The organism is Streptococcus sp. AS20 (assembly GCF_000524255.1).
Classification (GTDB): Bacteria; Bacillota; Bacilli; order Lactobacillales; family Streptococcaceae; genus Streptococcus; species Streptococcus constellatus.
Map to the genome: position 1 here is coordinate 115,343 of NZ_JANS01000012.1, position 57,671 is coordinate 173,013.

Consider the following 57,671-nt stretch of genomic DNA (forward strand, 5'->3'; position numbering starts at 1 on the left):
ATATTTTAGGTCCTCATGACCAGACCATTAAGACGTCGAACTTTCCCGTTTTAGCAAGCATAGTAGGTGCGGCTTATGACGGTGGGACACCCTTCCAAGCAGAAGTTTATTTCATCAATCTTGCGCAAATTATCCAAGTGAAATTTGCAGTGCCGTTTTTTGATGTCTATGATCCAAGGTTTTTAGATTTTGGAGTACCTGTTGCGGTTCGTGGTACGATTAATTTTAAAATTACTGATTATAAAGAATTTATCAAGTTACACAGGCTGAATACTTTTAATCTTGATGATTTTCAAAAGCAAATTCGGGATTCCGTGGCCCGATATGCTAAACATATTGTAACGAATGCTCCTATAGAGAATAACATTCCTGTCATTACTCTTGAAAGCAAAATTTCACAAATTAATGAAGTTCTTGAACATGATGTCATGGAAAGATTAAAGGAGAATTTTGGTGTCACTGTTTCAGGTCTTGATATAGCTACAATAGAGATTGATAAATCAAGTCAAGGCTATCGTCAGCTTATTTCAGTCACTAAAGATGTTACAACAGCTAAAATAGAGGCTGAAACAACAGACTATGTTGAACGGATACGTATCCAACGTGAAGAAGGACAATATGCTCAGCATAAGCAAACACAATCTGCAAACTTAGGTGCATTTCAAGTCGAAAAGCAGTCAGAAGTTGGTATTGCTGGCGCTGATGCATTGGGACAAATGGGCGCTAATGATTCGGGAACAGTTTCTCTGGGAGGCGATGCAGGCTTCAACCCCGCTGCTATGATAGCAGGAATGGCAGTAGGAGGTGCTGTAGGCCAAAATATTGCTGGAGCTATGAATAATATGATGTCGGGCAACTCCCAACAACAGTCAGTTGTTTCACCTCCTCCGATTCCAACAACTGCTTATCATATTGCTGTCAATGGACAAGCATCTGGGCCTTATGATAGAAATAGCCTAACACAAATGTCTCTATCAGGGCAGTTCCTCTCTTCAACCTTAGTCTGGAAACCAGGAATGCCAGAATGGATGAGAGCAGATACAGTTGATGATCTGAAAGAGCTGTTTATGCCTCCAATTCCGCCAGGAGAATAAAAAGAAAGTTTGTTAATTGTTATAGCTAAGTTTGAGAGGAGACGGGCTTCGTCTTCTCTTTTGCTATGTTCGATGCAATAAAGATACGAATTTTGAAAATTTTATGGGACTTTTTTCAAACACCCCAAAAGCTCTGTAATTTCCAAAGTGGATTTACGCACTACAGATATTATAGAGCTTTGTTTCTTTACTATTGATTCTGTTTCTTCAATCCATTGTTGATTTGTTCAATTTTCTTTTTAGTTAGATAAGACATAACTGCCCACAGGATGAGATACACAACAGTAAATTCTAAAATCAGCTGTAAGATAAAAATGGGTTTGCTAGGGAACCAGCCAGCTAGAAGAGCTAGAGGAATGAATCCTAGAATCATAAGTCCATAATGGCAGATAGTTGCTTTGAGGATGCTCCAATCTTTTTTGAAAAGCTCTTTTCCTAGGCTAAAGAGCAAGCCAATAAAGCTCCAGATCACTGCGCAATAGAGCACAACTAAAGCTTCATGAATATGGTGCTGTTCCATCCAAAGACCAACTGCTGAATAAGGATTAAGTGGATGATAGACAGGAGCAAAAAAGTAAGAATAGATGGTGGATAGGAGTAGCCCGATTACAGTACCTCCTAGAGCATCTCTGAATAATGTTTTTTTCATAGCTGTAATTTCTCCTTTATGACTTTGAGATAACGGCGAGATGAATAAGTTATCTGACCGTTTTTCATTGCAATCTGAATCAGACCACTACCAGTCAATTTCAGATGATCGATATGTTCGATGTTAATGATTTCAGATTGGGAAATCTGTAGAAAATCAGTGGGAAGCAATTCCAAAACTTGATAAAGTGGAAGTCCTAAGAGATAAGTGTCTGTCGCTGTTTCAACCCAAACTTGGCGGTTTTCAGTGTAAATTCTCTGAATTTCAGCAGTATCTAATAGGTAAATCTCCTCCTCTTTTTTGGCTCGAATGGTTTTAGTGCCACCGAGATGTTGAGTGAAAACCAGCAACTGTTGAATAGCATCCGATAAAGCTGGTGCTTCAATGACAACCTTTTCTTCTGAAAATTTTTCATCAATATGCAATTGAACTTTCATAAACATCCCTTCTTTCTAGATTGTATCTTGCCTGCTGCTGACTTTCGTTGCAAGGAGGATTCGTTTTTCCTAAGTCTATTAAACATTATTTTAGAGGGGAAAACAAGAGCTTTTGCCTAAGTGGTTGCTTTGCCTGTCTATTTGGTTGTTTTGCGAAGGAGTAATTACAATTCTTTTCGTACTAGAGTTCTGATTGAAAAACGGCTTTATGTTATAATAGTAGCTAGAATAATTACGGAGAAAACTATGTCAAAAATTATAGAATTACCAGAAAATCTTGCTAATCAGATTGCGGCTGGTGAGGTCATCGAGCGACCTAGCAGCGTGGTCAAGGAGTTGATAGAGAATTCCATTGATGCTGGTGCCACTCAAATTATAGTTGAGATTGAAGAAGCAGGGCTCAAGAGTATTCAAGTCATCGATAATGGTGAAGGAATTGAGCATGAGGAGGTTTCCTTGGCTTTGCGGCGGCACGCAACGAGTAAAATTAAGAAGCAAGCCGACCTTTTTCGGATTCGGACTTTGGGCTTTCGTGGTGAAGCGCTTCCGTCTATTGCTTCTGTTTCACGCTTGACAATTGAAACTGCGACAAATGGTGGAACACATGGGACGCGTTTAATTGCTCAGGGGGGAGAAATTGAAACTGTGGAACCAAGTAGTTGCCCTAAGGGTACCAAAATCAAAGTGGAAGACCTTTTTTTCAACACGCCTGCTCGCTTGAAATATATGAAAAGTCAACAAGCAGAACTATCTCACATTGTAGATATGATTAACCGTTTGAGCTTAGCTCATCCAGAGGTCGCTTTTATCTTGCTCAATGATGGTAAAGAGTTGACTCGGACAGCAGGAACAGGAAATTTGCGTCAAGCAATTGCTGGTATCTATGGATTAACAACAGCAAAAAAAATGATTGAAATTTCAGCTTCTAATCTGGATTTTGAAGTATCAGGCTATATTAGTCTACCAGAGTTGACGCGTGCCAATCGTAACTACATCACCATTCTCATCAATGGTCGTTACATCAAGAATTTCCTGCTCAATCGAGCTATTCTTGATGGTTACGGTAGTAAGCTCATGGTTGGGCGATTCCCGATTGCTGTGATTGCTATCCAGATTGATCCTTACCTTGCAGATGTTAATGTTCATCCGACCAAGCAAGAAGTGCGGATTTCCAAGGAGCGAGAACTGATGGTCTTGATTTCGCAAGCTATTGCTGCGAGTTTAAAAGAACAGGATTTGATTCCGGATGCTTTGGAGAATTTAGCAAAATCAACCATTAACAGAGCAAATAAGTCGGAGCAGACGAGTCTTCCGCTCAAAGAAAACCGACTCTATTATGACAAAGAGAGAAATGACTTTTTTGTTAGACCTCAAGTATCAGAAAGCAATCTTCCTTTTGAGGAAAATGCTACATTTGATCAGCAGCATACTGATACAGATATGCTTGCTTCCAGAGCAGTTTCTGTCAAATTTGCAGCAAGGCAAACTCCTTCTTACGATCAACTAGATCATCCAGAACTGGATCAATCAAGCTTAGAAAGAGCTTTAGATAAGTTAGATGGAGAAGAAACTTCAACTTTTCCAGAACTGGAATATTTTGGGCAAATGCATGGTACGTACCTCTTTGCACAAGGAAATGGTGGTCTCTATATTATCGACCAGCATGCAGCGCAGGAGCGAGTCAAATATGAGTATTATCGGGAAAAAATCGGTGATGTGGATGACAGTCAGCAGCAACTTTTGGTTCCCTATATCTTTGAATTTCCAGCGGACGATATGCTGCGGCTCAAGCAGCGGATGAATCTGCTGGAAGAAGTCGGAGTTTTCTTGGACGAATACGGCAGCAATCAGTTTATTCTGAGGGAATACCCTATCTGGATGAAGGAAGAGGAAATCGAGTCGGGTATCTATGAGATGTGTGATATGCTGCTCCTTACCAAGGAAGTTTCTATCAAGAAATACCGAGCTGAACTAGCGATTATGATGAGTTGCAAACGCTCTATTAAGGCCAATCATAGCTTAGATAATGATTCGGCACGTGATTTGATCTTCCAGTTATCGCAATGTGACAATCCCTACAATTGCCCTCACGGTCGTCCAGTTTTGGTAAACTTTACCAAATCTGATATGGAAAAAATGTTCCGTCGCATTCAGGAAAACCACACCAGCTTGCGAGAATTGGGCAAGTATTGAAACTATTTATAGAAACTCTAAAACAGCTTCAGCTAACAATGACTGAAGCTGTTTTTAAAATCATCTGCAAGACTTTCAGCTAGTAGATCTACTGAATGGCTTTTGTCCTTATGAAAAGTCCTATAGCTAAAAAGACAAGAGAAGAGACTTTCTGCCGAGCTTGACAAAAGGATTGACAGACTGTCTCTCTTGATAGATATTATGAATACCTCAATACTAGGCTATACAAATTTATAGTTAAGAGAAGAGCAAGATAGATATCCATGGATAAATAGCTAACTACCCAAGAATTTTGTAAAGTGATTTTCAAAAGGATAGAATGATTTCTTTTATTTTCTAACTCCAAAATATGATATACTAAAAGGGTTGAAAAGGAGACATGATGTACGAATATTTCAAAGGAATTTTAAGTAAAATTACAGCCAAGTATATTGTGGTGGAAGTAGGACAAATTGGCTATATCCTTCATGTGGCTAACCCTTATGCCTATTCAGGTCAGCTCAATCAAGAAATTCAGGTTTTTGTTCATCAAGTGATTAGAGAAGATGCGCAGCTCCTCTACGGTTTTCGCACAGAAGACGAAAAACAGCTTTTTCTCAATTTGATTTCGGTTTCTGGTATTGGCCCCGTTTCTGCTCTTGCGATAATCGCAGCTGATGATAATGCTGGATTAGTGCAAGCCATTGAGCAGAAAAACATCACCTATCTGACCAAGTTTCCCAAGATAGGCAAAAAGACAGCCCAGCAGATGGTGTTGGACTTGGAAGACAAGGTCGTGGCGGCTGGCCAAGTGGCTGCGCCTCAGACCCAAGCAGTGACATCGGACAACCAAGAGTTGGAAGAAGCCATGGAAGCCATGCTGGCTCTGGGCTACAGGGCTGCTGAACTCAAGAAAATCAAGAAATTCTTTGAAGGCACAACAGATACGGCTGAAAATTATATCAAGTCAGCTCTCAAGATGTTGGTGAAATAGGAGGTAGAAGCATGACCAAACGCTGTGGTTGGGTAAAAATGAACAACCCCTTGTATGTAGCCTACCACGATGAAGAGTGGGGTCGACCCCTTCATGATGATTGGAAGTTATTTGAACTGCTTTGCATGGAGACCTATCAGGCGGGACTTTCGTGGGAGACCATTTTGAATAAACGTCAGGCTTTTCGGGAGGCCTTTCATTTCTATGACGCGCAGAAAATTGCTCAGATGACAGATTCAGACTTGGATGGTCTTTTGGACAATCCGGATATTATCCGTAATAAGATGAAGCTCTATGCAACCAGAGCCAATGCCCAAGCTTTTTTGGCTGTTCAAAAGCAGTTTGGCTCTTTTAATGACTTTGTCTGGTCCTTTGTAGATTTCAAGACGATTGACAATCAAATTACGAACTACAAGGAAGCACCGACTAAAACAAAGTTGTCAGAAAGCATGTCCAAGGCGCTGAAAAAGCAAGGCTTCAAGTTTGTCGGTCCAGTTTGTGTCTATTCTTTCATGCAGGCAGCAGGATTGGTCAATGATCATGAAACAAGTTGTGAATGGAATCCTAAAAAATAAGGCATAAAAGCATTTACCAATATTGCTAAATTTGTACTATATCCTCACTAAACATACAATAAAATGGAATCAAAGGATGACAGTCGAATAACGTAAAAGACAGTTTAGAGAAAAAACTGTCTCTTTAATATGCCGAACGCTACAAAACCATGATTAAGGTTCCAATGGTAATCAAGATGGTGCCAATTAAGGATTTCATAGTAAAATCTTCGTGGAGAAAGATAAAAGCAAGGATGAGTGTGAGAACAACACTAAGCTTATCAATAGGAACGACCTTGGAGGCTTCTCCTTCTTGCAATGCTCGGTAGTAACAAAGCCAAGAAGCGCCTGTTGCTAGGCCTGATAAAATCAGAAAAATCCAGTTTTTCTTACTGATGTTAGCTAAACCAATTTGTCCTTTAGTTAAAAAAACCATACCCCAAGCCATCAAAACGACGACTACTGTTCGAATAGCCGTCGCTAGATTAGAATTAACCCCGGCAATCCCAATTTTAGCTAAGATAGATGTCAGTGCTGCAAACAAAGCAGAAAAAAATGCAAAAATTGCCCACATAATGGAAGCCCCTTAAAGTTTTATTCTTTTATTTTATCACATTTGATTCTATCTAACACAAGTAAACCAAGGAAACTCAGGCAGCAAGAACTGTCTGGTTTTTCTTTGTATAAATTAAAATATGGAAAGAATTTGAACCTAGTTGATAAAAAACCACAAGCTAAGACCTGTGGAAATGGTTGATTTCGTGTTTCATATCTTGTAATAAATCCAGTTCATCTGTGATTTCTAATAAGACCAATCCTTTTTTGATTAATTTATTATTATTTTGACAAATTCCTAATCGAATATTACATAAAGCTAAAGCATCATACCTCTTTAACTTTTGTGCAGTCTCTAAAGCTAGTGTGACAATTTTTTCACATTGGTGAAATTCATTATGGTGCAAATAAATTCCTGCTAAATTTGAGAGAAGAGTTAAGCGATCGTTTTGAAAATTTTTATAGTCTTTATATTTCTCTAAATTTTCCAAAATTTTATCAGTAATCAAATGTAGGGTATCCATCGAAAAATGATGTAAAATAGATACTAGAATCCTAAAATCATTTTTATACCAAGTATCTTCTTTTTCTAAATAATTCCAAAACTGCTTGGTGATAGAGATTGTTTCATCTGTTAATGTTTTAACTCCGTTTTTTCTAATAGAAATGAAAAGTTTTAACAAATCATGAATATGCTTAATTGGTAAATCGTATTCCTTACGAAGATATCTTTCACAGAGTTCTTGTAGCTCTTCTAAATCTTGTGTGCCACTAATAGAGCTTATATTTAAAGCTTTGTTAAATATGATACTTCTGGGGCTAGGGTTATAGACGTGACAGATATACTCAAACTCTTCAAAACTCATATTGATTTGACGTAGTAAAAATTCCATATTTTCGTATTTGGGAGTAGCCTTCCCGCTTTCAAATTTAGCCAGAGTTGTTCGGGATAGAACCTCTCCGCATACATCTGCTTGCGATAAACCTTTTGATTTGCGAATTTCTTTATAAACAGCTCCGAAATCATACCTCATAACAAACCTATAAACCTCTCAGAATAATATAGTGTGAAAAAAAGTTAGCGTTTTCAAAAAAGTGATTTCAAATATTATAACATAGAAGTGAAAATTTATAAAGAAACGGAGGGAGAATATGAGAACAGCTTGTTTACAATTGATGATACTTTTGTTACTGTATCCAAGTATCTGGCCATTTTAATAAGTAAGGTGTGAATTATGTTTACATTTCATTCAAATTAGGAAATAACACGTTATGATATTTTCATCAAATGGAAGTCTATACTAGTTAAGACAATATTTGATATATCATATATATAAAGGAGGAACCCATATCAAATAGTTCAAATAAATTTACGAAATTAGCACTTATTGGTGCTCTTGCCCTTACTCTTAGTCCTTTGGCTGGAGGTGGGGTCTCGGCAGATACCCAGCATCCTCATCCTACTTATAAGGATACTTGGAATTATGGTGTAACATCAAATGGATGGGCCTACTCGCATTATTATTTAGAAGCACCAATCCGTCTTGGAAGCGGCTCATCTGTGACCGATATATGGGGAAATGTAAAAGACTATGCCAAATCAAATTATGGCTGGGCAAATTCAGGAGCTACAAAACATTGGTCATGGATTCAAGCAAAGTCATTTTATTCTTGGTATGAATTCTAATAGTCATACGATTTAATAAACTTATCGTGGAGGGAAATGCCTGCATAGTAGAATTTCAGTTTTTCCCTCCTTGTTTTTGTTGTAAAGGAGTCTTGTATGAAGTGGCGGCTAACCGTTCTTTCTTTATTTGTCTTACTAATATCATTTTTATCTTTAGGTGCTGTTAAAGAATTTGGGAATGACATTCCTTATCCGGCTCAGGCAGCTTTTTCATTGACGGGCTCTAGTGAGGTTGATAAAAACCAAATTTTTGATAAAATACAGGAAATTGCAGATAAAAAGCAATTAACTATTTATCGTCCTTTTTTAGATAAAAGTGGTCAGCAAGCTACATTTGTTTTTGGAAAGATACAGCGCAAAAATCAATCCTATATCACGGATCGAGGAGTCTTGGCAGCAAGTACCGCGACTGGTATGTATTATTCTAGTAAGGCGCTACCGACAGAATTAAAAACAGAATTGCAGCGATTTGGCTTGACTTACACAGGAGCAGACCTTCCGTGGTACTTAGTGCCAATCAACTTTCTATTTATGAATTTACGCTCTCTGGCAGTTTGGACTTTATTTTTTGTTTTTGCTGTGCTTCTTTTTGCAGTCAAAATGCTTTATGTTAAAAAAGCTATGATTCAGCGCAGTCTGGGGCTTTTTGATAGAGAATTTCGGCGTTCACTTTGGTTGGATTCTACTATTTTGATTAGCACAGGAATCCTTGTGTGGCTACTTTTTGTTTTATGGCAAGGTAGTATGGTAAATGTTTATGTTAAGACGTTTAGCTTATTATTATTTCTCAATCTCTTTATTTTGATGGTTATTAGCTTACTTGTCAATCTACTTTTTGCTTTAAATGTTCGCCTTATGGGAGCTGTAACTGTCTTGAAGAATAAAAAATCAAATCCATTAGTACTTTATATCTGGCTTTTTGGAATTTTGCTATCTTGCTTTATCTTTGGCGTGACTGCATCGGAAAGTGTTAAAACCATTTCCAAATCTGCCCAAGAAATAGCTGTTTTGGGAAATTGGAAAATAGCTCAAGATTATGCTGCGATCACTTGGTTTGAAAATACCGCTACTCATACTGATGAAAATTATCAAATTGATTCAACATTTATAAAAGAAAATGCTGCGAAGCATAGACAATTGATTCAATCTTTTGGGACAGATGGCTGGCTTTATTCAGAGCAATCTAGCCTTAGCCCAGATCGAACTAAGCACGCTCCGGAAGAATTTAAGCAGGAGCTGGTAAGAAATGGTGTCGATAGTAAAATTGCAGAAACATTGTTCTATGTCAATACAGGATTGATGAATAAAAATAAAAAATTGTATCCTCAAAATAAGTATGGGCAAGCACCGAAAGAAAGCTTAGGTGTTATCTATATTCCAAAAAGTCAGATGGCTCACATAGACAATATTCGTAAGATAATTAACTATGAGCACTTCCGATATTCAGCTTTAAAAGCTGAGGATTTTCAAATCGTAGAAATTCCTGATGGACAGAAGACTTTTCTTTTTAACCATAAAGACGGTCCAGATGAATTATTGGCTAAACAAGAAGTAGTGAACAAGATTTTAGTGCAAATCAATTTTCACAATCTACCAGCAGATGCAGCTTTTGATAACTATTATACAGTTCTTGCAACAAAAGGAGCTTTTAAACAGAAATGGATAAAAGAAAAGATTAGCCAAGCTGGTTTGACTCATTTTTCTAGTATGACAAATATTTCAGAGCAACTATTATTAGCTCGTGAAAACATTGTTAGCCAACTGACAGGGACGATTACTGCTCTACTGATGTTAGTCTTGGCGCAGTTCTTTATTATTTATGAATATATTACCACTCGCATGAAACAAAAAGCGAAAAAGATTTCTTTACAAAGTTTGTTAGGAGCAAGTAGCTATCTAGAAATTTTTCAGTCTTTACTGCCATTGATAGCAGGCATTTTATTCGTCAGTGCATTGACAATTTTAGTGATGAAAGGTAGTTTCTTAGTAGTTGGTTTAGTAGGAGTTCTTTATGCGTTTGAGATAACTGCTATGTCTTACTTTGCTTTAATGAACGTCAGAAAAAATCGTGTTCAGATTATAAAAGGAGATTTTGAAATACTATGATTGAGATAGAAAATTTAGCGAAAAAATATGGACGAAAAACCGTCTACAGCCATGTCAATCTACATTTTGAAAGGAATCAATCCTATGCTTTAGTTGGGCTTTCGGGTTCTGGAAAGACAACATTGTTAAATGCAATTGCTCGTTTAGAAAAACCAGATCAAGGCAGAATTTTGCTCAATAAGCAAGATATTTGGAAAATGAAGGAAAAAGATTATTTTAAACATTATCTGGGCTATGTCTTTCAAAATTATGCTTTGGTGGAAGAAGAAACAGTTTTCGACAACTTGAAACTATTGGCGGGTAAATCAGAAATTCTGATAGCTTTAAAACAGGTTGGACTAAATGAGTCTGTCATGAAGTCCAAAATTTATGAGCTTTCCGGTGGTCAAGCCCAACGGGTTTCAATTGCGCGATTATTATTAAAAAAAGCGAAGGTCATTTTAGCAGATGAGCCGACAGGCGCTCTTGACCAGCAAACAGGAAAATCAATTATTGATTTGTTGCTTAGTTTGGTTGCATCAGACACTGTGGTTATTTTTGCGACGCATGATCCAAATGTTTTTGAACGAGTTGATCAGGTCGTTGATATCACACAGATTAGTGGCTCATTAGAACAGTCATATTAGATTGATTGACAAACAAAAAGAGGCATAGCCTCTTTTTGTTTGTCAAGATACTATAGATGATATGCTGAGCAACTTGAAAATTGTTTTATTAACAAATTTTAATCTTTTTTATGATAAAATAAGACCAAATTGCGAATAGTAAGATAGGAGGTTCTATGAAAGCAGAAATTATTGCTGTAGGTACTGAAATTCTGACCGGGCAAATTATCAATACGAATGCTCAATTTTTATCGGAAAAGTTAGCGAGTCTAGGGATTGATGTCTATTTTCAGACTGCTGTCGGTGACAATGAAAATCGTCTTTTATCTATTTTGGAAATTGCAAAGAAACGGAGCGATCTTGTCATTCTTTGTGGTGGCTTGGGTCCAACAGAAGACGACTTGACCAAGCAGGTGTTGGCAAAATTTTTAAATCGCAGGTTGGTCTTTGACCAAGTAGCTATGGAAAAATTAGATCGTTTCTTCGCGAGTCGACTGGACTATGTTCGAACACCAAATAATGAGCGGCAAGCTCAGATAGTGGAAGATTCGACTTCTCTACAAAACGAAACCGGACTTGCGGTGGGGGGCGTGATTGAAGTAAGTGGTGTAACTTATGTTGTTCTGCCTGGTCCACCTAGTGAATTAAAACCTATGGTGAACAATGAGCTGATTCCGATTTTAGCAACGGATCAAAAATTGTATTCAAGAGTTTTGCGCTTCTTTGGCATTGGTGAAAGTCAATTAGTAACTCTTTTAGGAGATTTAATTGATGCTCAGATCGATCCGACCATTGCTCCTTATGCTAAGACGGGAGAGGTGACATTGCGATTGTCCACAAAGGCTAGCAGTCAAAAAGAAGCAGATACTAAGTTTGCTTATTTGGAAAAGAAAATTTTAGCTGTACAGACTTTTGAGAAACAACGTTTAGTGGACCTTTTCTATGCTTATGGAGATGATAATTCTCTAGCGCAGACAACTTTTGAATTGTTGAGGAGAGCAGGCAAGACTGTTACAGCAGCCGAAAGTTTGACTGCTGGCCTTTTTCAAGCAACTTTGGCAAACTTTTCTGGAGCCTCCAATGTCTTTAGTGGTGGCTTTGTTACTTACAGTATGGAGGAAAAGAGCCGCATGCTGGACATTCCTTTGGCAGACTTGAAAAAATATGGAGTTGTTTCTGCTTTTACAGCAAAGAAAATGGCTGAGCAGGCTAGAAAATTGACTGCCAGTGACTATGCAGTGAGTTTGACGGGTGTGGCAGGTCCAGACAGCTTAGAAGGATATCCGGCAGGGACAGTTTATATTGGCTTAGCAACCACAGAGAATGTACAATCTTTTAAGGTTAATATTGCCGGTCGTAGTCGGACTGATGTACGAAAAATAGCCGTTCTGCATGCTTTCAATCAGTTACGAAAAACTTTATTAAAAAAAGAAAATATGCTATAATAATTAGATAGTCGAGAAAATTAATTTATCACTATACAGGAGAAATAAATGGCGAAAAAACAAAAAAAATTAGAAGAAATTTCAAAGAAATTTGGTGAGGAACGTCAAAAAGCGTTAGATAATGCACTTAAAAATATCGAAAAAGATTTTGGTAAAGGGGCAATTATGCGTTTGGGTGAGCGCGCTGAACAAAAAGTTCAAGTTATGAGCTCAGGTAGCTTGGCGTTAGATATTGCACTTGGTGCAGGAGGGTATCCAAAAGGTCGAATTATTGAAATCTATGGACCAGAATCATCTGGTAAGACGACAGTGGCCCTCCATGCTGTTGCTCAGGCTCAGAAAGAAGGCGGAATTGCGGCCTTTATTGATGCTGAGCACGCTCTAGATCCGGCGTATGCGCAAGCTCTTGGGGTTAATATTGATGAATTACTCCTTTCTCAACCCGATTCTGGTGAGCAAGGACTAGAAATTGCTGGGAAATTGATTGATTCTGGTGCAGTAGATTTGGTGGTCATCGACTCTGTGGCAGCTCTTGTACCGCGTGCTGAAATTGATGGTGATATCGGAGATAGCCATGTTGGTTTGCAAGCGCGTATGATGAGTCAAGCTATGCGTAAACTATCTGCTTCTATTAATAAAACGAAGACAATTGCGATTTTCATCAACCAACTACGTGAAAAAGTTGGTATTATGTTTGGAAATCCAGAAACAACACCGGGCGGTCGAGCTCTTAAATTTTATGCTTCTGTCCGTCTGGATGTCCGTGGCAATACTCAAATCAAGGGAACTGGTGATGAAAAGGACACTAATGTCGGTAAGGAAACCAAAATTAAGGTTGTGAAAAACAAGGTGGCTCCGCCATTTAAAGAAGCCTTTGTGGAAATCATGTATGGTGAAGGAATTTCCAAAACAGGTGAGCTCATCAAGATTGCAACAGACCTAGATATTATCAAAAAAGCGGGCGCGTGGTATTCTTACAATGATGAAAAGATTGGGCAAGGGTCTGAAAATGCTAAGAAATACTTAGCAGATCATCCAGAAATTTTTGATGAAATTGATCACAAGGTTCGAGTTCACTATGGTTTGATTGAGAATGATACTGAAGATGAAAAAAATGCAGAAGCAATTAAATCAGCAAACAAAGTAGAGGAAGTGACTCTAGACTTGGACGATGCGATTGAGATTGAGGAATAATTTTTTAAAAATAGGTCGTAAGACGGAGGGATTTTATGGTATAATATAGTATGATAATAGTACCGTGTGGCGAAAGGAGTACTTACATGATTACAATTTATACTGTCTCAAGTTGCACTAGTTGTAAAAAAGCAAAAACATGGCTCAATGCTCACCAGTTAACTTATAAAGAACAAAATCTTGGTAAAGAAGGGATTACAAAAGAAGAGTTGTTAGATATTCTAACAAAAACTGAAAATGGGGTTGCAAGTATTGTGTCTTCAAAAAATCGTTATGCAAAAGGTTTAGGCGTAGATATCGAAGAATTGAGTGTGAGTGAAGTGATTGATTTGATTATGGAAACGCCACGTATTTTGAAAAGTCCTATTCTAGTAGATGATAAACGTCTTCAAGTAGGATACAAAGAAGATGATATTCGTGCATTCCTACCTCGCTCGGTTCGTAATGTTGAAAATACAGAAGCGCGTTTACGCGCGGCCTTGTAAAGAGTGGGATTTCCACTCTTTTTTATTTCAATGTTTATTGATATTAAAAATATGATAAAATAAAGAATGAGGAGGAGTTAATCTATGAAAAGAAGCCTAATTTTATTAACCATTATTCTTACAGTCTTAGTAGGCTGTGGTCAAAAGAAAGAAACAAAATCAAAAGCAAGCAAACAATCTATTGATAGTACGTTGCCAGTTATTGCAAATGCTGAAAAAGAAACGGTTGTGACGAAAAAATTATCGTTTCCAAAAACAGCTGAGGGAGTTCAGCAAACGCAAACAATTACTTACAAAGGGAACCAATTTTTAGGTTTAACGATTGAACAAATTTTGCCGATGAAAGAAGAATTAAAAAAAGTGGTTGCTGAGGTTGGAGTTGCTGAGGCGCAAAAATTATTGGAAAAATCTTTGGCTGAAGATGAAAAATTTACACAAGCAAAAAATTTGCAAGGCTTTTCAACCTCTTTGGAAATTATAAATGAGCAAGAATTGAAGCGAACTCATACGTTTGATTTTCAAGTTTTGGATGTTAATAAAGCCGCAAATACTGAGTATTTAAAGAATATGAAATTAAAAGAATTTTTAAAAATGAAACCAAAAGAATATGTTGAAGATCAGATTGCCAGTGGTGCAACGGAAGTCAATCAATAACTTGTTAAACATGAATTGATTTTTTAGACGGCTCTTTTTGACAACGCTTACAAAAGATGGTATACTATTCTTATAAAGCTCTAAAATACAAGGAGGATATTTTTATGAGAAAATCGGTTGTTTTGTTAGGAGCAAGTTTGTTGCTGCTCACAGCTTGTGGTCAAAAATCCGGTCAGAATCAGTCAGGGGATAGTAAGACTGGTTCGAGTGTTGTGAAAAAGGATTCTGTTGTGACCAAGTCTTTTCAACAAAAACAGACTGTCCAAGGGATTGAACAAACACTTACGCAAACTATTTCTTATGAAGGAAAAACCTTTAAGAAGTTTGTGATAAATCTTGAACAAATACTTCCTGAAAATATGAAGAGTGCATTAGCGGGTCAAGATTTAGAAAGCACTAAGCCGCACTTGATTTCTGCTTTTGAAAAGGCTGCAGGATTGGATAAATTTAAGTCTTTGGGCGGTGTTGATGTTAAAACAGACATTACAAAAGACTATATTATTAAAGTTGCAATCAATATTGATATGAGCAAAATCAACCTTGATGAAGCATCAAAACTGGATACATATGGCTCTATGTTTTCAACTATCAAAAATTTAACACCCAAACAATATATTGAATCTGTCAAAGCAGCTGGTGCTAAAGAAGTTGCAAATCCATGATTTTATAGGTGTATATGAAACAAAAAAAGCTGAAATTTATTCAGCTTTTTTCAACCCCTTTCATTTGTGAAAAGTCTTGAAATGTGCTATAATATGGGTATTCTAGTGAAAGAAGGTGTAATTGTGGGATTTACAGATGAGACAGTACGTTTTAATCTTGATGATTCAAACAAAAAAGAGATTAGTGAAACATTGAAAGATGTCTATGTGTCGCTGAATGAAAAGGGCTATAACCCAATCAACCAAATCGTAGGATACGTGCTTAGTGGTGATCCTGCGTATGTACCTCGCTATAATAATGCACGAAATCAAATTCGTAAATACGAACGTGATGAGATTGTAGAAGAATTAGTTCGTTATTATTTGAAAGGACAAGGCATTGATCTCTAATGAGAATTATGGGGTTAGATGTTGGTTCAAAAACAGTTGGTGTTGCAATTAGTGACCCACTTGGTTTTACAGCTCAAGGGCTTGAAATTATTCCCATCAATGAAGAACAAGAAGAATTTGGTTTTGAGCGTTTGACTGAACTTGTCCAAGAATATAAGGTGGACAAGTTTGTTGTAGGTCTTCCTAAGAATATGAACAATACAAGCGGACCACGTGTAGAAGCAAGTCAGGCTTATGGGACTAAGATTGAGCAGCTATTTCATTTGCCAGTTGAATACCAAGATGAGCGCCTAACAACAGTAGCTGCGGAGAGAATGTTGATTGAGCAAGCGGATGTGAGCAGAAAGAAGCGAAAAAAAGTGATTGATAAGCTCGCAGCGCAGCTTATATTACAAAATTATTTAGATCGAAATTTTTAATAAATAAAGGAGAAAACATGGCACACGATCATAACCATGACCATGAACACGAAGAACGTGAACTAATTACTTTAGTGGATGAGCAAGGAAACGAAACTTTGTTTGAAATTCTCTTGACCATTGATGGAAAAGAAGAATTTGGGAAAAACTACGTTCTATTGATTCCAGCTAGCGCAGAAGAAGATGAAAATGGCGAGGTAGAAATTCAAGCCTACTCGTTTACTGAAAATGAAGACGGAACAGAGGGTGACCTCCAACCAATTCCAGAAGATTCAGATGCTGAATGGGATATGATTGAAGAAGTTTTCAATAGCTTTATGGAAGAATAAAAATTGCGTACACTAGCTTTTCGTATTACAAACAATGAAGAGATTGAAAGGCTGTGTGAATAGTTATTTTTATGGTATACGAATGAGTGGTTGGTTAATTCCCATGTGGAGCAAGAGTTCCAGCCATTCAAGTGAATTGTGGGGTGTGACATGAACCAAAGTCTGGTTCTGTTTCACTCCCTTTTTGCTGGGAGAAGAATATGAATGAAATTGAAACGTGGCTAGAGAGTCGCATTGGTTTAAATTTTCGCTCTGGTTTAGAGCGAATGAGGCAGGCTATAAGTCTTTTGGATCATCCGGAAGAAAATTATCCCATTATTCATGTGACAGGAACGAACGGAAAAGGCTCAAGCATTGCTTTTATGAGTCAATTATTTGCAGAGCATAAAAAGAAGGTGGGAACCTTTACGTCACCTCATATGGTGAGCATTTATGATCGGATTTGTGTCAATCATAAACCAATCTCTGACAAGGATTTTGTTAGAATTGGGCGCCGTATTCAAGCAATGGAAAGGCAACTTTTGCAGACACAAGATCCATTATCTTATTTTGAAATTTTAACACTCATAGCTTTATTGTATTTCGAAGAAGAGCAGGTAGATGTGGCTTTAATTGAGGTGGGAATTGGTGGACTTTTAGATGCAACAAATGTAGTGATAGGAGATGTTGCGGTTGTAACGTCTGTAGGATTGGATCATCAAGAAACATTAGGAGACTCCATAGTAGCAATTGCGGAGCAGAAAGCAGGGATTTTCAAGAAAAAGGAACGAGCTGTTATCGGGCCGCTGGCTGAAGAAGCCAGAAGGGTCTGCGAATTGCGCGCAGATGAGTTGGGAGTTGTTTTGTATGAATATGGTAGGGATTTTTCATTTTCAAAAGGACAATTTTCTAATCAAGATAAAATGATAGTTGGTTTACAGCTGGGTCTCAAAGGTACTTATCAGGAAGAAAATGCAGCTGTTGCTTTGCAAAGTTTTCTTTTATTCATGAAACAGCAAAATTGGCAACCACAAGTAAAATGGATACGCAAGGCTTTGCAAGAGACCCATTGGGCAGGGAGACTGGAATATTTTGAGAGAGGAATTTATTTGGACGGGGCTCACAATTTACCCGCTTTGTCACGTTTGGTGGAGTTTATTCGCCAGCAAGAACAAAAAGAAATTTTTCTTTTATTCGGTGCTTTGAAACGTAAAAATTATCAGGGAATGCTGTCTTATCTAAAACAAGAATTGCCAGATGTGCGGTTGACGATAACGACATTTGAGGATGACGGTGCAATAGATAAGTGGAATCTGACAACTGAAACCTATGTTTCCTCTTATCGGGAGTTTATTGAACAATTCATTAAAAAATCTACTGATAGTCAGCTTCTTTTTGTGACAGGTTCTCTTTATTTCATTGCAGAAGTTCGTGCTTTTCTTTTGGAGAAAGAATTGACTGCTTGAAACGAGAAATAGTAGAATAGAAATGTAATCAAAAAAGGAGGGAATCAAATGGTACAATTAAAGAAACTTGGCTATGCCACATTTTTTCTAATAGGGCTTATCATTTTGACATCGTGTGCCAAGTCTAATCAAACTTCATCATCATCTCAATCTATCTCAAGCAGTCAATCAACTACAGTCTCAAGTAAGAGCAGCACTTCGTCAACTATTGCAGAAAATTCGGTAGAAAAATTAGACGGTACTTATAAAGGTATGGACGAAGAAGATGAGATCACTTTGGTTATCAAGGGAAACAGTGGCACGTGGACAGAAGAAGAGCCAAATGGTAAGAAAGAAGTAAAACAAGTGAGCATTGATCCAACAAATCAGCGAATGACGATTGGTGACGACATTGAGCGTTATATGATTAATGGCAATCAGTTGACAATTGAGGATATTGAGCAAGAAAACGGCGAAAATGATACGGTCGTTTTAACGAAGCAATAACTTATTTGATATTGGAGCAATGACTCTTAATAGAAAAACTAAATAGTAGCTTGCAAATGTAGGAGGTTGAAGATATTTCATCAGTTTTTATAACCACTGCTTTAAATTGTGTTTGTTTTACCCACCGCTCCAAATGGTTTATAAATTGTTCGCTTCGTGGATTTTATCTGCGCTCGCTAGTGATTCTCTATACTGGAGTTATGTGAGAATGAAAAAAGTTTAGTATTTCAGAAAAAATTTAGAAATAAGAAGATGAGGGAAGAGAATTTGACTAACTTTTTGAAGTGTAATAGGTGATAAAAACGAACAGCGAGAGAGAATTTTTTCAACTTACGGTAAATCGAAATACAGTACCAGTAGGAAAGGTGGATTTTGAAGGGGGAAGACAAGTTAAAAAGACAGATCTTACAAAATCAGGTAGCTATAAAACAGATAAGATTATCAGTTATCACATTTCTATTAATCAGTCTGGTAAAGAGATTTCTGATGCCAAAGTAACAGACATTCTGAGTACTCCTAAAATTTCTTATATTAAGAACAGTTTCAAAATTGAAAAAGGTAAGTGGGTGATTGTAAATAATCGTTGGGTATTGAAGAATAAAATAAATGTCACGGAACAATTTACAATCAATTTCATATCTGACTCACAATTTTCGGTTGATTTAGGTCATATCAAAGCAGGAGAAGGTTATCGTATTAACTATAAAGCTAAAGCAAACTATAATTTACAGAATGGAGAAATTGTTGAAAATATTGTTTCACTTTGGTCAAGTAAAATAAAAATCATAAATTCCATAGTGAAGACTACTTACAGAGAAGCAGGCGGAAATGCAGAAGGTTATGTTTACTCAATCACGCTGCATAAAAAGGATGAAGTTTCTGGCATGCCTTTAACGGGAGCTATCTTTAGGGTTATACGAGATCGCAACGGTACTACAGTTGGGGAATTTATCACAGATAGTGCAGGGGAAGTAACAAGTCTGAATCTATTAAAAGATACTTATAAAATTAAAGAAATAAAAGCTCCGGCTGGATATTAGCCATTTAAACGAAAGTTTAAGATTACTCCGGATAAGTTTAATAATGAGAAGACTTATGATTTGGAAGTTCTCAATAAACGAGGATTGGTTGAGGTCAATTGAGAGTTAAGAAATTATTAATTGGACGTGATTTAAAGGCAGGTGAATTTGAGTTTGAACTCAAAGGTACAGAGGATAATGTCCACCAAGTCAAGAAAAATGCTGTTAATGGTGAGGTGATTTTCGATACTATTGAGTACGCGAAAGTGGGAACATATCATTATATGATTACTGAAAAAGATACGAAACTTCAAGGTATAATCTATGATAAAAAAGTGATCAAAGTAACAGTGACTGTTACAGACAATAGTTCGCGTATACTAGAAACTAAAGGTCGATATGATCAGGATGTTAAAGCTTTTGAAAATAGCTATACCCTACCAGCAACACCGCCGAAGAAAGGTTTGCCTAAAACAGGAACAGCTGTTCATTACTTAGCAATCTTTATGGATATGATATTGTTAGTGGGTGCAGTTTACTTCATCAAGAAAAAAATATAAGTCTAGAGGTGGAAACCTAATGAGAAATGGAGAGTCTAATTAGGTTCCCTTTTTTATTGAAAGTTTTAAAAATGATTTGAAAATCAAGCAAGACTTGACTTTGGCTTGATTTATTAGGTAATCCCCGTTATACTAGTACTAAATACTGATAGGGAGAGAATATGAGTTTTAGGAAATTTCAGCTATTGATGTCAAAATATGGTTTTAGCATCATTACTATGGTGTTAGAACTGGTGCTTGTTTTTTGGTTTTTCTTTTGGCTCGGTCGATGGACGCCTACTTTATGGATTGCTTTTGTGATTTTGTTCAGTGTGGCAACGATTTTGGCGATTGTCAATCGTTCAATGACCCCAGAAAGTAAAGTAACCTGGCTTTTAGTGGCTTTTATTCCAGTCTTTGGACCGTTGCTTTATCTGATGTTTGGCGAGCGTCGTTTGTCTAGAAGTGAATTGAAACAGTTGAAGAATATGGATCAAATGAAATTTCGTGAGGATAATAGTTATGAGTTGCGTTTAGAGTTGAAAAATACAGATAAGTCAGCTTATGGGATTATCAAATCACTTCTTAGCATGGATCATAATGCGGATGTATATGACGGTACGGAATCACAATTTTTCCCTTTAGGCGAAGAAATGTTTCAAAAAATGCTGGAAGATTTGCGTAAGGCAGAAAAATTTATCTTTTTGGAATATTATATTGTGGAAGAAGGTCTCATGTGGAATAGTATTTTGGATATTCTGCGTGAGAAAGTAACTCAAGGTGTTGAAGTGAAGATGCTCTATGATGATATTGGCTGTATGGCGACTCTTCCTGGCGACTACACCAGTCGATTACAAGCTATGGGGATTGATGCCCATAAATTTAACAAAGTGATTCCGCGAATGACAGTAGCTTATAATAATCGAGATCATCGTAAAATTCTTGTTATTGATGGGCAGATTGGCTATACTGGAGGGGTCAATTTAGCAGATGAATACATTAATCACATTGAGCGATTTGGTCACTGGAAAGACGGTGGGATTCGTTTAAATGGTCGTGCAGTAAAGGCCTTGACACGTCTTTTTCTTATGAACTGGTATATCAACCGTGGAACCATTAGCGATTTTGATCAATATCATTTGGACAACAAAGCAATAGATGCATCAGGACTTTATATTCCGTATGGAAGCGGACCTAAGCCTATGTACAAAGCTCAAGTGGGTAAAAATGTCTACCAAAATATTATCAGTCAAGCGACAGATTATGTGTATATTGCTACACCGTACTTAATTATTGATTATGACTTGACAGAAGACATTAAAAATGCAGCTATGCGTGGGGTAGATGTGCGGATTGTGACCCCTTCCATTCCAGATAAAAAGCTGATTCAACTCATTACGCGAGGCGCTTATCCAGACTTGATAGCAGCTGGGGTGCAGATTTACGAATATACCCCAGGTTTTATTCACAGTAAGCATGTGGTGGCAGATGATGATTTTGGTGTGGTTGGAACAATCAACTTTGATTATCGAAGTCTGGTTCACCACTATGAAAATGCTATTTTGATGTATAAAACGCCTTCTATGTTTGACTTAAAACAAGATTTTGAAAACCTTTTTGAGAATTCTCAAGAAATTCATGAGGATACTATTAAAAATACCTGGTATCAACGTTTAATCAAAGAGATTGTCGAATTGTTTGCGCCGATGCTATAAAAATTTCTCTTGTATGAGAGGAATTTTTTCTTTTTTACGAATAATTTAGTAAAAAGAAGGCGAAATAATGATACATCTAACACAAGAAGAACAAGAATTTTTACAAAAGTATACAAACAGAAGTCATCACCGTTTTCGAGATTTGGAATATTATGCCTTGCTTTTGCAAAAGATGAAGATTGTGTCAGAATCAAGCTGACAGATAGAGGAGATTTTGGTATACTAAATAAGACTGATATCAAGGAGAATCTTTATGCACGACACAATGCTTGAACAAGAGCCAATAGTAGAGAGTATTCACGAAGAAAGTGAACAGAAAAATTTTTTTGTAGAACCTACACCGACGCCGTTTGTCGTTTTATTTTTGTGGAGCTTATTATTGAGTGTTTTAAGTGTTGCCAATCCGTTTTTGACCAACTTTGCTACTAATCTGCAATCTCAAAATTTATATGCTGGATGGGCAATGGCGCAGGGGCAGGTTATTTATGGAAATATTTATGGAACGAGTGGTTTGCTTTATTATCTAACTAATTGGGTGGGTAGTCTTTTCATGGGCAATATTTTATTTGCAGTAGTGCAGTGCTTTGCCCTATTTGTTGCAGGAATTTTTCTTTTTAAAATTGTTTACCAATTAACAACTGTAAGGAATACCTCTGTAAAGATTCTTTCTTTATTTTATGGATTAACCTTAGCTTTGGGCTGGGGCGGTTTATATTCTAGTATTTTTGCTTTTCCTTTTGTATTTGGTGCACTGTACTTTCTGATGCGCTATGTTGCAGGAGAAGCTAGTGACAGAGGTTTTATTGGTTTTGGTGCGCTCGGTACATTGATGTTTATGACAGATCCGATGACAAGTCTCGTGTTTTATTTAGTGGCTTTCCTTGTTTTGTCAGCTTATAATATTAGTGTAAAGAAAAAAGTACATGGCCTTTATCAATTTTTAGCAGCACTTGTAGGCTTTTCGTTTCTATTTTATCCTTTAGGCTATTATACGGTTTTAAATGGTAGCTTTGGTCTTGCGATTAGTCAGATTCTTTATCCGTTGGAAAGCTTACGCTTTGCAGGGCAGCACTTGTTGTATAATGGTTTACTTTATGGTGGGTTAATCATTGGAATTGGTTTAGTGTTTTCTTGGGTGAGAAGTTTTTCATTGCCAGCAAATTCTTTGGAACGTTTCCTGCAGCTATTTAGTTTTTTCGCGTCCTTAATTTTAGTTTTATTTGTTTTCTTTTTGCCAGATCAAGGCGCTTATCAGCTGTTGCCTGTTTTGCCATTCTTCCTGATTTTGCTCAGTATGTGGTTAGGAAAAAGTAAACTTAAAAGAGGTGGACGTCATAGCCGTGTACAAAAATCTACATCTATTTTAGGAATGTATGTTGCAAAAAATGCTTTCTTGCCGCTTTTAGCAGTTACTTACTTAATTGGTTCTCCGCTTGTTAATCACTATATTTTATCTTCAGGTGAAGCAAGTGAACGTGTTTCTGCGGCAAATTATATCAAAGATAAAGCGAAGAAGACTGATAAAATCTATGCTTGGGATAAAACAGCAGCGCTTTATCAGGCGAGTAGACACTTATCTGCAGTACCAATTTTAACACCTAGCTTGTACCAAGGAACCGATGAAAATAAAATGGCGCTAGCTAGGAGTCTGAAAGAAAATGCACCAACCTATATTTTAGTGAATAATCAAGTGCCTGTTCTTCAAGATGTGCAAAAACAAATTCAGAAAAATTATGAGAAAACTGACCTGGAACTTCATCATTTCAAGCTTTATAAATTAAAATGATTTAATCAATATCTTGTGTTTAAAATAAAATTTTAAGTTTTTTACCACAAGATATTGATTTTTTTTATGAGAGTGATATAATATGATTTATATGAATGGAGGAGCTCATGATAGCATTAAAAGAAGAAACAGTACAAGGTTTTGCTGATATTTATGTTGAAAAACGTGACGGTCGTCGTGTGGCTTTTGACGCAGATAAGATTTATAAAGCGCTTGTCAAAGCTAGTCAAGAAGTAACGACGATGACGCCGTTGTTAGAAGCAAAACTTGAAGGGATTACCAATAAAATTGTAGCAGAGGTGATTGAACGCTTCCCTGCTGGTGTTAAAATTTATGAAATTCAAAATATCGTTGAGCATGAATTGTTGCAAGCCAATGAATATGCTATTGCGGAAAGTTATATTACTTACCGTACCCAACGCGATTTTGCGCGTTCAAAAGCAACAGATATCAACTTCACAATCGGCAAATTGCTGAATAAAGATCAAGCGGTTGTCAATGAAAATGCCAACAAGGACAGCGATGTTTTCAATACTCAACGTGATTTGACAGCGGGGATTGTTGGAAAATCAATTGGTTTGCAAATGCTGCCGCCGCATGTAGCAAATGCCCATCAAAAAGGGGATATTCATTATCATGATTTGGACTATAGCCCATATACGCCGATGACAAACTGCTGCTTGATTGATTTCAAAGGTATGCTGGGAAATGGTTTCAAGATTGGAAATGCAGAGGTGGAAAGTCCAAAGTCGATTCAAACTGCGACTGCGCAAATTTCTCAAATCATTGCCAATGTCGCCTCCAGTCAGTATGGTGGTTGTTCAGCTGATCGAATTGATGAAGTTTTAGCGCCTTATGCTGAAAAGAATTACGAAAAGCATTTGAAGGATGCGCGTGAATGGGTCGTTCCTGAAAAACAGGAAGAGTTTGCTTGGGAAAAGACGAAAAAAGACATTTACGATGCCATGCAGTCTTTGGAATATGAAATCAATACCTTGTTTACGTCAAATGGACAAACCCCATTTACATCGCTTGGTTTTGGTCTTGGCACCAATCGTTTTGAGCGTGAAATTCAAAAAGCGATTCTTCAAATTCGCATTAAAGGTCTGGGGTCTGAACATCGGACAGCTATTTTTCCTAAATTGATTTTCACGTTGAAGCGCGGATTGAACTTAGAACCGGATAGCCCAAACTATGATATTAAACAACTGGCTTTGGAATGCGCTACGAAACGGATGTACCCAGATGTCTTGTCTTACGACAAAATTGTGGAATTAACAGGTTCTTTTAAAGTTCCAATGGGCTGCCGTTCTTTCTTACAAGGCTGGAAAGATGAAAACGGTCAAGAAGTCAATTCTGGTCGGATGAATCTTGGCGTTGTGACGGTCAACCTTCCACGAATTGCTCTTGAATCTGAAGGCAACATGGAGAAATTCTGGGAAATTTTTAATGAGCGGATGAATATTGCTGAAGATGCGCTCGTCTACCGTGTCGAACGCACCAAAGAAGCGACTCCAGCTAATGCTCCTATTCTTTATCAATATGGTGCTTTTGGAAAACGTCTAGGTAAATATGATAAGGTGGATCAACTCTTTAAGCATCGTAGAGCCACGGTTTCTCTTGGCTATATTGGTCTATATGAAGTGGCTACAGTCTTTTATGGTGGTGAATGGGAGCACAATCCAGAAGCTAAGAAATTCACAGTCGATATCGTTCGTGAAATGAAGCGCCGTGTAGAAGAATGGTCTGACCAATATGACTACCACTTCTCTGTTTATTCTACACCGTCTGAAAGTCTGACAGACCGCTTTTGTCGTCTGGATACAGAAAAATTTGGTCTTGTAAAAGATATTACAGATAAGGAATACTATACGAATAGTTTCCACTATGATGTCCGTAAAAATCCGACACCGTTTGAAAAATTAGATTTTGAAAAAGATTATCCAGCAGCTGGGGCTTCAGGAGGCTTTATTCACTACTGTGAATATCCTGTTCTACAACAAAATCCGAAAGCACTCGAATCAGTCTGGGACTATGCTTACGATCGTGTGGGCTATCTTGGAACCAATACTCCGATTGACCATTGTTACAAGTGTGATTTTGAAGGGGACTTCACGCCAACCGAACGTGGATTTACTTGTCCAAACTGTGGCAATAGCGATCCTAAGACAGTTGATGTTGTGAAGCGAACTTGTGGTTATCTTGGAAATCCTCAAGCTCGTCCGATGGTAAATGGACGTCACAAGGAGATTTCGGCCCGTGTTAAACACATGAATGGTTCAACAATCAAGTTCGAAGGACATCATGTAGAAAAGTAGGAACTTTCATGGGAAAATATCAATTAGACGATAAAGGGAAAGCACAAGTCACACGCTATCATGAAAAACACTCGAAAGGTGGAATCAACAAGAAAGCTCGTGTTACAAGTTTGCGAGAACAATTTTTGCAAAAAGCAAAGAAAAAATAAGGGAAAGAGTGAGGTCTGCATGAAGCTAGTCTCACTCTCTTTCTATCAAGGTGTGAAATATGAAATTAAGACGACCAAGATTGGAAGATAAGGACGCAGTCATGGCTCTCATAATGGAATTTGAAAGTTTAAATGCCGCACACGATGGTGGTTTTTGGAACGAGGAGGATTTTGATTATGAAGATTGGATTGCTGGGAACCGAGATGCAGAAATGGGTCTCAATATTCCTGATACCTGGGTGCCAGCTATACAACTTGTCGGATTTGATGAAGGACAAGCAGTTGGTTTTTTAAATTTGCGCCTGCGCCTAAATGAATACTTACTCGAACACGGCGGTCATATAGGCTATAGTGTTCGTCCATCTATGCAAGGGAGAGGCTATGCCACTTCGATGCTGAAAGAAGGACTTCTTGTTGCTGCTTCAAAGAATATTCACCAAGTGCTGGTGACTTGTGCGGTAGATAATCCAGCTAGTCGAGCAGTGATTTTGGCCAATGGCGGAATATTGGAAGATGTACGAGCCGGGAAAGAGCGCTATTGGATAGATTTGGAGTAGAAAAATGACATGGAATACACCGAAGCCAGGTGAGTGGAAAAGTGAAGAGTTAAGCAAGGGGCGTATTATTGACTATAAAGCCTTTAATTTTGTGGATGGTGAAGGGGTGCGTAATTCCCTCTATGTCAGCGGCTGCATGTTTCATTGTGAGGGCTGCTACAATGTAGCGACCTGGTCGTTCAATGCCGGGATTCCTTATACGCAAGAGCTGGAAGAGCAAATCATGAAAGATTTGGCTGAGCCCTATGTTCAAGGACTGACCTTGCTAGGAGGAGAGCCTTTTCTGAATACTGGGATTCTCTTGCCCTTAGTCAAGCGTATTCGACGAGAGTTGCCTGACAAAGATATTTGGTCTTGGACGGGCTATACATGGGAAGAAATGATGCTGGAAACACCAGATAAACTTGAACTTCTTAGTCTCATTGATATTCTGGTAGATGGTCGTTTTGATAAGGCAAAACGAAATCTCATGTTACAATTTCGAGGTTCCTCTAATCAGCGTATTATTGATGTACAAAAGTCTCTCAAAGCTGGAAAAGTGATTATTTGGGATAGATTGAATGATGGCACAGAAAGTTTTGAGCAGGTTAATCGAGATAAAACAGAATAAATTTGAACCAAGGTAGGAATTGATTGTTCCTACTTTTTTGTTATTTAAAATGTAATGGCGAAAGATTGCATTGAAAACGCATTTATAATTTAAAGTTTTTGTAATTCTTAAAGAATGTTTAACTTTCAGTTATTTTATGCTATAATGGAGTAATAAAATGGATAATTCTACGTAGGGGTTTAAAATGGTCCAAAAAAGATTGCGCTCTTCTAAGAAGAGAGGTTATCGAATCTTAAATATTGCTTTGCTAATCGTTTTTGCATTGCTAACAGCATTATTGGTTTTTTCAATGTTTCGGTATAACATTCTAGCATTTCGGTACTTGAATGTTTTACTATCAATCTTGCTAGTAGCCGTAGCACTAGTGACTGGCTTTTTAATTTTTAAAAATAAAGCGCGTGTCACAACGACTATTATTCTCATTTTGGCTATTTTAGTTAGTTCAGGTGCGATGTATGCCATTAAAGAAGTGCTGGATTTGTCTAATGGTCTAAATGCAACATCCAACTATTCTGAATATGAAATGAGTGTGGTGGTACCGGCAAATAGCGACATTAAAGATATTAGCCAAGTAAAAAATGTTCTTGCTCCGACAGCAAATGATGAAAAAAATATCAAGGCATTAACAAACAACTTAGCAAAAACTAAAAAAGTCAATCTAACGGTTGATCAATCTTCTTCTTATCTGGCAGCTTATAATTCTTTGAGGAATGGTGAAGCGAAGGCTATGGTGCTAAATAGTGTTTTTGAAAGTGTTATCGAAAACGAACATCCAGATTATGCTTCAAAAATTAAGAAAATCTATACTTATAAGATTAGTAAGAAAATAGAAAATGCGCAATCACCAGCTACCAACAACGATGTCTTTAACATTTATGTTAGTGGTATTGACACTTATGGTCCCGTTTCGTCTGTATCTCGTTCGGATGTGAATATCATCATGACAGTGAATCGCAAAACAAAAAAAGTGTTATTAACAACAACACCGCGTGATGCTTACGTACCGATTGCTGATGGTGGCAACAATCAAAATGATAAATTGACGCATGCTGGCATTTATGGTGTGGAAGCGTCCATTCATACATTGGAAAATCTCTATGGCATTAAAACCAACTATTACATCCGACTCAATTTCACTTCTTTCCTCAAATTAGTGGACTTGTTAGGTGGTATTGACGTTTATAATGACCAAGAATTTACAAGTTTGCACGGGAATTATCATTTTGGTGTAGGAGATGTTCATCTAAATTCTGAGCAGGCTCTAGGCTTTGTGCGAGAACGGTATTCATTGAGTGGCGGAGATAACGACCGTGGTAAAAATCAAGAAAAAGTAATTGCGGCAATTATTAAAAAGTTGACTTCAACACATGCTTTGAAGAATTACAATGAGATTATTTCAGGTTTACAAAATTCAGTTCAAACCAATATGAGTCTTGAAACGATGATGAATCTCATTAATACACAACTAGAATCTGGCGGTAGTTATACTGTGACTTCTCAAGCTGTTACAGGTGAGGGACGGACAGACCTTCCGTCTTATGCTATGCCAGATGCGAATCTTTACATGATGGAATTAAATCAAGATAGCTTGAATGCAGCCAAAGTGGCAATTCAGAAAGTGATGGAAGGTAAATAAGATTGATTGATATTCATTCGCATATTGTGTTTGATGTAGATGACGGTCCCAAGACACGTCAGGATACGCGAGAGCTTTTGACGGAAAGTTATCGCCAAGGAGTTCGAACGATTATTTCAACTTCTCATCGTAGAAAGGGAATGTTTGAAACTCCTGAAGAAAAAATCGCGGCAAATTTTCATGAGGTTCAGCAAATCGCTAAAGAAGTGGCGGACGACCTCACCATTCTTTATGGTGCCGAAATTTACTATACTAGCGATATTTTAGAAAAATTGGATAAAAAAATTATTCCAACTTTGGGTGGAACGAGTTATGCTCTGATTGAGTTTAGTATGACAACTCCGTACAGAGAAATCCACAGTGCTTTAAATAATGTTCTGCGTTTAGGGATTACACCAGTTGTAGCCCATATTGAGCGTTATCATTGCTTGGAAAACGATGTGAAAAAAGTGCAAGACTTGATCAACATGGGATGTTATATGCAAATCAATAGCTCCAGTGTCCTAAAGCCGAAGTTATTTAGTGGCGATAAGTATAAATTCATGAAGAAACGGGCGCAGTTCTTTATGGAGCAGGATTTAGTGCACTTTGTGGCGAGTGATATGCACAATTTAGGTCCACGACCTCCTTATATGCAGGAAGCCTACCAAATTATCTCTAAAAAGTATGGCAAAGCATATGCTGATGCACTATTTCGCGAAAATCAAGAAATATTATTAAAAGACGAATTAATTTAGGAGAAGAAATGAAAAATCAAGATAATCAGACGGTGGAAATTGATGTTCTATCATTAGTTAAAAGTCTATGGAGACGAAAATTTCTCATCGTTGTGACAGCTTTTGTGATGGCTATCATTACTTTAGGATATAATACCTTTATTATAAAGCCTAATTATACAAGTTCTACAAGGATCTATGTAGTAAATCGACAGCCTAGTGATAATTCCACATTGACAAACCAAGATTTGCAGGCTGGATCGTACTTGGTTAAAGACTATAAGGAAATCATTTTATCGCAGGATGTATTAGCCAAAGTAATCTCTGACTTAAAATTAAATATGCAGCCAAGTGCACTAGCTAAGAAGATTACAGTCACTGTTCCGACCGATACACGTATTGTCTCAATAGCCGTTTCAGATGGTGATGCAAAGGAAGCTGCGCGTGTTGCTAATAGCCTTCGCCAAGTAGCAGCTGAAAAGATTATAGCTGTTACAAAAGTAGCAGACGTGACGACATTAGAAGAAGCAGAAGTACCAAACTCTCCTTCTTCACCGAATATCAAACGCAATACCTTAATTGGTTTCTTAACTGGAGGAGCCTTGATTTCAATGGTTATTATTATCGTTGAAGTGTTGGATGATCGAGTGAAAAAGCCAGAAGATGTGGAAGAAGCGTTAGGAATTACTCTTCTTGGAGTTGTGCCGAATATGGATAAACTAAAATAGGAGGAAATGATGCCAAGATTAGAATTAGCTAAAAATAAAGAGAAAGCTCTCAAAAAGTCAGAAGAATATTACAACGCTTTAAGAACCAACATTCAGCTTAGTGGAGAAAATATTAAAGTTATTGCTGTTACTTCTGTACAGTCTGGTGAAGGGAAGTCAACAACTTCTACTAATCTAGCTATTGCTTTTGCACGATCAGGCTATAACACTTTGCTGATTGATGCAGATATTCGTAATTCAGTCATGTCGGGAGTTTTTAAAACACGTGACAAAATTACAGGTTTGACAGATTATTTAGCTGGTGCAGCTGATTTATCAAACGGTTTATGTGATACAAATGTTGAAAATTTATTTGTGATTGAAGCAGGGCAGATTTCGCCCAACCCAACTGCACTTCTTCAAAGTAAGAACTTTGGGATGATGATTGATATTTTACGAAATCATTATGATTATATTATCATCGATACTCCTCCTATTGGAATTGTGATTGATGCAGCCATCATTGCTCAAAAATGTGATGCTAGTGCGTTAGTGGTTGAATCAGGAAATGTAAAACGTAAAGCTTTACAAAAAGCTAAGGAGCAACTAGAGCAAACAGGCACTCCATTCTTGGGAGTTATTTTAAATAAGTATGATACACAGTTAGAAAAGTACGGTTCTTATGGTAATTATGGAGACTATGGGAACTATGGCAAGAAATAAAGTTCAGTAAATTTAGGAGTAGGGATGTTTGAAAATAGAAAAGAATTTCAAAAAATAGAGATTGTATTGACACAACTACTTTCTGTTGTCACTATTTCTACAATTATGAATTTAGTCTTGAATTCAAAACTAACAAGTAAAGACATCATCATACTAGTATTGCTGCATATCGTTGCTTTTTATATCAGTAATTATGGTTACCACTTTTTCAAACGCGGTTATTTGATTGAGTTTACAGAAACGATAAAATACAGTGCCTTATATACTGTTATGATTACTTTCTTTTCATTTATGTCAAAAGGTAGCTTTTTACTAACTCGGAAAGATCTTATTCTTTTTATTCTTTTAAATGCTGTTTGTATTTATTGTATCAATTTGTTGATTAAACAATATTATCTGCGAGTGCATCCGAGACTAAAAAGTAGTAAGAAAGTACTAGTCATTACTGTTTCAAGCCGCTTGGATAGAATTTTGCAGCAGCTAACGCAAACTTGCTCATTTAATGATTGCATCGCTGCTGTTTCTGTATTTGATAATTCCTATTATCAGCATCCCAACTTCGATGTTGTTCCGCGAGAACGTCTCATTGAATTTGCGACTCGTTCCGTTGTTGATGAAGTCTTTATTAGTTTGCCAAGTGATTACTATTCTATTGAGGATTTGGTTATTCAGTTTGAGAATATGGGAATCACAGTTAATGTGAATATTAACGCCTTAGATTTTCAAATTGGTGAGAAGAGGCTTCAAGAGATTGCTGGTTTTAGCGTAGTCACGTTCTCAACAAATTTCTACAATTATAGTCATATTGTTGCCAAACGAATTTTAGATATTATTGGCTCTTTCTTTGGACTTTTGCTTTGTGGTATTGCAGCGATTTTCTTAGTGCCAATGATTCGTAAAGATGGTGGACCAGCTATTTTTGTTCAGGAACGTGTTGGGAAAAACGGTCGGATCTTTAAATTTTACAAATTCCGCTCTATGTACATAGATGCCGAAGAACGTAAGAAAGAACTGATGGCACATAATACCATGAGTGGTGGGATGTTTAAAATAGATGATGATCCTCGGATTACTCCAATTGGGAAATTCATTCGAAAAACAAGTTTGGATGAATTACCACAATTTTATAATGTTCTTAAAGGAGATATGAGTCTTGTGGGAACGCGCCCACCAACCAAAGATGAATATGAGCACTATACTCCCGAACAAAAACGGCGTTTGAGTTTCAAACCAGGTATCACTGGTCTGTGGCAAATTAGTGGTCGCAGCAGTATTACTGATTTTGACGAAGTTGTCAAATTAGATGTCGCTTATATTGACGGTTGGACCATTTGGTCAGACATCAAAATCTTACTCAAAACAATTAAAGTTGTGCTAATGAAAGACGGAGCGAAGTAGTCTTACTTCCTCTTCTCTATTTTTGATGAAAGAAAAATGATAAAAACAGTTTATATTATCGGTTCTAAAGGAATTCCAGCTAAATATGGTGGATTTGAAACCTTTGTAGAGAAATTAACAGAATTTCAAAACAGTAAAAATATTCAATATTATGTTGCTTGCATGAGGGAAAATTCAGCAAAATCTGGCATTACAGAAGATTTTTTTGAGCATAATGGAGCAATTTGTTTCAATATTGATGTTCCAAACATTGGTCCAGCTCGCGCCATTTCCTATGATATTGCTGCTCTAAATAAGGCGATTGAAATAGCAAAAACAAACAGGGACGAAGCACCGATATTTTATATTTTAGCCTGCCGAATTGGTCCGTTTATTTCAAGTATAAAAAGAAAAATCAAAGCTCTTGGAGGAACTCTGATGGTTAATCCGGACGGGCACGAATGGCTACGAGCTAAGTGGAGCTTGCCTGTTCGTAAATATTGGAAATACTCTGAGCGATTGATGGTGAAACATGCAGATCTATTAATTTGTGATAGTAAAAATATTGAAAAATATATTCACAAAGACTATAATCGTTATCAACCCAAGACAACTTATATTGCGTATGGAACGGATATAACCAAATCGCAATTAACGTCTTTAGATGAAAAAGTTCGTTCTTGGTATGATAAAAAAAATGTTCGAGAGAATGAATATTATCTTGTAGTTGGACGTTTTGTCCCTGAAAATAATTACGAAGCCATGATTCGTGGTTTCATGAGGTCTCACTCCAAAAAAGATCTTGTTTTGATTACCAATGTTGAGCAGAATAAGTTTTATGAGAAGTTGCGTCAAGAGACGGGTTTTGATAAAGATTCGCGTATCAAGTTTGTCGGAACCGTTTATGATCAAGAATTACTCAAATATATTCGCGAACACGCCTTTGCTTATCTCCATGGTCATGAAGTAGGTGGCACTAATCCATCACTACTCGAAGCTCTTTCTTCCACTAAGTTGAATCTTTTGTTAGATGTCGGATTCAATCGTGAAGTAGGAGCAGATGGAGCGATTTATTGGGATAAAGAACAGTTGGCTCAGATTATTGAAGAAATAGAACTATTGGATGAAAAAGCTATTTCTGAATTGGATAAGAAATCTAGTGAGCGAATTGCTGCAGCTTTTACATGGCAGAAAATTGTGGCAGATTATGAGGAAGAGTTTAGAATAGAGGAATAGTTTGAAAGTTTTAATCCAGAGCAGAAAAAATTTCTTTACAATGCGTGGTGGAGATACAGTTCAGATCGAGAAGACCAAGGAACAGCTTGAAAAACTTGGAGTTGAAGTGGATATTAGTTTGGAATTAGAACCAGACCTATCCGCCTATGATTTAGTACACTTAACGAATGTCACTCGTATCCAGGAAACCTATGTTCAAATGCAAAATGCCAAAAAACAAGGTAAAAAAGTTGCTCTTTCAACTATTTTTTGGCCAATGGAAGACTTTGAAAAACAAGCACAGATTGGCGCTAGAAAGCTAATTAGTAATCTCCTATCCATTGATAACATTGAGAGAGTTAAAGCGCTTGCTCGTATGATTAAATCAAAAGAATCAAGGGGAAGAGTAACTAAAAATTTAGTTACTGTTGGATATACTAAAATGCAACGCTATGTTGTTGAGAACACTGATTTATTTTTGCCAAATTCTGAGATGGAGATACAGAAATTATTTGAAACATTTAAGATTCATTCAGATGCTTATGTTGTTGTTCCGAATGGTATAGATAAAGATAATGCCTTGAAATATCTGAATAATTCAGACGCTAATGAATTTTCAAAATTTAAAGATGCGGTCATTTCTGTGGGACGAATTGAACCACGTAAAAATCAATTGAATCTTCTTAAAGCTCTCCACGATTCAAATTATACAGTAATTCTGGTTGGAGCTGTATCAGATAACCATAAAAACTATTTTGCTGAGATACAAAAATATTTAGATTCAAATCCTAAAGTGCATTATTTTCCCCAAATTGACAATGATAAGCTTTATGAACTCTATAAAATATGTAAAGTTAATACCCTACCTAGTTGGCTTGATACACCGGGTTTAGTAAATCTTGAATCTGCAGCAATGGGATGCAATTTAGCTATTAGCAGTAGAGGAACAACAACAGAGTATTTTGGTGATGATGCTTTTTATTGTGAACCGGATGATCTCTATAGCATTCGTAGTGCTGTTGATAATGCTTTTTCCTCGCCTCGTAATAAAAAGTTACAAGAAAAAATTTTAAGCAAATATACTTGGGAGAATGCAGCTAAACAAACTTTGATTGGATATAAAAGATTATTAAGGAAGTAAACTCTGAAAATTCTCTATTTTAGAGTTTGTTTCGATGATATCTAGATTGTGTTTGTTAGAAAAAAATAAAAAAAGTTATTTTTATGGAGATGGTATTATCATACTAATTATAAGGTTTTTAAATGGTTAAAATATATGAGTGTAGATAAAATAATAAAAATTATAACAGGAAAAGAAGTAAAGGTTGATCAATCAATTCCATTATTATACATTATAAACAGAGGTATATACTATTTTTTAGGATTAATTCGTGGAAGCTTTAAAAGCTTTAATATAAATAAAAGATTATTTATTGGGAAAAAGACAACAATTCGATGTAAAAAGCAATTAATTTTAGGTCATAATGTCAATATTGGTGATTATGTAGCAATAGATGCTTTGTCAAGTAAAGGAGTCATATTAGGGGATAATGTAAAAATTGGGAATCACTCTATAATAGGAGCTTCAGGCTCTATATCAACCTTGGGAAAAGGAATGAAAATAGGGAAAAATTCTTCTTTTGGTGATTATACTCTTTTTGGAGCAGCAGGAGGATTGAGTATTGGTGAAAATGTAATATCGGGTCCTTTTGTGCGATTTCATGCAGAAAATCATAATTTTGATAGAACTGATATTTTTATTCGAGAACAAGGAATAAATTGGCAAGGTATAGAAATAGGGAATGATTGCTGGATTGGAGCAGGATCGGTTTTTTTAGATGGTTCAGCTGTAGGGGATGGTTGTGTAGTAGCAGCTAATTCAGTTGTGACTAAAAAGTTTCCGAATAATGTCGTGATTGCTGGTGTTCCTGCTAAAATTATTCGGAAACGGTAGTTATAAATGGAGAGAACAATGGAAAACATAGATTTTGTTGTTACTTGGGTTGACAATAATGATTCTAACTGGAGAAAAGTTAAGGACTACTATGCTGAGCAATGTGGAATGAATGCTGATATGAACTCTGACGCGCGTTACCGTGATTGGGAGCTAATGAAATATTGGTTTCGTGCTGTTGAAAAGCATGCTCCATGGGTAAATAAAGTCTATTTTATTACAGAAAGTCATGTTCCAAAATGGATTAATCTAGATTGTAAAAAATTAGTCCATGTCAAACATAGTGATTATATTAATTCAAAAAATTTACCTACATTTAATTCTAATGTAATAGAATTGAATGTTCATAATCTAGAAGAATTATCTGAGCATTTTGTTAGTTTCAATGATGATATGTTTTTAAATTCAAATGTCCTGCCTTCTGATTTTTTTGTTAACGGACAGCCTAAAGATAGTGGCATTTTTAGTCCAATTGTACCATATCCTAATACGATTGCTCCGATTGTATTAAATAATTTATTGATTATAAATAAATATTTTGATTCACGAACAGTTCTGAAAAAATATTATAAGAAATATTTCCGATTGTTTTATAGGAAACACTTGTTAAAAAATATATGTATATTACCATGGAAACCTATATTGGGTTTTTATGATCAACATATACCTATATCTTTTAAAAAGTCAATATTTAAAAAAGTCGCTGTCACAGAATCGGATACTTTTTTAAAAACATATAATCATCGATTTAGAAAAGAAGATGAGATTAATCACTGGCTGGTTCGTTATTGGCAATTATGTACGGGTCAATTTACTCCAAGGCCAACAAATTTTGGTGCATATTATAATCTGGCAGATGATAATAGAGAAATTTTAAAAGATATAAAGAATAGAAGCCATAAAGTGATTTGTATAAATGATGGAGCTCTAATCGCAGATTTCAAAAAAACAAAGGAAGAGCTAATTAAAGTTTTCGAAGAAAAATATCCAAATAAATCCATGTTTGAAAAGTAGAATTACTTTTACTTACAAGATTGTTCATATCAAAGGAAATGGCTTTTAAGGAAAGGATTAATCTATGAAAAAAGTAATGTTGGTATTTGGGACACGCCCTGAAGCTATCAAAATGTGTCCGTTGGTTAAAGAACTAAAGAAAAGTAATAAGATTGAAACGCTTGTTTGTGTGACTGGACAACACAGGGAAATGTTACAACAAGTGTTGGATGTTTTTGATATAGTTCCTGATTATGATTTGGACATCATGAAAGAGAGGCAAACACTTTTTAGTATAACAGTGGCTATCTTAGAAAAAATTAAACCTGTTTTAGAAATTGAAAAGCCGGATATTGTTTTAGTTCATGGTGATACGACAACAACATTTGCTACTTCATTAGCTGCCTTCTATTCAAATATTAAAGTTGGGCATGTGGAAGCTGGTTTGCGAACTTATAATCTTCAAAGTCCGTTTCCAGAAGAATTTAATAGACAGGCTGTTTCTATCGTTTCAGATTTTAATTTCGCTCCAACAGATCAAGCTAAGAAAAATCTGTTACAAGAAGGTAAGAAAGAATCAACAATTTTTGTTACTGGCAATACGGCTATTGATGCCTTACGTACAACCATTACTGAATCTTATACGAATCCAATTTTGGATTGGGTAAATGATAGCAAATTGATTCTTTTAACTGCTCATAGACGTGAAAACTTGGGCCAACCTATGGAAAATATGTTTAAGGCCGTTAAGCGTGTTTTAGCAGAACATACAGATGTGAAAGTTCTTTATCCAATCCATAAAAATCCTAAGGTTCGCGAAATTGCTCGCAAGGTTTTTGGTAATGAGAAACGTATTAAACTAATTGAACCTTTAGAAGTTATTGATTTTCATAATTTTATGAAGCAGTCTTATATGATTTTAACAGATTCTGGTGGGGTTCAAGAAGAAGCACCTTCTCTCGGTAAACCAGTTCTTGTTATGCGTGATACGACAGAGCGTCCCGAAGGTGTGGAGGCAGGGACTCTGAAACTTGTTGGGACAGAAGAAGAAACAATTTATAACGAGTTCACTAAACTATTGACAAATCAAGAACTTTACAATCAGATGAGCAAAGCTAGCAATCCTTATGGTGATGGTTTCGCTAGTGCAAAAATTGTTAAAATTTTGGAAGATTATTTATAAATTGACGTCATTGACATAGAATAGGTTGTTTAATGGGAAAATATAATAAAATTACAGTCGTACATATAGGAGATTTTTTGGGGTATCCGCCAGTCATTAGTCTTATTGAGAATCTTTTGCATCACCATGTAAAAGTTGATTTGATTAGTTCGACTGAGGCACACAGAATACCGGTAATCATGCAGAATAATAGTGATTTCAACTATATTTGCGTTCCTTATGATCTTGGGCCTGGATTGAAATCAAGAATTGTTCGAGTTTTTTTAAACCGAAAAACGATTAGAGAAACTGTTGCAGCATCAATGAAAACGTCAGATATTCTTTGGACAACTACTGATGTTGCTATTAAAGTATTAGGAGAACAATTGTTTGAGTATAAGCATGTGATGCAATTGATGGAACTAATTCAGAGATTTCCACATTTTACAAATATCAAAGCTCTCGATTTTCCAATTGATGAATTTGGAAGAAAAGCATATAAAGTCATTGTACCAGATTTAGATAGAGCTTACATCCAACAGGCTTGGTGGGATTTAAAAGAGGTTCCAACTGTTTTACCGAATAAACCTTATTCGATAAATCGTGGAGAAATATCTGAAACAACTCAAGTAGCGCTGGATAAAATCAAGACTGAAACAAGGAAAATTCTTCTCTATTCAGGAGTCATCACCCCTGAGAGAAATATAGGAGAATTTGCAGCAGCAATCCGAAATCGTAAGGATTATGTCTTATATGTAATTGGTAAAAGTCTCTCTGGTAAAACTTATTTAAATAAGTTGTTGGATGAAAATCCTAACATTGTTTATTTAGGTTATCATACTGCTCCGTCTCATTTAGAGTTTATCCAGTATGCTCATATTGGTTTAACACCATATGTTCCAACGCACTCGAATTTACATCCAATCATAAACGCACTCTATTGTGCACCAAATAAAATTTATGAATATAGTGCATTTGGAGTTCCGATGGTTGGGACAAATGTGTTGGGGTTACTGCGCCCATTTGAACAATACAATATTGGTAGGTGTACAAAAGATATGACGCCGGAATCTGTTTTAGAATGTGTTGAGTATATTGACGAACACCATGATGAAATGAGTAAAAATTGCTTGAAGTTCTTTGAGAAAGATAATCTGGATAAAATTGTTCAAGATATTATAGAGGGGTAGGGATTTATCAATGGTCAAACTATCATCTTTATATAAGGCAATTGTTGTAATCTTTGTAGCCTTTATGGTAGGAGTCCCTCTGCTTTTTCCTATTGAGATAATTGGGAGCTCTGCTCAAAGAATCATTATCATACTAGTTTCGATTTTACTTTGCATTCCTATACTATCGGATAAAAATACTGAATTGAAAAGAGAATTCAAGTTTTTAAATCAATATTTTTTCCTCTATATTTTAGTAATTGTTATTATGGTGTACTTTTCCCGCATGACTTATGGTTATTCGTGGGATCAACTGGTTAAAGGTATTTTACTAGAGTACTTGTTGCCTATAGCAGCTTTTCCAATTATATTTATTTTCCATACTGATAATTCAATAAAGGGATTCTTATCACTTGTTTCAAAGATCGTTTTGTTTATGTTGTTCATAAGAATGTTTAGTTGGGTGATGTATAACTTTAGAGGACAGATTTATTTTTCAAGACTGTTATTCCAGTATGACGAATGGATTAGAGATGGTTTTCAGAGAATAGAATCCGGTATGCTTTATGGGATAACTCTAGTCTTTGTTGCAGTTCAATCTTTAAATAACAGAATGAAGGGATTGATTTATAAATGCCTCTTAGCTTTCATGATTTTATTTCTACTAGTTGTTACGCGTGTTCGCTTTCAGACTTTTATTTCTGTTTTAACAGTCGGTGCGATATACAGTTTTTATAAAACTAAGACAAAAGGCAGTTTTTTGTTAAAAACACTCTTGTTTATATGCCTGTTTGGAATGTTGATATTTAATTCTCAATTATTAGAAGCCTTTGTAGATAAAATCTCAACTAGTGGTCAATATGGAGCATCAACAGCGGTTAGATTTCAAGGAGCGGATCATTATTTATCCGTTATGGCTCAAAAAAATGCCTATTTTGGTTTAGGATTTTTACTTAAAGGAAACTATGCGGTAAACACTTTGATGGCTAGAAATCAGTGGAGTATTTATTATCTTGATGACTTAGGTATGCTAGGAACCTTTGTGCAGATTGGGCTATTTACTATAGTGACACATATTTTTCTATTTATAAAGGCTGTTCAAGTTACAATAAAGTGTTTCAAACAAGAAAATAAAGACTATCTGTTATATTCTCTTGGTTTAACAATCTACTTAATTGGCTCATGTTTGTTGTTGAATATTTTTGATAAGCAAAGAATTTTTGATGTACCGGTTTATTTAGCGATTTATAGTTTTTTAGATGCTAGAGTTTCAGGTATATTTTCTAATAAAAAACACAAAGTTGGAATGAAAGGACCTTATGGGGGAGAAGTTTAAAGTAAAGTCGGTAAGACATAATTTCTTAATGAATATCATTCTCAAAATGTCGGGAGTCATTTTTCCTTTAATTACGTTTCCGTATGTTTCTAGAGTATTGCTTAGTGCTGCAAATGGGAAAATTGCTTTTGCAAGTTCAGTCGTAGGATATTTTTCATTAGTTGCTTCAATGGGAATTCCGTCTTATGGTATTCGCAAATGTGCTGAGGTTAGGGATGATAGAGCAAGATTGTCAAAGGTGGTCACAGAATTATTGATTATCAATTCAATCTGTACTTTGTTGTCTTATTTAGTGTTTATTGCTTTAGTGATAACTATTCCACGTTTCTCAAGTGAAACATTGTTGTTTTCTATTACATCGTTAACAATTCTGTTTAATATGCTAGGGGTGGAATGGTTTTATCAAGCAATTGAGCAGTATCAGTACATTACAATCAGAAATATTTCATTTAAAATCATTTCGATTATTTTAATGTTTGTGTTTGTTCATAAGCCATCTGATTATATTTTATATGCAGGAATAAATGTTTTTGCTTCAGTTGGTTCAAATATTCTAAATGCATTGAAATTATCAAAGTATGTTGATTTGGGCTTTAAAAGAAATCAAAAGTATGAGTTATTCATTCATTTAGCGCCGATTGTAACACTCTTTTTATACAATGCGACGACTGTTATTTTTACTAGCCTTGATCAGGTTATGCTAGGCTTCATTAAGGCGAATGAAAGTGTTGGTTATTATGCGGCAGCTATTAAAATACAGAATATTTTAGTCAGTTTAATTACTGCCTTAGGTGCTGTCATGTTGCCTAAAATTTCATATGCTTTGAAGAATGAGGGACGTGAGCATTTTGAGAATATGATTAGAAAATCTTTTGAATTTATTATCATTTCTGCAATACCAATGTGTTTTTTAGTTATCATTCTGTCGAAAGAAATCATTTTAGTGTTAGCAGGAAAAGATTATTTTCCTGCGATACCAATGTTACAGTTTTTAATGCCATCATTAATTTTTATAGGACTAAGCAGTGTAACGGCGTGGCAATTATTGATCCCTCTTGGGAAAGAGAAATACACTGTTATTGGTGCGCTTGCGGGGGTTATTGTTAATTTAGGATTAAATTCTTTAATGATTCCTGCTTGGGGAGGAGTTGGTGCGGCCATTGCCTCGACATTAGCAGAATTGGCTGTTTTATCTGTTCATTTAAAAGCATTAAAAGAGATTGTCAGTCGAACTTTTGAGAAGAGAGAATTACTCATTGCAATATTATCTACCTTTATCACGTCAGGAGTAGTGTTAGTGGTAAAGTATAATATTTTAGTCAAGGCAGCTTTCTTTGCGTGTGTAGTGTATGGCAGCGTGTTTGTGGGAGTGTATGGAGTGTCACTTCTTTTATTCAAAGAAAAGTTGGCAAATGAAACATTAGAGCGTTTAAAAGCGATGGTTATAAGAAGGTGAGAATAGATGATAGACACTTGTTCATGTATGATTTTAAATTACAATGATGCAAAGATTGTGAAAAAATTAGTAACAGAGATCGAAAATTATCCTGTATTTAATCATATTGTTGTAGTGGATAATTGCTCGACAGACGATTCTTATGCGGATTTACAGTCTTTAGTTTCTGAAAAAGTTACAGTCATAAAAACTGATAAAAATGGTGGCTATGGTTATGGAAATAATTTTGGAACGAGATATATCAAAGAACATTTTAATTCTAAATATGTTCTTTTATCTAATCCAGATGTTGTATTTTCTAATGATCTTATTCAAAGATTTGTTCGGACGATGGAGCAACAACCTCAGTTAGCTTTGATTTCTGCCATTCAACACGATATTAACAATCAGCCAATTCACGATTTGTCTTGGAAAGTTCCAACTTCATTTGAATATGCCATTTTAAATTCAGGTAAGCTTGCTCGTTTTTTTCCAACAAATGATGTATTGGATTTTAGTAAATCTGAGCAGTATGTTGATTGTGTTCCAGGTGCTTTGTTACTTTATGATACAGATAAATTTCTAGAAGTAGATGGTTATGATGAGGAAATGTTTTTGTTTGGAGAAGAAACTACTCTTGGATTTAAATTTAAAGAAAAAGGGTACAAATCATTGTTAATTCTGGATGATTACTATAGGCATGAGCATTCTGTTAGTATCAATAAATCGATTAGTCAAAAAAGTAAGCAACTTGAGATTTTATATCATAGTAGATTATTGTTTATGAAAAAGTATTTAAAGTCAAGTAGCTTAATGCTGGCTCTTGCACGATTTTTTCAAAAGAGAACTTTAAGAAAATTACATTAAAATAAAAGTAGGAAGACAAATGCAGGAACAATTTACATTAACTAAGGTTCAAGAATTAGAATTTGGTATCTTACAGTTTATTAAAAAAGTGTGTGATGAGAATCAAATTCGTTATTATCTAGCGTATGGTACATTAATTGGTGCAGTACGACACAAGGGATTTATTCCTTGGGATGATGACATTGATATTATGATGCCTAGGAAAGATTATAAAAAATTATTAGCAATTTTAAATGAACAACAACACCCCTATTATAAACTCATATCTGCTGATACAGATAAACGGTTTCAAGTGCCACTTCCTAAGATTGTTGATACACGGACACTTCTCGTTCAAGATTATGATATTATTGAACCAGTTCCGTTAGGTGTTTATGTTGATATCTTTTTGATGGATGGTGCTGGAGATGATTATCATATTGCAGTGCAACATTATGATGAAGCCTTTAAGCTTTATAGATATTGGAAAAAATCTCGCTTGAAATTAGCCCCCTCTTCGATGTCTAAACTAAAGGGATTGTTAAGATGGTTGAAAAATCTTCCTTTTAAAATGAGGGGGAGTAGGCATTATATTCAAAAATTGACAGAGCATAATAGTCAATATGATTTTGACAAAAGTCTTTATATTGCTACTTATGAAACTGGAACTTCTGATGCTAAAAAATGTATTTTTCGATATGATAAATTTGGTGTAGGTCACTTTCTTGAATTTAATGGTGAACTATTTCAAGTTCCTCAAGATTATGATAATATCTTAAAATCAGAATATGGAAATTATATGATATTGCCTCCTAAAGAAAAACAAGTCTCTCATCATTCTTATAATTTACAGTGGAATTTAAAGAAGATGTGATAGTTAATTTTTACTTATTCACATTTATATATTAAAATTAAAAACGACTGAGGAACTATCCTCCTTTCAAATCATGGATAAATGAATGCCCTTTTACCTAAGAACATTATGATAAAACTGTCTGTGGGATTGCCAATTTTGGTTACTCTGAGGTATACAGATGATAGGCAAGAATTTCACTGTTAAAGCTATCCAAGATTGGTGAGAAATATAACTTTTGATGACTTGCTGAAGTGGAGAACTCAGTGACATCTGTATAATATTGCTCGTAGGAGCTTGAAGCTTTCAATTGGATTATCAGCTTTCTTTCCAATCTCACCTTGGTAAGAAGAGCATTTTCGTTTACCAATGAATGTGCGTTTTAATTTTTTGATTCTTATCTTCCACATGTGATTGTTATCAGGTGATAATAGTAAGTCAAACAAGTAAATTTAGTGATACTAAGAAGTATATTTAGGCTCTATAATTTCTATAGTGGTTAGATCCACTGTAGAGATTATAGAGCTTTTTGAGTGCACATAAAAAGTCTCATAAGAATTATAATGAAAGCACCACACAATACGCTAGAAAGCTGCTCGTGAAACTTATTAAGAATACCACAGAATTAATCGGAATTAAAGACTCTAATATGACTATTTCATTCGTTTTTGAAAAAAATACTCACATTGAGATTCAAGAAAAACTGGATTATCCAGCATCTAGGTCGGACATTCTTGAAGACATGCATTGCCATCATGAATCAGTATGACAAAAAATCATTGTCTTATCGATCCCTAAAGAATTACTAGCGACTCTTTCAAAAGGACAGTCGAAAACTATCACACAATACCTTCTATTCAGGGACTTCTCGTCAAACCTTGTCGCCATACGAATTTATTAAGAAAACACTAGGATTCTCAAACGAGATCACCAATTACTATAATCTCTATCAACTTTTGCTTTTTCACTTTCAAGAGAAGAGGGTGGCTGAGTTTTTTGAGCTAATCCATAACAACTTATCTGTCATCAATTCTTATTTTCAGATTGTTTTTAAAACCTTTCTTAAGCATAAACAATACATCACAAACGCACTAGAATCAGATTATTTGAACTCCAAACTTGAAGTTACAAACAAGCTTATTAAAGATATCAAGTGTTAGGGGTTCGGCTTTAGAAATTTTTTAAACTTTAAGAAGCCTGTTTTCATCATGCTAAACATTAAAAAAGAAAAGACCAATATGGTCCTTTCTCGATGTTAGCTTTTCCTCACCCACCACAGTTGATAAAGAGCCTAAAGCTAACGATTTGGGGGTTATGATTTAAAGCGAATTTATGATTCAATTAAGACTTTTTAGAATAATTAGGAACCCATTTACCGTCAGCTCCTACATAGTATTTTCCGTTGTCAACCCAAGAGTTTCTCGCCATTTTTCCATCTTGCCCGACCCAATAGGTATTGTTAATCCATTGGTTTTTCGCTAGAGTGCCATCAGCTTTGTAGTAGAACCAATCACCTTTGGCATCCTGTCCCCAACTATTCTTTTTTCCTTGAATATTGAAAACGAGTTTGACAGTAGTATTTTCAGTAACTTTATTTTTTTTCGGTAATCTTAGTGTAATTGGAATAGTGTAGTTTCCCACTTTTTTAGGAGAGCCGGTTATTTTGGTTGTTTGATCACTGTCAGGTTTAGTAACTGTCAATCCTGTGGGTAACTGTTTTCGAACTTGTTCCCAGTCAATTTGAACATCTTTTCCATAACCTATATAGACTGAGAAGTCTTTCCCATGCTTAATATTGAAAACTTTTTGTTGATTTTCCTTTAAAATAGAAAGGGGTTCTATAAGATTACCATCCTTGATTAATAGAGTAGGTTTTTTATTAAGATAGGTATCATAGGCGGCATCGTCTGGAGAGACTATGGTTTTGCCACTTACTTCTTTCCCCGTTTTATCAGTATAATAATAGTGAGGAGTTGTTGTAGGGGTAGTGTAACTCACTTCTTGATATTTTGTACCGTCCTTATTTGTTTTTATTTCGATTTTATAAGGGGTACGCTCACTATCTCCGATATTTAGACCACCTAGATCAGTAAGAAAAAAGTGAAAATCTTTAGTTCCTGCATCATATCCATAAGAGCGTATCAATTTTTTGGATAGGATATCATCTTTCATATTTTTTAAAATTTCAGAGATATAATTTTGCTCTAATTCTCCTTTGAATTTTGTTCTATAAGTAAATAAAGGCTTTCCAGACTTAACTTCATCTTCTGTTTTCCAAACTTTGATAGTGATATCTTTATTTATATTGTTCTGTTTATGTTGTACCAACTCTGCAGTATTTGGAGATGTGATTGCTGATGCAGGAGTTGCTGACATTAAAAATGCCAAACTGACTCCACCAATAATAAGTGTAGCTTTTTTCATTTTAGACATAGTAATATTTCCTTTAAATTTATAATATAATTTATTATATCATGTGTTTCAATTTGTTTTTTGTATTTCTTGTAAGTTATATGTAAAAATTATATTTAACTAAGAAGAGAATTTTTAATCAAATTTATAGTTGTTTGGTAAAGAGGATGCGTTTAGATGATGACTATTATTTTAAGGCTGATTCTTACAATCACAAGCGAATCAAAACAAAATTAAAAGGATTGAGTCCTGTTCAATACAAAACCAAATCCTTTCAACAATTATTTTGGAGTCAGCACACAGTTTTCTGCTTCTTTTTCTGTAAGAATTCGTTATTTATCACTTTGATATTGGGAGTATCCTAATACATTATGTAGATGTTGCAAGTCTTCTAGACTATCAATTTCAAAAATACTGTTATGGGAAATAGATTGGATTTTAACGTTTAAGTTAGGGAGCTGATCTAGAACGATATTATCCCAATAAATATCTGCATAATTTCCTAACTCAAATTTTTTTTCAATTGCTTCTTGTAATAAAGCACCATCTGTAGAATTCCAATAGGAAACTCCGCACATAATAGGTCCTTCTCCATCTTCAATAGTGATATCTGTCACAAAAGAATCACTATTGGTGTGAAGAACCCATTCTTGCTTAAAATTTGTTTTATAAGCAGAAAAATAAGTAGAAGTTTCTAGATTGTTTGACAAAAAATTATCAACTAAATAATTATCGGCATCAATAACATAAGTATTTGATAGATACTGTTTGACTAAATACATTGTATAAAAATTGTTATAAATAGCATATTTGTCATTATGTACTAAAGTTACTTGATATTTATCTTTTAAAAATTCAAATTTTTCGGCTAAGTGACCTGTAACAATAATAATTTCATCTATGCCTTTTTCTCGTAAGAAATGGATTTGTCGTTCAATCAAGGTTTCGTTTCCTATCTTGATTAAAGATTTGGGAGTCGTTAGAGTAATTGGTCGGAGACGAGTTCCCATGCCAGCAGCTAAAATAATAGCTCTCATAATAACCTACTTTCTGATTTATACAATGTTATGGTTCACTCTTTTGAGATGAAAAGAGTACCGATGATAATCATGATACTACATAAAATCAACTTTATGTCAAAATGTCCACCAATTAGTAAGATACTAAAAATAATAGCCCAGATGGAGTAGGTGACATTCATTCCTGTTGCTTTGACGGGTCCGATTGTATCAATAGCTTGATAGTAGAAAAGGTAGGATGTAGTACCGATAAGCGCTAAAGCGATGATAGCAAAAGTAATAGGACGACTTAATACGCTGTAAAAATTAAACAAAGCATGTCCTTCAAAAATGATAAAGAAAAAGTAAACGATACTGGATACCCATTGCCGTATGAAAAGTGCTTCTTTTGGAGTAATATCATCTTTCATACCATAGGCGCAAATAACGCTTTCTGATGCCCAACCGCCAGCACAAATACAGGCCGCGATGAAACCCCAAACTGCTTGTTCATTTAAAGAGTTAAGCTGAGAATATCCTAATATACTGATAGCTAGTACAGATAGAAGCAGTCCTATCCACCCTTTTTTTGTTAGATAATCCTTTAAAAATAGAGCTCCTAAAACGGCAGCTACAACTGGATATAGAGCGGAGATACTTGCAGTATATCCAGCTCCAATTGTATCAATGGCATATAAATAAGCACGCATGCCAATAGGACCGCCAAATAAAGCAGCAAACATTACAAATAAAGCACTTTTGAGTTTGAATTTTGAAATAGTCGTTCGTAGTTCACCTTTTATACCCTGCAAAAGTGTTAAATATAAAGCAGAAAATAGATCATGGAAAAAAGCTAGAAGTAACGATGCAGCCACTAAACGTTTGTCAACCAATGAAAATGGAACGGCGAGTAACACCCATCCATTAAAGGCTGTATCTGCTCCCCATAGTAGTCCCGATAATAAACCACTGAAAATTCCTTTACGATAAGAGTTCATGATAATCCTCTCTTTTTTCTTGATACAAGGTCATATTTTTCCAAGCGCGCTCCAGACGGTCTTTTCCATAACTACCAAAGTTATCACCTCTACTTTCTTTAAAAATTGTCCAAGCTGACCAGACAAAATCAGAACAAATTTTATAAGCAAGAACTTTTAATTCAATCAGTGGAGGAAGTTCTTTGGTTTGATAGTAAGTTTCTAGTAACTGTTGCTCCTGAGCATTTGTAAAATTACATTCAATACTATGGTTCGCTAAGTCCCATACAGGGTCATTCATTCCAGAGTATTCCCAGTCAATTAAAAAAGTTTTTCCTTGATTATCTTTAACAAAATTTTCTGGTACAGTATCAATATGGCATGGTTTTTTTTCAATTCCCATTTTTAATAAATCTTTTTCCAAGGATAAAACGAGAGGTCGTAAGACCTGGTATCCTTCATAATAAGTGGCAGCCATTTCATCTGCTAAATGCTCATATTTTTCAATTTCTCTAAATACATTAAATTCATTACTGAACTCTAAACCAGAATGATGTAGTTTTCTCAGTAAATTAGTTGTTAATTCCATATTTTTAGGATAAGCCGCTGTTACTGGATTCAGTGTTTCTGCACCTGTGATAAATTGACTAATTTTAGTTCCTGTTTCAGCATCAAAATAAGTTGTCTCGACATCAAGTCCCAAAATTTGAGCAATGATGCTGTTTTCTTTTTCAGCTGTACGATCAATAAAGCGATCAGTCCCATTTCCAGCAATTCGGACGATAAAGGATTGTCCATTTAGAATGACCTTATAATTTTTATTGGTCATGCCACCGGCACTTTCTAATAAATCAATATCTTTATCTGTAACATCTAGTTTATCTTTTATGAACGTGCGAACAGTGTCAATTTCTAATCGTTTTTCTTTTTGAAGAATGCGTGGGTAAATGATTTGTGTGACAGATTTTATCTGTGATTGATCATCAATTTCTCCCCAGATAAAATCATCTACGCGGACATATCCTAAACGATAATCTCTAGCAACATCCATCATGATATACTCATAATTAACAAGAGGATTTTCATTTTTTGAAAAAATAGTTAACATTTTTTCAAAAAAAGGAAAAGAGAATTTAGACATTCCAATCATCTCTCCATCAATATGATTAAATTGATGGATATCTTTGCTTATCTTGGAAATTTGTTCTCCTTGAATTTCAACCATAGCTTCATCATAATTTTCTCGGACACTAGTAATTAAAATACTGCTAGTATCGTTAGAATGAAGAAGTCGTGTCAAGCCACGTTCTTCAAATACTAGATCTCCCTCAATCAGTAAAAAATCATCATTTATAAAGGATTTTGCTTTTGCTAAAGAGGCCATTGTTCCGGTCGTTTTAAATTGTTGATTAACAACTATGTGTATCTGAGGATATTTTTTTTCAATCGGAATTAGCATTTCTTTGGCAAAACCTACAACTAATACGATATTGGTAATACCTGATGAAATCAATAATTGAATACTTCTATCTAAAATGGTTTCATTATCTAGAGGTAGTAATCCAACAGGAATATTAATTTCTTGTGCTTGTCCAGCTAATAGGATGACAGCATTCGTGATAACTTTTTTATCATTGCTCAATGAAATTTTTTTTTGCTGTTCTTCTCTTAAGAAACGTTCCAATAGCTGTAAGCCAGCTTCAGTCAAATGATAAATATTCTTTTTTCTCTTTTCGATTAACAGGTAGTTTTCTTCTTCTAATAATTTAAGGATATTGTTAATTTTTCCCAGAGAAATATTAGTTTTATCTGATATTTCTCGTTGAGACAAGTATCTATTTTGATTGAGTTCGTATAAAACAGTAAACAAGTCATTCATGGCGCACTCCTTTGTTCATTTTTTGAACAATTATATTGTAATCTTATTTTAAACTTTTGTCAATACTTTTATTAATTTGAAAAAAATATACCAGAAAGCAGTGGTGAAAGAATATATTTGTAAAATAAAAATTCTTAAATCCTTTTTATCTGATTTAAGAATTTCACTAGTAAAAACATGTAATTATTTATAGAAAATAAAATAGGCTTAAATTTCATTGCAAGTAAATTTTATCATCCTTCAATACTAAAACAGCCGGCATAGGCAGTTGTTTCCAAAAGTTATAATTGATGGTATCATCAAAATAGTTAAGTAGGATACAAACCATATTTCCGTGTGAGCTAATGATAATGTGTTCGTTTTGATGCAGTTTTTCTAAGTCTTGTAGAAAAGATAGGGCTCGTTTTTGAGCTGTGAGATTGGATTCACCGCCCGGTAGAGAAATAGCAGGATTTTTCCAAAGCTGTTTCAGAGTAGCTTCAAATGCTTGGTCGGAAATACTTTGACTGCTTAATTTTCGTTCAATCAGGCGTTTGTCCAGCTGAATAGAAAGTCCCAATGTTTGAGCCAAAGGCTCAACGGTTTCAATTGCCCGCTTGTAGGGGCTGGAATAAATAGCAGAAATAGGTTTGCTTTCTAACATGTTTAATTGCGAAAGAGAAGCTTGTCCTTTTTGTGATAAAGGACGATTCCTATAAATAGAATGTGCATGGCGGATTAAGTAATATGTGTTTTTCATAAATAATATTGTATCAAAAAAGAAATGTTGTTGATAGTTCATCATTTTTTTAACATAATGAAATAATAACTCCTATTTAAGAAAAATTTTAACTTTTCCTTACGGATGGTTAATAGGGGCTTGGTATACTTTAGTCAACCATTAAAAATAAATTAAAGGAGTAATAATATGGTTGCCAAAAATCATCGTCCAAATCATGAAAGATATACCAAATGGTCTATTCGCCGCCTGAGTGTGGGTGTAGCTTCGGTTGTTGTGACAAGCGGATTCTTTATTCTCATTAGTAATCCTGTAAATGCACAAGTTGGTTCGCAAAACAAGGTGGTGACAACAACCCCTTCAAATAGTTCGACAGATTTGCAAAAGCCGATAGTGGATGCTAATACAAAGCAAACTGAAAAAGCAACGCCAGATACAACGAAGCCTTCACAAGAATTAGCTGGAAAAACAAATCAAGCACCAGATAAGAAAGTTCAAGAAAAGCAAGAAGTTACAAAAGAAAACAAGGTTGGCAAAACGATTGCAGAGGCTGCTAAGGAAATTCAAAAAGCAACTGAAAAAGTAGTAAAAGAAGCTACTTCAAAAGAAGAGAAGGATTCTTCATTGGATCAAGCGAAAAAATCAGTTTTAGATAATATTAAAAGTAATATCAATGTTCCTGCCTCTTACCTTGATAATGCTACTTATCCAGGACCTTTTACAGCAGGTGTGAACCAAGTAATTCCGTATGAACTTTTTGGTGGAGATGGGATGTTAACACGTCTTCTACTCAAATCCTCAAATGGAGCACCATGGTCAGATAATGGCACAGCAAATCATGCAGGCTTGCCTCCTTTTGCTAACATTCCGAAGGGTAAGTATTTTTATCAGGTATCACTTGGAGGAAATGCAGCAGGCAAGCAAAATAAAGAATTGTTGGATCAATTGAAAGCGAACGGTACACAAAGTTACACCGCTACCGTAACAGTTTATGGTTCAAAAGATGGTAAAGTTGACTTGAGCAATGTGATTGCGACTCGTCAAGTGACGATTAACCTTAATAGTTTGAAATCTAAAGCAGATCCTTCATTAGAGCAAGCGAAGAAATCTATTTCAGAAAATATTAAAGAAAGTACGGATGTCCCAGCGTCCTTCTTACAAAATGCGAACCATCCTGGTCCATTTACAGCTGGTGTGAATGAAGTGATTCCGTATGAACTTTTTGGTGGAGATGGGATGCTAACGCGTCTTCTACTCAAATCATCAAATGGAGCGCCATGGTCAGATAATGGCACAGCAAATCATGCAGGCTTGCTTCCGTTTGCAGGCATTCCAAAGGGCAAATATTTCTACCAAGTTTCATTGGACGGTAATGCAGCAGGCAAACAAGGTAGGGCGCTTTTAGACCAACTGAAGGCCAACGGCACTCATACTTACACTGCGACTGTTAAGGTTTACGGTGCAACCAAAGATGGCAAGGCTGATTTGAACAATGTGATTGCGACTCGTCAAGTAAAATTGAACTTAAATGGCACAACAACAGCGGACCAAATTAAGAAATCCGTCTTAGAAAACATTAAAGAAAGTACAGATGTTCCAGCGTCCTTCTTACAGAATGCGAACCATCCTGGACCATTTACAGCTGGTGTGAATGAAGTGATTCCGTATGAACTCTTTGGTGGAGATGGCATGTTGACTCGTCTTCTGCTCAAATCATCAAACGGAGCACCATGGTCAGATAATGGCACAGCGAATCATCCAGGCTTGTTGCCACTAGCAGGCTTAGGCAAAGGCCAATATTTCTACCAAGTTTCATTGGACGGTAATGCTGCAGGCAAACAAGGCAAAGCACTTTTAGATCAACTAAAAGCCAACGGAACTCATACTTATACTGCAACTGTTAAAGTTTACGGTGCAAAAGATGGCAAGGCTGATTTGAACAATGTAATTGCGACTCGTCAAGTAAAATTGAACTTAAATGGCACAACAACAGCAGATCAAATCAAGAAATCTGTTTTAGAAAATATCAAAGATAAGATTGATGTTCCAGCAAGCTACTTGAAAAATGCAGTCTTTCCTGGACCATTTACAGCCGGTGTCAATCAAGTGATTCCGTATGAACTCTTTGGTGGTGATGGCATGTTGACTCGTCTTCTGCTCAAATCATCAAACGGAGCACCATGGTCAGATAATGGCACAGCTAAGCATCCAGGTCTATTGCCACTGGCGGGCTTAGGCAAAGGCCAATATTTCTACCAAGTTTCATTGGACGGTAATGCTGCAGGTAAACAAGACAAAGCTCTGTTAGAACAGTTAAAAGCCAATGGAACACATTCGTATAAAGCAACTGTTACAGTCTATGGTGCAAAAGATGGCAAAGCTGACTTAAGCAATGTCATTGCAACCAAATCTGTCACAATTAACCTAAAAGGTGAAAAGAAAGCAGAAGCTAAGCCAGAAAAATCACAACCAGGTCAAAATAGTCAAACACAAGACCAGGGCAAAAAAGCAGAACATGATGGAAACGAGCATTCAAATAAAGGCGGAACACCTTCTGCGACATCTTCAAAAGGTGGACAAGCTAGAGCAAGTAAAAAATCGCTTCCTAATACAGGTCAAAAATCTTCTCTTGGTTTGACAGTTCTAGGGCTTCTTGGATTAAGCTCAGCAGCTATTCTAGCACTTGTCGGAATGAAACGCAGAGAAAAGAAATAAGCCTCGCACTTTGTGAGCGATAATGCTTGAATCAAGTATAGGAATAGTGTTATACTTTTTCATGGTATAACACTATTTTTCACAGTAGAGGTAAGGATATGACAAAGAGAATTTTGTTAGTAGATGATGAAGTAGAGATTACCGAGATTAACAAGCGTTATTTAACACAGGCAGGTTATGAAGTCAATGTGGCGCATGATGGACAAGAAGCTTTAGAGTTGTTTCAGAAATATTCAATTGATTTGATAATTACAGATATTATGATGCCTAATATGGATGGCTATGATCTGATTGGGGAAGTACAATATCTTGCTCCAGACCAGCCTTTCCTTTTTATCACGGCTAAAACATCTGAGCCAGATAAGATTTATTCTCTCAGTATGGGTGCGGATGATTTTATTACAAAGCCTTTTAGTCCGCGGGAATTGGTTTTACGAGTCAATAATATCCTACGTCGCATTCACCGTAGTGCGGGAGCAGATGAAAAACTCCAACTAGGAGATTTAGAGATAAATTATGAAACACGCAAAGTGACAGTTCACGGACAACCATTGATAATGACCCTTAAATCGTTTGAACTACTATGGATTCTTGCTAGTAATCCTCAGCGTGTATTTTCAAAGACAGAATTATACGAAAAAGTTTGGCGAGAAGATTTTGTGGATGACACCAATACGCTAAACGTACACATTCATGCTCTGCGGCAGGATTTAGCTAAGTTCAGTACTGAAAAAACGCCCACGATTAAGACCGTCTGGGGCTTAGGGTATAAGATAGAGGTTTAAAATGAAATTAAAACACTTTATTATTGTGGGATACCTCATTTCCACAACGATCACGGTTGTTGCAATCATCTGGTCTGTCAACACCATGCTGATTTCAAAAAGTGATATTTATTTTATTATTGGTATTAGCATTCTAGCTAGTATTACAGGGGCATTGGTTAGCCTTTTGCTGTTGAGCCGTGTCTTTCTCTCTTTGGATAAATTAAAACAGCTCATAAAAGGAATTTCTGACAAGAAGTTTGCAACAGTAAATGATATAAAAAATCCAACTGAATTTAAAGAGCTGGCAGATGCCTTTAATAATATGTCAAGAAACTTGCAAAGTACCTTTACTTCGTTGGAAGAAAGTGAGAAGGAAAAGGGTTTGATGATTGCACAACTATCGCATGATATCAAGACTCCTTTAACTTCCATTCAGGCAAGCGTGGAAGGAATGCTAGACGGTGTGATTGCGGCAGATGAGCAGCGACATTATCTAAAAACCATCAGTCGCCAGACTGATCGCTTGAATAAACTAGTGGAAGAATTGAGTTTCATTACCCTGAATACAATGAATCAGCCAAATGCGCCGCTTGAAAAAGAAGAGATTTTTCTGGATAAGCTACTGATTGATATTATGTCAGAATTTCAGCTGGCCATTGATAAAGAGGAGAGAGATATTCAAATTTCTGTGCAGCCAGCATCGGCAAAGATCATTAGCAACTATGACAAGTTATCACGAATTATTCTCAATCTTGTCAGCAATGCCTTTAAGTATTCAGAGGCAGGAACAAAGTTAAGTATTGATGCAGTTGTCGAAAGTCAGCGTTTGACTGTCAGTGTTACGGATGAAGGACAGGGCATCAAACCAGAAGATTTAGACAAGATTTTCAGGCGCCTTTATCGAGTGGAAAGCTCGCGCAATATGAAAACAGGCGGGCACGGTCTAGGGCTCTATATCGCGCGTGAATTGGCACGCCAATTGGGTGGTGATATTTTCGTGCAAAGTGAGTATGGACAAGGTAGTAGTTTTTCGCTTGTATTAGATTTATAAAATGAAAGTGAGATAGACTAGAAAAATGAACATTTCCGGTTTATCTCACTCTTTGTTTTTATTAGTTTGTTTGTTGCTCAGCTAGAATGACTTCAAAGAGAAGATTTCCAACTAAATTGAACATTAAACGCGAACGCAATTTTTCGCGTTTTTTTGGTGCATCATAGACAAAAATCATGTGATCGCTGATTTTAGCGAGAAGATGGTTTCCTAAAGTGGTGATTGTAAGAACAGTTGCCCCTTGTTCTTTTGCCTGTAAGATACTGTGGTTGACGTCTTTATTGCTGCCACCGAGTGAAAAGACGATAATCACATCTTTTGGTGTAGCAATGTCTTTAATCCGGTCAATGCTGTATTGCTCAAAGTAATCATTGGACCAAATATTGATAAGTTTGAGTTTTCGGTTAAAATCGCTCATAGGCATGTAACTAGATCCTACTCCGATGCAGAAGATCCTTCTAGCTGAAAGAATTTTAGCCGCAAAAATCTGAAAATCTTGTTCAGACAAGATGGATACGGTGTGTTCAAATTCGACTTGTACCTGTTCTTTTAATTGCTCAAAAGAAGTTCGTTCAGACTTGGCTTGCTCTTTTTTTAGTTCTTTTGATAAGCGTAAATCATAGCGTAATTCATTATAAGTTTGATAGCCTAATTTTTTACAAGCACGAATGACAGTGGAAGAGGAAATAAAAAGTTCGTTTGCAATGGTCTTTAATGTGATTGTCTCTACTTCTTTCTGACGCATGAGGTAGTCAATGACTTCCTGCTCATTTACAGACAATCGATCATAGTGTTGTTTTAAATTTTTTAGAAACATAAAGCCTCTTTTCTAAAACCTTGTTTTTAGAAAAACGTTTTCTACTTAGTAAAATTTTACCGAAATAGTCAAAATTATGCAAGATAGAAACTTCTTTCTAAAAAAACGTTTTCACGTTTATTTTTGTTAAAATGAAAACAGAAAAATACAAGGAGCAAAAAAATGAAAGAGAAGAATAAATTTATCTCTGCCTTTGAGCAATTTGGACGCTCATTCTTACTCCCTGTTTCGGTACTGCCCGGTGCAGGGATTATTCAAGGTATTGGTACAGCTTTTACCAATGAAAACACACTCAAGATGTTCCCATTTTTGAACAATGCAGTTTTTCAATTTGTCATGAAATTTTTCATTGCGCTTGGTGGTACAGCTTTTAGCAACTTGCCTGTTATTTTTGCAGTCGGAGTTTCAGTTGGTCTTGCAAAACGGGAAAAAGGGTCGGCAGCTTTATCTGGTTTGTTAGGTTTTCTTGTTTTGCACAATGTTTTGAATTTCTTGTTGAAAATCAGTGGAAGGCTAGTCAATACTGCTAACTTATCAAGCGGTGCAGCCAAACTTGCCCTATCAAATGCCATGCAGACAAAGGTTCTAGGGATTCAAACCATGGACCTCAGTGTGTTTGGAGGGATTATCGTTGGGGTTTCTGTCTACTTCATTCACAAGTGGGCTGTGAAACAAGAATTGCCAACTATGATTGGTTTCTTCAGTGGACCTCGTTTCGTACCAATTGTAACTATGGTGGCGATGTCCTTTGTAGCCGTTGCAATCTTCTTTATTTGGCCGACTATTCAAGCAGGCATTAGCGCAGTGTCTATCCTCGTTTTGAAGTCAGGTCCGATTGGTACTTTCTTATATGGATTGATTGAGCGGGCTCTCTTGCCGTTTGGTTTGCACCATGGTCTCAACTGGCCGGTCCGTACGACAGAGCTTGGTGGCTCATGGACAATTGGTGGGAACCATGTCGTCGGTACGGTCAATGCCTACCTTGCTTCTTTAGCGGATTCTTCGATCAAGTCTATTGACCCATCTATTACGCGTTTCAATGGTGGTAAATTTGTTTACTTCATGTTCGGTCTTTCTGGGGCTGCTTATGCTATGTACAAGACTGCTTCTCCAGAAAAACGTAAAGTAGCAGGTTCCCTTCTCTTTGCAGCAGCCGGAACTTCATTCTTGACTGGTATTACAGAGCCAATCGAATTTACTTTCCTTTTTGTGGCACCAATGCTTTACGCTGTGCACGCTGTTTTGGCAGGTTCTGCTTTGTTTGTTATGCACATGCTGGGTGCTGGTGTAGCAACTCCTACTGGACATGGTTTCATTAACCTTGTAATCTATGGTGTGTTGCAAGGACCTAAAACGCACTGGTGGCTCGTTTTCTTAGTAGGTATCCCTTATTTCTTCCTTTATTACTATGTCTTTAAATTTATGATTTTGAAATTCAACTTTAAGACTCCAGGTCGAGAAGATACGGATGAAGTCAAGTTGGCAAGTAAGCAAGAAGCGCGTGGTAAATATGGCTTGAAGATTCAAAATGTCGGTCAAGCAGCTCCACAGGATACAGCACCTACTCCAGAAAAATCTGAAGGGAAAGAACTTAGCAAGCAAGAAAAAACGCACCAACAGGCTCTCGGTTTGATTGCAGCCCACGGTGGTCCGGAAAATATTGTTGATGTCAATGCTTGTATCACTCGTTTGCGGATTGATGTCAAGGACAAATCATTAGTGGATAAGGATACGATTGTCAACCAATATGAAGCGCTTGGTTTTGCTGAAAATGGCATGCAAATGCAATCTATCTATGGCGCTTATGCCAATGTTCTCAAAATGGAAATCCAAGACATTCTAGGTTTAGAGGAATAGCCATGGCACATAAGATTTTATGTGTAACAGATTTAGACGGAACTTTTGTGAAAAATTCTGTTGATGTTAATTCAGTAGACTGGCAAGCTTATCAAAAGTTGACACGTTACAGTGACTTCGCTATTGCTACGGGTCGTTCTGTCAAGGAAATCAACTACATTACGCAACGTAATCAGCTTCATTTAAGCTATGCAATCGGCTTTAATGGCGCCATGATTGCTGAAAATGGGAATATATTATTTTCTCAAAAGTTGGCATCAATAGATGTACAGGCCTTGTTAGACTACCTCAAAAAAGAAAAAC

Annotated in this window: 56 protein-coding genes and 3 pseudogenes (2 of these 59 running past the window's edge); 48 read left to right on the forward strand and 11 right to left on the reverse strand. The window is 36.1% G+C overall.

Features of this window, described 5'->3' with window-relative positions:
* Nucleotides 1–1,094, forward strand: the 3' portion of a protein-coding gene (locus HMPREF1514_RS07310) for an SPFH domain-containing protein (protein ID WP_037598384.1). The gene continues 214 nt to the left of window position 1, outside the view; 1,094 of the gene's 1,308 nt are visible here — the last part of the coding sequence; its start codon lies beyond the left edge, outside the window; its stop codon occupies nt 1,092–1,094.
* Between the two features lie 190 nt (nt 1,095–1,284).
* On the opposite strand, the gene HMPREF1514_RS07315 is transcribed toward HMPREF1514_RS07310, so the two are convergent.
* Both HMPREF1514_RS07315 and HMPREF1514_RS07320 read right to left on the reverse strand, forming a co-directional pair.
* Entirely contained in the window at nt 1,285–1,743 is a 459-nt protein-coding gene (locus HMPREF1514_RS07315) for a DUF3021 domain-containing protein (protein WP_037598385.1), read from the reverse strand.
* On the reverse strand, nt 1,740–2,180 hold the full coding sequence (locus HMPREF1514_RS07320; protein WP_037598388.1) for a LytTR family DNA-binding domain-containing protein: 441 nt from the start codon (nt 2,178–2,180) through the stop codon (nt 1,740–1,742). Before HMPREF1514_RS07320 ends, HMPREF1514_RS07315 begins: the two co-directional genes overlap by 4 nt.
* Before the next feature lie 246 nt (nt 2,181–2,426).
* Between HMPREF1514_RS07320 and mutL the strand changes: the two genes are divergently transcribed.
* The 3 genes from mutL to HMPREF1514_RS07335 all read left to right on the forward strand — a co-directional run bounded on the left by mutL (nt 2,427) and on the right by HMPREF1514_RS07335 (nt 5,921).
* Nucleotides 2,427–4,373, forward strand: coding sequence for a DNA mismatch repair endonuclease MutL (gene mutL / locus HMPREF1514_RS07325; protein WP_006269779.1), 1,947 nt, complete (start codon nt 2,427–2,429; stop codon nt 4,371–4,373).
* A gap of 382 nt (nt 4,374–4,755) precedes the next feature.
* The gene (gene ruvA, locus HMPREF1514_RS07330) at nt 4,756–5,346 is read left to right on the forward strand and encodes a Holliday junction branch migration protein RuvA (protein WP_037598391.1); all 591 of its coding nucleotides are present in this window, start codon (nt 4,756–4,758) and stop codon (nt 5,344–5,346) included.
* 11 nt (nt 5,347–5,357) lie between these two features.
* Entirely contained in the window at nt 5,358–5,921 is a 564-nt protein-coding gene (locus tag HMPREF1514_RS07335; RefSeq protein WP_037598393.1) for a DNA-3-methyladenine glycosylase I, read from the forward strand.
* Nucleotides 5,922–6,060: 139 nt separating this feature from the next.
* Here HMPREF1514_RS07335 and HMPREF1514_RS07340 read toward each other — a convergent pair whose 3' ends face one another.
* On the reverse strand, nt 6,061–6,474 hold the full coding sequence (locus tag HMPREF1514_RS07340; protein WP_037598396.1) for an EamA family transporter: 414 nt from the start codon (nt 6,472–6,474) through the stop codon (nt 6,061–6,063).
* 160 nt (nt 6,475–6,634) lie between these two features.
* Entirely contained in the window at nt 6,635–7,489 is an 855-nt protein-coding gene (locus HMPREF1514_RS07345) for an Rgg/GadR/MutR family transcriptional regulator (RefSeq protein WP_006269187.1), read from the reverse strand.
* Nucleotides 7,490–7,872: 383 nt separating this feature from the next.
* Between HMPREF1514_RS07345 and HMPREF1514_RS09290 the strand changes: the two genes are divergently transcribed.
* From HMPREF1514_RS09290 to HMPREF1514_RS07515, 37 genes are all read left to right on the forward strand, one after another.
* A complete protein-coding gene (locus HMPREF1514_RS09290; RefSeq protein WP_020998096.1) occupies nt 7,873–8,142 on the forward strand; it encodes a hypothetical protein in 270 nt (89 codons plus the stop codon).
* A gap of 96 nt (nt 8,143–8,238) precedes the next feature.
* Nucleotides 8,239–10,248 (forward strand): hypothetical protein, encoded by a 2,010-nt coding sequence (locus HMPREF1514_RS07350; RefSeq protein ID WP_037598399.1) that lies wholly within the window; start codon nt 8,239–8,241, stop codon nt 10,246–10,248.
* Nucleotides 10,245–10,874, forward strand: coding sequence for an ABC transporter ATP-binding protein (locus tag HMPREF1514_RS07355; RefSeq protein WP_006269784.1), 630 nt, complete (start codon nt 10,245–10,247; stop codon nt 10,872–10,874). The genes HMPREF1514_RS07350 and HMPREF1514_RS07355 overlap by 4 nt, the downstream gene beginning before the upstream one ends.
* 155 nt (nt 10,875–11,029) lie before the next feature.
* A complete protein-coding gene (locus HMPREF1514_RS07360) occupies nt 11,030–12,298 on the forward strand; it encodes a competence/damage-inducible protein A (RefSeq protein WP_037598403.1) in 1,269 nt (422 codons plus the stop codon).
* 48 nt (nt 12,299–12,346) lie between these two features.
* Complete coding sequence (gene recA, locus HMPREF1514_RS07365) at nt 12,347–13,492, forward strand: recombinase RecA (protein WP_006269775.1); 1,146 nt, start codon at nt 12,347–12,349, stop codon at nt 13,490–13,492.
* Between the two features lie 86 nt (nt 13,493–13,578).
* Nucleotides 13,579–13,977 carry a transcriptional regulator Spx gene (gene spx, locus HMPREF1514_RS07370; protein WP_003026638.1) on the forward strand — a complete coding sequence of 133 codons (399 nt, stop codon included), beginning with the start codon at nt 13,579–13,581 and terminating at the stop codon, nt 13,975–13,977.
* Nucleotides 13,978–14,061: 84 nt separating this feature from the next.
* Nucleotides 14,062–14,631 carry an SP0191 family lipoprotein gene (locus HMPREF1514_RS07375; RefSeq protein WP_037598406.1) on the forward strand — a complete coding sequence of 190 codons (570 nt, stop codon included), beginning with the start codon at nt 14,062–14,064 and terminating at the stop codon, nt 14,629–14,631.
* A 104-nt stretch (nt 14,632–14,735) separates the two neighbouring features.
* Nucleotides 14,736–15,293 (forward strand): SP0191 family lipoprotein, encoded by a 558-nt coding sequence (locus HMPREF1514_RS07380; protein ID WP_003071476.1) that lies wholly within the window; start codon nt 14,736–14,738, stop codon nt 15,291–15,293.
* A 123-nt stretch (nt 15,294–15,416) separates the two neighbouring features.
* The gene (locus HMPREF1514_RS07385; protein WP_009569646.1) at nt 15,417–15,683 is read left to right on the forward strand and encodes an IreB family regulatory phosphoprotein; all 267 of its coding nucleotides are present in this window, start codon (nt 15,417–15,419) and stop codon (nt 15,681–15,683) included.
* Nucleotides 15,683–16,102 (forward strand): Holliday junction resolvase RuvX, encoded by a 420-nt coding sequence (ruvX, locus tag HMPREF1514_RS07390; RefSeq protein ID WP_003071469.1) that lies wholly within the window; start codon nt 15,683–15,685, stop codon nt 16,100–16,102. Before HMPREF1514_RS07385 ends, ruvX begins: the two co-directional genes overlap by 1 nt.
* 17 nt (nt 16,103–16,119) lie before the next feature.
* A complete protein-coding gene (locus tag HMPREF1514_RS07395) occupies nt 16,120–16,431 on the forward strand; it encodes a DUF1292 domain-containing protein (RefSeq protein ID WP_003027765.1) in 312 nt (103 codons plus the stop codon).
* 200 nt (nt 16,432–16,631) lie between these two features.
* On the forward strand, nt 16,632–17,876 hold the full coding sequence (locus tag HMPREF1514_RS07400; protein ID WP_037598410.1) for a bifunctional folylpolyglutamate synthase/dihydrofolate synthase: 1,245 nt from the start codon (nt 16,632–16,634) through the stop codon (nt 17,874–17,876).
* Nucleotides 17,877–17,924: 48 nt separating this feature from the next.
* Nucleotides 17,925–18,362 carry an SP_0198 family lipoprotein gene (locus tag HMPREF1514_RS07405; RefSeq protein ID WP_037598413.1) on the forward strand — a complete coding sequence of 146 codons (438 nt, stop codon included), beginning with the start codon at nt 17,925–17,927 and terminating at the stop codon, nt 18,360–18,362.
* A 293-nt stretch (nt 18,363–18,655) separates the two neighbouring features.
* A complete protein-coding gene (locus tag HMPREF1514_RS07410; protein WP_037598414.1) occupies nt 18,656–19,402 on the forward strand; it encodes an MSCRAMM family protein in 747 nt (248 codons plus the stop codon).
* A gap of 98 nt (nt 19,403–19,500) precedes the next feature.
* On the forward strand, nt 19,501–19,941 hold the full coding sequence (locus HMPREF1514_RS07415; RefSeq protein ID WP_037598417.1) for a Spy0128 family protein: 441 nt from the start codon (nt 19,501–19,503) through the stop codon (nt 19,939–19,941).
* A 161-nt stretch (nt 19,942–20,102) separates the two neighbouring features.
* Nucleotides 20,103–21,635, forward strand: coding sequence for a cardiolipin synthase (cls, locus tag HMPREF1514_RS07420; protein ID WP_037598420.1), 1,533 nt, complete (start codon nt 20,103–20,105; stop codon nt 21,633–21,635).
* A 67-nt stretch (nt 21,636–21,702) separates the two neighbouring features.
* Complete coding sequence (locus tag HMPREF1514_RS09775) at nt 21,703–21,834, forward strand: hypothetical protein (protein ID WP_003071451.1); 132 nt, start codon at nt 21,703–21,705, stop codon at nt 21,832–21,834.
* Between the two features lie 54 nt (nt 21,835–21,888).
* Entirely contained in the window at nt 21,889–23,421 is a 1,533-nt protein-coding gene (locus HMPREF1514_RS07425; RefSeq protein ID WP_037598423.1) for a heme transporter CcmD, read from the forward strand.
* A 107-nt stretch (nt 23,422–23,528) separates the two neighbouring features.
* Nucleotides 23,529–25,739, forward strand: a complete 2,211-nt coding sequence (gene nrdD / locus HMPREF1514_RS07430; protein ID WP_037598425.1) for an anaerobic ribonucleoside-triphosphate reductase — start codon at nt 23,529–23,531, stop codon at nt 25,737–25,739.
* An 8-nt stretch (nt 25,740–25,747) separates the two neighbouring features.
* The gene (locus HMPREF1514_RS09505; protein WP_006270489.1) at nt 25,748–25,888 is read left to right on the forward strand and encodes a hypothetical protein; all 141 of its coding nucleotides are present in this window, start codon (nt 25,748–25,750) and stop codon (nt 25,886–25,888) included.
* Nucleotides 25,889–25,947: 59 nt separating this feature from the next.
* A complete protein-coding gene (locus HMPREF1514_RS07435) occupies nt 25,948–26,445 on the forward strand; it encodes a GNAT family N-acetyltransferase (RefSeq protein WP_037598427.1) in 498 nt (165 codons plus the stop codon).
* Between the two features lie 4 nt (nt 26,446–26,449).
* Nucleotides 26,450–27,055 (forward strand): anaerobic ribonucleoside-triphosphate reductase activating protein, encoded by a 606-nt coding sequence (gene nrdG, locus HMPREF1514_RS07440; RefSeq protein WP_003038320.1) that lies wholly within the window; start codon nt 26,450–26,452, stop codon nt 27,053–27,055.
* A gap of 184 nt (nt 27,056–27,239) precedes the next feature.
* A complete protein-coding gene (gene cpsA, locus HMPREF1514_RS07445; RefSeq protein WP_037598429.1) occupies nt 27,240–28,691 on the forward strand; it encodes an LCP family glycopolymer transferase CpsA in 1,452 nt (483 codons plus the stop codon).
* Nucleotides 28,692–28,693: 2 nt separating this feature from the next.
* On the forward strand, nt 28,694–29,428 hold the full coding sequence (cps4B, locus tag HMPREF1514_RS07450) for a capsular polysaccharide biosynthesis protein Cps4B (protein WP_003071431.1): 735 nt from the start codon (nt 28,694–28,696) through the stop codon (nt 29,426–29,428).
* 8 nt (nt 29,429–29,436) lie between these two features.
* Complete coding sequence (locus HMPREF1514_RS07455) at nt 29,437–30,135, forward strand: Wzz/FepE/Etk N-terminal domain-containing protein (protein ID WP_003071428.1); 699 nt, start codon at nt 29,437–29,439, stop codon at nt 30,133–30,135.
* 9 nt (nt 30,136–30,144) lie between these two features.
* Nucleotides 30,145–30,837, forward strand: coding sequence for a tyrosine-protein kinase (locus tag HMPREF1514_RS07460; protein WP_037598432.1), 693 nt, complete (start codon nt 30,145–30,147; stop codon nt 30,835–30,837).
* Nucleotides 30,838–30,861: 24 nt separating this feature from the next.
* On the forward strand, nt 30,862–32,235 hold the full coding sequence (locus HMPREF1514_RS07465) for a sugar transferase (RefSeq protein ID WP_037598434.1): 1,374 nt from the start codon (nt 30,862–30,864) through the stop codon (nt 32,233–32,235).
* Between the two features lie 36 nt (nt 32,236–32,271).
* On the forward strand, nt 32,272–33,450 hold the full coding sequence (cps2T, locus tag HMPREF1514_RS07470; protein WP_037598437.1) for a beta 1-4 rhamnosyltransferase Cps2T: 1,179 nt from the start codon (nt 32,272–32,274) through the stop codon (nt 33,448–33,450).
* Nucleotide 33,451: 1 nt separating this feature from the next.
* Nucleotides 33,452–34,570, forward strand: a complete 1,119-nt coding sequence (locus tag HMPREF1514_RS07475) for a glycosyltransferase (protein ID WP_037598439.1) — start codon at nt 33,452–33,454, stop codon at nt 34,568–34,570.
* Nucleotides 34,571–34,705: 135 nt separating this feature from the next.
* Nucleotides 34,706–35,383, forward strand: coding sequence for an acyltransferase (locus tag HMPREF1514_RS07480; RefSeq protein ID WP_037598440.1), 678 nt, complete (start codon nt 34,706–34,708; stop codon nt 35,381–35,383).
* An 18-nt stretch (nt 35,384–35,401) separates the two neighbouring features.
* The gene (locus tag HMPREF1514_RS07485) at nt 35,402–36,397 is read left to right on the forward strand and encodes a Stealth CR1 domain-containing protein (RefSeq protein ID WP_049492305.1); all 996 of its coding nucleotides are present in this window, start codon (nt 35,402–35,404) and stop codon (nt 36,395–36,397) included.
* Between the two features lie 64 nt (nt 36,398–36,461).
* Nucleotides 36,462–37,559: a non-hydrolyzing UDP-N-acetylglucosamine 2-epimerase gene (wecB, locus tag HMPREF1514_RS07490; RefSeq protein WP_037598444.1), complete on the forward strand. Its 1,098-nt coding sequence runs from the start codon at nt 36,462–36,464 to the stop codon at nt 37,557–37,559.
* A 32-nt stretch (nt 37,560–37,591) separates the two neighbouring features.
* Nucleotides 37,592–38,728, forward strand: a complete 1,137-nt coding sequence (locus tag HMPREF1514_RS09070; RefSeq protein ID WP_156921877.1) for a glycosyltransferase — start codon at nt 37,592–37,594, stop codon at nt 38,726–38,728.
* A gap of 10 nt (nt 38,729–38,738) precedes the next feature.
* On the forward strand, nt 38,739–40,043 hold the full coding sequence (locus HMPREF1514_RS07500; protein ID WP_037598445.1) for a hypothetical protein: 1,305 nt from the start codon (nt 38,739–38,741) through the stop codon (nt 40,041–40,043).
* On the forward strand, nt 40,027–41,499 hold the full coding sequence (locus HMPREF1514_RS07505) for a flippase (protein WP_003071404.1): 1,473 nt from the start codon (nt 40,027–40,029) through the stop codon (nt 41,497–41,499). The genes HMPREF1514_RS07500 and HMPREF1514_RS07505 overlap by 17 nt, the downstream gene beginning before the upstream one ends.
* A 6-nt stretch (nt 41,500–41,505) precedes the next feature.
* A complete protein-coding gene (locus tag HMPREF1514_RS07510; protein ID WP_080749318.1) occupies nt 41,506–42,345 on the forward strand; it encodes a glycosyltransferase in 840 nt (279 codons plus the stop codon).
* 19 nt (nt 42,346–42,364) lie between these two features.
* Nucleotides 42,365–43,198 (forward strand): LicD family protein, encoded by an 834-nt coding sequence (locus HMPREF1514_RS07515; RefSeq protein WP_003071398.1) that lies wholly within the window; start codon nt 42,365–42,367, stop codon nt 43,196–43,198.
* Between the two features lie 148 nt (nt 43,199–43,346).
* Here HMPREF1514_RS07515 and HMPREF1514_RS09510 read toward each other — a convergent pair.
* A pseudogene (locus HMPREF1514_RS09510) lies at nt 43,347–43,542 on the reverse strand (IS3 family transposase); the annotation flags it as partial.
* A gap of 309 nt (nt 43,543–43,851) precedes the next feature.
* Between HMPREF1514_RS09510 and HMPREF1514_RS07525 the strand changes: the two are divergent.
* A pseudogene (locus HMPREF1514_RS07525) lies at nt 43,852–44,436 on the forward strand (transposase); the annotation flags it as partial.
* Between the two features lie 82 nt (nt 44,437–44,518).
* On the opposite strand, the gene HMPREF1514_RS07530 reads toward HMPREF1514_RS07525, so the two are convergent.
* A complete protein-coding gene (locus HMPREF1514_RS07530) occupies nt 44,519–45,610 on the reverse strand; it encodes a hypothetical protein (protein WP_037598446.1) in 1,092 nt (363 codons plus the stop codon).
* 179 nt (nt 45,611–45,789) lie between these two features.
* Here HMPREF1514_RS07530 and HMPREF1514_RS09515 point away from each other — a divergent pair.
* Nucleotides 45,790–45,864 (forward strand): annotated as a pseudogene (locus HMPREF1514_RS09515) (IS3 family transposase); the annotation flags it as partial.
* A gap of 57 nt (nt 45,865–45,921) precedes the next feature.
* Here HMPREF1514_RS09515 and HMPREF1514_RS07535 read toward each other — a convergent pair.
* The 4 genes from HMPREF1514_RS07535 to HMPREF1514_RS07550 form a co-directional block, all read right to left on the reverse strand.
* The gene (locus HMPREF1514_RS07535; RefSeq protein ID WP_003071385.1) at nt 45,922–46,626 is read right to left on the reverse strand and encodes a sugar phosphate nucleotidyltransferase; all 705 of its coding nucleotides are present in this window, start codon (nt 46,624–46,626) and stop codon (nt 45,922–45,924) included.
* Nucleotides 46,627–46,661: 35 nt separating this feature from the next.
* Nucleotides 46,662–47,585 (reverse strand): DMT family transporter, encoded by a 924-nt coding sequence (locus HMPREF1514_RS07540; RefSeq protein WP_003071380.1) that lies wholly within the window; start codon nt 47,583–47,585, stop codon nt 46,662–46,664.
* On the reverse strand, nt 47,569–49,443 hold the full coding sequence (locus tag HMPREF1514_RS07545; RefSeq protein WP_037598449.1) for a winged helix-turn-helix transcriptional regulator: 1,875 nt from the start codon (nt 49,441–49,443) through the stop codon (nt 47,569–47,571). Before HMPREF1514_RS07545 ends, HMPREF1514_RS07540 begins: the two co-directional genes overlap by 17 nt.
* Nucleotides 49,444–49,657: 214 nt before the next feature.
* Nucleotides 49,658–50,182, reverse strand: coding sequence for a histidine phosphatase family protein (locus tag HMPREF1514_RS07550; RefSeq protein WP_037598504.1), 525 nt, complete (start codon nt 50,180–50,182; stop codon nt 49,658–49,660).
* A gap of 168 nt (nt 50,183–50,350) precedes the next feature.
* Between HMPREF1514_RS07550 and HMPREF1514_RS07555 the strand changes: the two genes are divergently transcribed.
* The 3 genes from HMPREF1514_RS07555 (at nt 50,351) to HMPREF1514_RS07565 (ending at nt 54,694) form a co-directional block, all read left to right on the forward strand.
* Nucleotides 50,351–52,876, forward strand: a complete 2,526-nt coding sequence (locus HMPREF1514_RS07555; RefSeq protein WP_037598450.1) for a YSIRK signal domain/LPXTG anchor domain surface protein — start codon at nt 50,351–50,353, stop codon at nt 52,874–52,876.
* 98 nt (nt 52,877–52,974) lie between these two features.
* Nucleotides 52,975–53,661, forward strand: coding sequence for a response regulator transcription factor (locus HMPREF1514_RS07560; RefSeq protein ID WP_003071364.1), 687 nt, complete (start codon nt 52,975–52,977; stop codon nt 53,659–53,661).
* Between the two features lies 1 nt (nt 53,662).
* Nucleotides 53,663–54,694, forward strand: a complete 1,032-nt coding sequence (locus HMPREF1514_RS07565; RefSeq protein WP_003071363.1) for a sensor histidine kinase — start codon at nt 53,663–53,665, stop codon at nt 54,692–54,694.
* 61 nt (nt 54,695–54,755) lie between these two features.
* Here the strand turns inward: HMPREF1514_RS07565 and HMPREF1514_RS07570 are convergent, their stop codons facing one another.
* The gene (locus HMPREF1514_RS07570) at nt 54,756–55,511 is read right to left on the reverse strand and encodes a MurR/RpiR family transcriptional regulator (RefSeq protein WP_003034801.1); all 756 of its coding nucleotides are present in this window, start codon (nt 55,509–55,511) and stop codon (nt 54,756–54,758) included.
* 162 nt (nt 55,512–55,673) lie between these two features.
* Here HMPREF1514_RS07570 and HMPREF1514_RS07575 point away from each other — a divergent pair, with 162 nt between their 5' ends.
* Nucleotides 55,674–57,368 (forward strand): PTS transporter subunit EIIC, encoded by a 1,695-nt coding sequence (locus HMPREF1514_RS07575; protein WP_003071360.1) that lies wholly within the window; start codon nt 55,674–55,676, stop codon nt 57,366–57,368.
* 2 nt (nt 57,369–57,370) lie between these two features.
* Nucleotides 57,371–57,671, forward strand: the 5' end (the start) of a protein-coding gene (locus HMPREF1514_RS07580; protein ID WP_037598454.1) for a Cof-type HAD-IIB family hydrolase. Its footprint extends 482 nt past the window's final position; only the first 301 of its 783 coding nucleotides appear in the window; the start codon lies at nt 57,371–57,373; its stop codon lies beyond the right edge, outside the window.

Coding starts and splice junctions, on each gene's coding strand:
- HMPREF1514_RS07315 (WP_037598385.1), bottom strand. CDS start 1,743: ATGAAAAAAACATTATTCAGAGATGCTCTAGGAGGTACTGTAATCGGG.
- HMPREF1514_RS07320 (WP_037598388.1), bottom strand. CDS start 2,180: ATGAAAGTTCAATTGCATATTGATGAAAAATTTTCAGAAGAAAAGGTT.
- mutL (WP_006269779.1), top strand. CDS start 2,427: ATGTCAAAAATTATAGAATTACCAGAAAATCTTGCTAATCAGATTGCG.
- ruvA (WP_037598391.1), top strand. CDS start 4,756: ATGTACGAATATTTCAAAGGAATTTTAAGTAAAATTACAGCCAAGTAT.
- HMPREF1514_RS07335 (WP_037598393.1), top strand. CDS start 5,358: ATGACCAAACGCTGTGGTTGGGTAAAAATGAACAACCCCTTGTATGTA.
- HMPREF1514_RS07340 (WP_037598396.1), bottom strand. CDS start 6,474: ATGTGGGCAATTTTTGCATTTTTTTCTGCTTTGTTTGCAGCACTGACA.
- HMPREF1514_RS07345 (WP_006269187.1), bottom strand. CDS start 7,489: ATGAGGTATGATTTCGGAGCTGTTTATAAAGAAATTCGCAAATCAAAA.
- HMPREF1514_RS07350 (WP_037598399.1), top strand. CDS start 8,239: ATGAAGTGGCGGCTAACCGTTCTTTCTTTATTTGTCTTACTAATATCA.
- HMPREF1514_RS07355 (WP_006269784.1), top strand. CDS start 10,245: ATGATTGAGATAGAAAATTTAGCGAAAAAATATGGACGAAAAACCGTC.
- HMPREF1514_RS07360 (WP_037598403.1), top strand. CDS start 11,030: ATGAAAGCAGAAATTATTGCTGTAGGTACTGAAATTCTGACCGGGCAA.
- recA (WP_006269775.1), top strand. CDS start 12,347: ATGGCGAAAAAACAAAAAAAATTAGAAGAAATTTCAAAGAAATTTGGT.
- spx (WP_003026638.1), top strand. CDS start 13,579: ATGATTACAATTTATACTGTCTCAAGTTGCACTAGTTGTAAAAAAGCA.
- HMPREF1514_RS07375 (WP_037598406.1), top strand. CDS start 14,062: ATGAAAAGAAGCCTAATTTTATTAACCATTATTCTTACAGTCTTAGTA.
- HMPREF1514_RS07380 (WP_003071476.1), top strand. CDS start 14,736: ATGAGAAAATCGGTTGTTTTGTTAGGAGCAAGTTTGTTGCTGCTCACA.
- ruvX (WP_003071469.1), top strand. CDS start 15,683: ATGAGAATTATGGGGTTAGATGTTGGTTCAAAAACAGTTGGTGTTGCA.
- HMPREF1514_RS07395 (WP_003027765.1), top strand. CDS start 16,120: ATGGCACACGATCATAACCATGACCATGAACACGAAGAACGTGAACTA.
- HMPREF1514_RS07400 (WP_037598410.1), top strand. CDS start 16,632: ATGAATGAAATTGAAACGTGGCTAGAGAGTCGCATTGGTTTAAATTTT.
- HMPREF1514_RS07405 (WP_037598413.1), top strand. CDS start 17,925: ATGGTACAATTAAAGAAACTTGGCTATGCCACATTTTTTCTAATAGGG.
- cls (WP_037598420.1), top strand. CDS start 20,103: ATGAGTTTTAGGAAATTTCAGCTATTGATGTCAAAATATGGTTTTAGC.
- HMPREF1514_RS09775 (WP_003071451.1), top strand. CDS start 21,703: ATGATACATCTAACACAAGAAGAACAAGAATTTTTACAAAAGTATACA.
- HMPREF1514_RS07425 (WP_037598423.1), top strand. CDS start 21,889: ATGCACGACACAATGCTTGAACAAGAGCCAATAGTAGAGAGTATTCAC.
- nrdD (WP_037598425.1), top strand. CDS start 23,529: ATGATAGCATTAAAAGAAGAAACAGTACAAGGTTTTGCTGATATTTAT.
- HMPREF1514_RS09505 (WP_006270489.1), top strand. CDS start 25,748: ATGGGAAAATATCAATTAGACGATAAAGGGAAAGCACAAGTCACACGC.
- HMPREF1514_RS07435 (WP_037598427.1), top strand. CDS start 25,948: ATGAAATTAAGACGACCAAGATTGGAAGATAAGGACGCAGTCATGGCT.
- nrdG (WP_003038320.1), top strand. CDS start 26,450: ATGACATGGAATACACCGAAGCCAGGTGAGTGGAAAAGTGAAGAGTTA.
- cpsA (WP_037598429.1), top strand. CDS start 27,240: ATGGTCCAAAAAAGATTGCGCTCTTCTAAGAAGAGAGGTTATCGAATC.
- HMPREF1514_RS07455 (WP_003071428.1), top strand. CDS start 29,437: ATGAAAAATCAAGATAATCAGACGGTGGAAATTGATGTTCTATCATTA.
- HMPREF1514_RS07460 (WP_037598432.1), top strand. CDS start 30,145: ATGCCAAGATTAGAATTAGCTAAAAATAAAGAGAAAGCTCTCAAAAAG.
- HMPREF1514_RS07465 (WP_037598434.1), top strand. CDS start 30,862: ATGTTTGAAAATAGAAAAGAATTTCAAAAAATAGAGATTGTATTGACA.
- cps2T (WP_037598437.1), top strand. CDS start 32,272: ATGATAAAAACAGTTTATATTATCGGTTCTAAAGGAATTCCAGCTAAA.
- HMPREF1514_RS07480 (WP_037598440.1), top strand. CDS start 34,706: ATGAGTGTAGATAAAATAATAAAAATTATAACAGGAAAAGAAGTAAAG.
- HMPREF1514_RS07485 (WP_049492305.1), top strand. CDS start 35,402: ATGGAAAACATAGATTTTGTTGTTACTTGGGTTGACAATAATGATTCT.
- wecB (WP_037598444.1), top strand. CDS start 36,462: ATGAAAAAAGTAATGTTGGTATTTGGGACACGCCCTGAAGCTATCAAA.
- HMPREF1514_RS09070 (WP_156921877.1), top strand. CDS start 37,592: ATGGGAAAATATAATAAAATTACAGTCGTACATATAGGAGATTTTTTG.
- HMPREF1514_RS07500 (WP_037598445.1), top strand. CDS start 38,739: ATGGTCAAACTATCATCTTTATATAAGGCAATTGTTGTAATCTTTGTA.
- HMPREF1514_RS07505 (WP_003071404.1), top strand. CDS start 40,027: ATGGGGGAGAAGTTTAAAGTAAAGTCGGTAAGACATAATTTCTTAATG.
- HMPREF1514_RS07510 (WP_080749318.1), top strand. CDS start 41,506: ATGATAGACACTTGTTCATGTATGATTTTAAATTACAATGATGCAAAG.
- HMPREF1514_RS07515 (WP_003071398.1), top strand. CDS start 42,365: ATGCAGGAACAATTTACATTAACTAAGGTTCAAGAATTAGAATTTGGT.
- HMPREF1514_RS07530 (WP_037598446.1), bottom strand. CDS start 45,610: ATGTCTAAAATGAAAAAAGCTACACTTATTATTGGTGGAGTCAGTTTG.
- HMPREF1514_RS07535 (WP_003071385.1), bottom strand. CDS start 46,626: ATGAGAGCTATTATTTTAGCTGCTGGCATGGGAACTCGTCTCCGACCA.
- HMPREF1514_RS07540 (WP_003071380.1), bottom strand. CDS start 47,585: ATGAACTCTTATCGTAAAGGAATTTTCAGTGGTTTATTATCGGGACTA.
- HMPREF1514_RS07545 (WP_037598449.1), bottom strand. CDS start 49,443: ATGAATGACTTGTTTACTGTTTTATACGAACTCAATCAAAATAGATAC.
- HMPREF1514_RS07550 (WP_037598504.1), bottom strand. CDS start 50,182: ATGAAAAACACATATTACTTAATCCGCCATGCACATTCTATTTATAGG.
- HMPREF1514_RS07555 (WP_037598450.1), top strand. CDS start 50,351: ATGGTTGCCAAAAATCATCGTCCAAATCATGAAAGATATACCAAATGG.
- HMPREF1514_RS07560 (WP_003071364.1), top strand. CDS start 52,975: ATGACAAAGAGAATTTTGTTAGTAGATGATGAAGTAGAGATTACCGAG.
- HMPREF1514_RS07565 (WP_003071363.1), top strand. CDS start 53,663: ATGAAATTAAAACACTTTATTATTGTGGGATACCTCATTTCCACAACG.
- HMPREF1514_RS07570 (WP_003034801.1), bottom strand. CDS start 55,511: ATGTTTCTAAAAAATTTAAAACAACACTATGATCGATTGTCTGTAAAT.
- HMPREF1514_RS07575 (WP_003071360.1), top strand. CDS start 55,674: ATGAAAGAGAAGAATAAATTTATCTCTGCCTTTGAGCAATTTGGACGC.